Origin of the sequence: Streptomyces turgidiscabies Car8 (assembly GCF_000331005.1) — a bacterium.
Classification (GTDB): domain Bacteria; phylum Actinomycetota; class Actinomycetes; order Streptomycetales; family Streptomycetaceae; genus Streptomyces; species Streptomyces turgidiscabies.
Genome location: NZ_AEJB01000601.1, coordinates 1 through 42462, shown reverse-complemented (window position 1 = coordinate 42462; position 42462 = coordinate 1). Strand labels below are relative to the sequence as shown.

Here is a 42462-nt window from a genome sequence, read left to right as displayed (position 1 = left end):
ATGACGAACCCCGAGTCCACCGTTGACACGGCCACGTTGACGCCCGCTCCCCCTTCCCTCCGCGCCCGGCGCACCTACCGGCTGGCCGTCCTCCCGGTCTCAGGGATCCTCCGGCCCCGTCTGGTGACGGTCGCCGCGCTGCTCGCCGTGGGCACGTTCCTCCTATTGTCAGTTGCGTGGCGTCCGCGCAGCCGGACGAGGATGACATGGGGAATGCCGGATCGTCCGGGGGCCGTGAGCACGGGCGTTGGTACATGAATGTGCCCGCCCGACATCGTCGGCCGCCTGAGCTGCCGTCGAGTTGGACGGGCGTTCCGTCAGTGGCCGGACATGCCGCCGTCGACGGCGAGCGTGGTGCCGGTGATGTAGGACGAGGCGGGGCCGGCGAGGAAGACGACCGCGGCGTCGAGCTCACGTTGCAGCCCCGGCCGACCCATCGGACTGGTCTGCCGGATGAACGTCTTGACCTGCTCCTCCGGGATCTGGGAGGTCATCTCGCTGGTGAAGTATCCCGGTGCGACGGCATTGACCCGGATGCCGCGGCGTCCGGTCCACTGCTGGGCGAGGTCGCGGGTGAGGCCGATGAGGCCGGCCTTGCTGGCGGCGTAGGCCGCCTGCGGAGCAAACGACTTGATCAGCCCGAGCACGCTGGCCACGTTGACGATGCTGGAGCCGGGCTCCATGACACGGCCGCAGGCCTGCGCCGCCCAGTAGGCGCCGTTGAGGTTGATGTCGATGACGCTGCGGAAGTCCTCCGGGCGCTCCTTCAACGCGGGAACGGCCGTGCCGATGCCGGCGTTGTTGATCAGAATGTCGACGCGGCCGAACTTGTCGAATGCCGCGCGGGCCATCGCCTCGCACTGCTCGGGATCGCCGATGTCGGTGGCGACGGTGAGGGCGCTGCGGCCGGTGTCCTGCACGTGCCTGGCGACTTCGGTCAGTCGCTCGGCGCGGCGGGCGGCGAGGACGACGTCGGCGCCGGCCTCCGCGAGTGCCCGGGCGAATCCGGCACCGAGGCCGGAGCTCGCTCCGGTGACGACGGCGACCTTGCCGTCGAGCCGGAAGAGGTCGAGGACGTTGCTCATAGTGGCTCCAGGTGTGTCAGTGCACGCAGTCCGGCGGCGGTGAGTGGCGCGACGGCCTGCCCGACTGTGTCGAATCCTGTGCCGAGGGTCAGCCCTTGCTGGAAGCGGGCGTGTATTCCCTCGGCGATGACGGCGATCTTGAAGTAGCCCAGCGCGAGGTAGAAGCCGAGTTCGCCGAGGTCCCGGCCGCTGGCCTCGGCGTAGCGCTGGGCGAGGTCGGCCGGAGCGGGCAGACGTTCGCTGGTGGAGGCGGCCGATCCGTTGAGCACGGGGGCGAAGACCGGGTCGGCGTAGACGAGGTGCAGCCCGAGGTCGGCGAGGGGGTCGCCGAGGGTTGCCATCTCCCAGTCGACCACCGCGCGGACGATCCCCGGGTCGGCGAGGTCGAGGATGGTGTTGTCGATGCGGTAGTCGCCGTGCACGATCGATGCGCCGCTCTCCGTAGGGCAGGTGGCGGCGAGACGGCCGTACAGGCGCTCCATGTCGGGGAGTTCGCGGGTTTGGACGCGTTGCCACTGGTCGTACCAGCGCTGGACCTGGCGCGTCAGGTAGCCCTCTGGCCGCCCGAATCCGGTGAGCCCGACGGCGCCGGGATCGATGGCGTGCAGACGCGCGAGTACGTCGACCAGGCCATGGGCGCAGCGTGTGATCTCGCTGTCCGGCAGGACGTGCAACTGATCGAGGGTCCGGATCACCTGCCCGTCGACGTGGTCGACCACCGCGAACGGCACCCCCAGGGCGTCGTCCGCGTCCCCGAATGCCACGGCGCGGGCCACGGGGACGTCACTGCCCGCGAGCGCGTCGACCACCCGGTATTCGCGCTGCATGTCGTGGGCGGAGGGGGTCAGTCCGCCCAGCGGAGGTCGGCGGACAACCCACCGTCGCTGCCCGTCGGTGACCAGATAGGTCAGGTTCGACCGCCCGCCCTGCAGCAGCTCGGCGGAAAGTCCGCCGCGGAACTCGGGCACCTGCTCACTGAAGAACCGTTCCAGTGCAGGCAGGTCGAGACCGTCCACAGTGGTCCGTTCCGCGCCGGTCATCGTGTGGCCGCCTCGGTGTGGCGGCGCAGGACGCGGCGGGCGATGGCCCAGCGGTGGGTCTCGGACGGGCCGTCGTAGATCCGGAAGGGCCGGACCTCGCGCAGGAACCGCCCGAGCAGGATGTCGTCGGACACCCCGAGTGAGCCGCAGATCTGCAGCGACCGGTCCACGACTCCCCAGACCGCTTCGGCGCTGAAGGTCTTGGCGATCGAGGTGGCCTGCGAGGCCGACCGGCCCTGGTCGAGCTCCCAGCAGGCCTGGAGGATCAGTCCACGGGCGGCGGCGATGTCGATCTCGTTGTCGGCGATCATCTGCTGCACCATGCCGAGATCGCCGAGCCGGGAACCGAAGATCTGCCGGTCGGCGGCCCGGGCGACGGCGATGTCCTGCGCACGGCGGGCGATGCCCAGCCACCGCATGCAGTGGGTCGTCCGAGCGGGACCCAGCCGGACCTGCGCGTAACGGAAGCCCTGGTCGACCTCGCCGAGCACCGCCTCGTCCGGTACGACGCAGTTGTCGAAGCGCAACTCGACGTGGCCGCCGTAAAGGCTCTCGTCGAGTGTGCCGATGTGCCGGACCGTCTTCATGCCAGGGTTGTCGGCATCGACCAGGAACATCGTCGCGCCGCCCAGGTCACCGGGCTCACCCGAGGTCCTCGCCATACAGATCGTGAACCCCGCGCCGTCGGCGCCGGTGATGAACCACTTGTGTCCGTCGATGCGCCAGCCACCCGGCACGCGCTCCGCGCGGGTCGCCAGCGCACTGGGGTCGGAGCCCGCGCCGGGAGCGGGCTCCGTCATCGCGAAACAGGACCGGACGGCGCCGGCCGCGAGAGGGAGCAGATAGCGCTCCTTCTGCTCCGGGGTGGCGATGGCTTCGAGCATGTGCATGTTGCCCTCGTCGGGGGCGGCGATGTTCAGCGCCAGCGGACCCAGCAGCGAGTACCCCGCCTCCTCGAACACGGCAGCCCTGCCCCGCATGTCCAGCCCGTGCCCGCCGAACTCCGTACCGACGTGCGGCGCGAAGACTCCCGCGTCCTTCGCGGCCCGCTGCAGCCCGATCCGGACCTTCTCGGTGCGCGCGACGCCGTGGTGCTGTTCCTCGACCGGGATCACCACCTCGCGCACGAAGTCGGCGGTGCGGCGCGCGAGGTCCGCGGCGACGGGGTCGGGGGTGAGGTCGACTGTCATGGCGACTCCCAATGAGGCTAATGAGTATTAGCCTCGACTCTAAGCGGTCGCTTGGCAGTGCGCACCATGGCCCATGTCACAAGCCCTGCGGGATCAGCTATCGTCTGTTAGTCCTGAAGCGGAGGCGAAAGTGAGTCGAGCCAACGACATCCGTGCCGCGGCGCTGGAACTGTTCACGCGCCTCGGCTATGAGGCGACCACGATGGCCGACATCGGACGCGCTGTGGGTATTCGCGGCCCGAGTCTGTACAAGCACATCGCGTCCAAGCAGGACGTGCTTGCCCAGATCATGATCGGCACGATGGAGGACCTCCTGGCCGCGCACCGCGCAGCCGTCACGAGCGGCGGCGACCCGGTGGTACGCCTTCGCCGGGCCACCGAGGCGCATGTTCGCTACCACGCTCGGCACCGGCTCGAAGCCTTCGTCGGCAACCGCGAGATCCGCTCTCTCGTCGAGCCGCACCGCAGTCGCGTGCTGGCCCTGCGCGCGGAGTACGAAGCAGGCTTCCGTGTGATCGTCGACGTGGGTGTCGCGGAGGGGTGCTTCCAGGTGGCCTCCGCGCGACTGGTCTCCTACGCCATCCTCGACCTCGGTATGGGCGTCGCGGCGTGGTACCGCGAGGACGGCGAACTCGCCGAGGACACGATCGTCTGGCGGTACGGAGACTTCGCCCTCCGCCTGGCGGGGGCGGACTCTGATGGCTGATGCTCCAGTTCTAGAGCTGTCCTTCTGGTGAACTTCCTGGCGGTGTGGCCGGCCGAGGTCCGCCACAGGCGCCCTGTGCCGGGCGAAGCCGCTTTGGCCTGGCAGCCCGGTCCGGGTCGTCGGCGGGCGGCGACCTGACCCGGCGCGGAGTCCTTTGGTGGACTACCCATGCCGGTGGGTCGCGCGACCATGTGCTCATGTGTCATGGCGCCTACCTCTCGGGCCAGAGCGTCCTCTCGTCTGATCTGCGATAGCGCCGCATCTGTAGACGACTGTCGCGCGGTCGAGGATTACTGAGCGCATGCTCAGCGCTATACATTCCTTATAGTCACTGCTAGTGTCCCTCGATACGGCGAAGGGGCCGCTCGGTGGACGGTGGTCGCCGGTGCCGTGCGCGGCCACCGGTTCGGAGAGTGCTCGTGACTCCATGGGCCGTGTCGCCGAAGCGGAGCGCGACTGCTGAGGGGTTGGCCTCCGCGGTCGAGCCCAAGCCGGCCGCAGTGGCTGCCGATGCGACCCGCGCACGGCCGCCGCCTGCTGCGGTCCTTCCCGAAAGGAATCTGTCGATATGTCTGACAATCCACTCGCTGCCACTCGCGCCGAGGTGACGGAATGGTTCTTCGAGGACTATCTGCCGCGCTGGATCGCCGTGGCCGCTGGCACGTCCGGCGAGGGACCCGAGTTCATTCACGACTACTGGGGCACTCCGTTGCACGTCACGGGGCTGGAACAGTCGTTCTGGTGCCTCGATGATGCCAGCGTGCTCGCTTTCCTGGACTTGAATTACGCGCCTCTGCGGGAGGCGGGATACAGCCACACCGCGGTGCCCGATCGGCGCGTGATCGTCTACAACACCGTCGGTGCCGCGGTCGAGGTGATCTGGTCACGGCGCCGTGCCGACGAGAGCGAGATCCAGCGCTGGGCGGTGCAGTTCAGCGTCGCCAAGTCCGACAGGGGCTGGCGCGTGGTCGGCATCCACTCGGCGGCGACCGACAAGGACAGCCTCGCTGAGATCTGGCCCGTCGAATCGGCTCGGGAAGTGGCGAGTCGTGGCTGAGAAGATCTATCCGCCGCTGGTCATGCCCGACGGTGTGGCCCGGCAGAAAGTCACCGTGTGGAGCGACGGCATCGCGCTTGACGCGGACCTGTACCGACCGACGGCCGTCGCCACCGACGCCGCCCTGCCCGCCGTCGTGCTGTCTCACGGCTGGGGCGGCAGCAAACTCACCGCGGAACGTTACGCGGCCCTGTTCGCCTCCGCCGGCATGATCACCCTGACCTTCACGCAAGGCAGCTGGTTCGATTCAGGCTCCCCGCTGCAACTGGTCGGCGACGCCCCCGACCTCGACGACGGCAACCAGGCCCACGCCCAAGTGCGGTTCATCCGGGACCTCGTGGATCCGTTCGCCTGGACGGCGAACCTGCGCGCGGCGCTGGACTACATCGAGGGCGAGCCCAACGTCGACCCCGCCCGCATCGGACTGTGGGGCACCAGCTTCGGCGGAGGCATCGCCGTACACCTGGCCGCCAACGACCCCCGCGTAAAGGCACTGGCCGTGCAGGTGGCTGCCATCGCCCCCCTGAGTGGACCCGTCGCGCAACTCGCCCGCAAGCGTGCCATCGACACCGCTCGTGGCGACACGGACCCGATTCCCCAGGGCGTCGATCCGTGGCCGAACATGGCGGGCACTCCGTACCTGGCGAAGCTGGCGCACTTCAACCCGCTCGCCATGGTCGCCCGGCTGCGGGCCCCTGCCCTGATCATCGACGCCGGTGACGAGGAGATGTTCCCCATCGCCGACAACGGGGCACGCGCGGCGGAGATCATCAAGAACACGCCCGGTGGCGTCGTCGACTACCAGGTCATCCCCGGCATCGACCACTACGGCGTCTACTTCGACGGCTACGAGCCCGGCAGCCGGGCCGCCCTGGACTGGTGGGAGCGTCACCTATGACGACACCATCCACTCGCGTTCTCACCGTGTCGACCAAGCTGGGTCCGCTCCGTGTGCAGGACGCCGGTCCCGCCGACGGCCCCGTGGCATTGCTGTGGCCGAGCTTGTTCAGCGAAGGCGAGACCAGTTGGGGCCTACAGCTGGCCGGCCTGCACGAGCTCGGGTGGCGGACACTGCTCGTCGACCCTCCCGGCACGGGCGGCAGCCCGCCGGTCGAACAGCGGTTCACCATGGAGGAGTGCGGTGAGGCCGCGCTTCAGGTGCTCGACGACGCAGCCGTCGACCGGGCTGCCCTGGTCGGACTGTCGTGGGGCGGTTTTGTGGCCCTGCGGGTCGCTCTCATCGCGCCGCAGCGTGTGACCGCCCTGGTCCTGTCCAACACCAGCGCCCGCGGTGTGGGCTTGCCCGAACGCCTCAGAGTCCGCATGACCGCCCTTCTCATCCGGACCGGAGTTCCGGGTGGCATGGGCAGGCTGGTCGCGGCCGGGATGCTCAGCGACTACACCCGCCGCCACAACAGCGTCTTCGTCTCCAAGTTCGTGGAAAGGGTGAACCACCTCGACACCGCAGGGCTGGCCCGCGCCGCGCGGTCGGTGTTGGGCGACCGCAGTGACGTGGTCGATGTCCTGCACCGGATCACTGTCCCCACCCTGGTGATCGCCGGCGCCGAGGACAAGGCGTTGCCACAGGCTCCCCATTCCGACGATCTGGTTCACCGCATCGTCGGCGCCCGTCTCGAGGTGCTGCCGCGCGTCGCCCACCTGTCTCCCTGTGAGGAGCCCACCAAGGTGGCCGCCCTGATCAAGGAATTTCTCGCACAGCTCGGATAGCGCCGACAAGTAGTCCCGCGTCTGCCGTGAGTCCGGCGACACGACACACCGCCTCACGGCGCCGAAAGGAACACACCAAGCATGGCTGACCTGACATACGACGTGTACGTCTCCGACGGGGTCCCGCGAGCGCGGGCCGAGCGACTGCCCGACGGCGGTCCGATCGTGTCGTCCCCTTTGGCCTCGACACTGATCATCGGTGAACGGGAGGCTGTGCTGGTCGACCCGCCGTTCACCCGCGAACAGACGCAGGCGGTCGGTGACTGGGTGGAGCGCTCCGGCAAGCGCCTGGCCTACATCTACGCCACGCACGGCCACGGCGACCACTGGTTCGGCACCGGCGAGCTGCTGGAACGCTTCCCCGGAGCCGTTCCGTACGCCACCGAGGGCACCATCGGGATCATGCGCCGCAACGTGCAAGGGCGCGAGCAGTTCTGGGACGCGGACTTCCCCGGCCTCATCCCCGACTCCCCGCTCGTCTACCGGCCGGTCCCCGCGGACGGGTTCGAGCTGGAGGGGCACCGGATCGAGGTGGTCGAGGTCGGCCACACCGACACCGACGACACGACCGTGCTGCACGTCCCCTCGATCGGCCTGATCGTCGGAGGCGACGTCGTCTACAACGGCGTACACCAGATGCTGCTGGAGACCCCTGGCGGCGGCTTCGAGTCATGGCTGGCGGCGCTCGACGTCCTCGACTCGCTCAACCCCCGCTCCGTGGTCGCCGGGCACAAGAACCGTGACCTGCCCGACGATCCGGCCATCATCGACGAGACCCGCCAGTACCTGCGCGACGCGCAGCGGCTGCTCGCCGAGAAGCCCATCCCGCAGCAGTTCTTCGACGAGATCACCGCCCGCTATCCCGACCGGCTCAACATCGGCCCTGTCTGGTACGGCGCGCACGGTCTCCTCGGAGTTCCCCTGCCCGCGGGGCCCGCAGGCGACGCCAATCAGGCGAGCGAATAGGGGCGGCAGGTGACACAGCCCAGAACCAATGCGCCGGCCGGCCGGGACGGAGCGCCCTTGTCAGGCTTCGACGTGTTCCGCAGCGCGTTCGTGGACGCCGTCGGTCTGCGCTTCACCGAGGTCACGGAGACACGGGTGCGGGGTGAGATGCTGCTGGGCGCCGAACACCACACACCCTGGGGAGTGGTGCACGGCGGGGTCTATACCGCTGCCGTCGAATCCGCCGCCACCGTCGGTGCGTCGGCGGCGGTGGCCGATCGCGACCAGGTCGCCGTAGGAGTGGCCAACAGTACGGACTTCCTCCGCCCGATCACCGCCGGGACGGTTCAGGTGCTGGCCGAAGCGATCCAGCAGGGGCGCGGCCAGCAACTGTGGCAGGTGGCCATCACCAGCGCCGACACCGGCAAGCTCATCGCCCGCGGCCAGCTGCGGCTGGCCAACGTCCCGGCCGCGGGACTCCCGAACACCTTGGGGCCGCACTCATGACCATCTCTCCTTCTGCCTCCGCCGCATCCGGCGGCAGTCCGGCGGGCCTGGAGGTGTCGGCAGCCTTCGCGACCACGTTGGACGCACCGGAGCACATCCGGATCGCCGAGGAACTCGGCTACCAGCGTGCGTGGTTGTACGACACCCCGCAGCAGAGCCCCGACGTGTGGATGTGCCTGGCGCTGGCAGCCGAGCGCACCCATCGCATCGGGCTCGGGCCCGGCGTACTCGTACCGGCGCTGCGCCACCCGATGGTCAACGCCAGCGGGGCCGCGGCTCTCGAACGCCTGGCCCCCGGGCGGGTCGCGGTGGCCTTCGGCACCGGTTACACCAGCCGTCGGGCGATGGGGCAACAGCCTGTCTCCTGGGCGTACCTGTCCCGCTACGTCAAGACGTTCCGCGCGCTTCTCCGTGGCGAAACGGCCGAGTGGGAGGGTGGCCCGCTCCGTATGCTGCACACCGCCGAATCGCTCCCGGGCACACTGGACACCATCCCTGTCTACATCGGAGCGATCGGCCCCAAGGGAATGGAGATCGCCGCGTCACTCGGGGACGGTCTGTTCGTCGTCGGCGGCGTCCCCGACCAGGCCAGAGACTTTGAGAAGGTCTCCTACCTGACCCTCGGGTCGGTGCTGGAAGACGGGGAACCCCTCAACAGCGAGAGACTGCGCGCGGCCGCGGGACCCGGACTGGCGCAGGTGTTCCACGTCTCCTACGAACTCGGCGGCGAGGAAGCCGTCAAGGCACTGCCCGGCGGACCGGAGTGGCTGGCCGTGCTCCAGGAGACACCAGAGGACCGGCGCCACCTCGCGGTGCACAACGGCCACCTGCTGCACCTGAACGACGCCGATACCGCCGCCTGGAACGCAGGCGCCCACACGTTGGTCGAGCATGTCACCCTCACAGGCACAGCCGGCGACGTCCTGGCCAAGGTCCATGACCTGGCGGCGAGCGGCGTCACCGAGATCATGTACCAGCCCGCCGGCGACATCCGCCGTGAGCTCGAAGCCTTCGCCGACGCGGTGGGCATACGGCGATGAGGGCCACGCGCGAGTCAGGCTAGGCGCCGGTGTACAAGTCCTATAGTGAAGAGTTACCAAGCCGTACAGTAGAAGCATGACAACCGCAAGGACATACGGCCAGATGTGCCCGCTCGCCCGTTCGCTGGACGTTCTCGGCGAGCGTTGGACCCTTTTGATCGTGCGCGAGCTGTTGCTCGGACCCAAGCGTTTCAAGGATCTCGTCGACATACTCCCGGCCCTCGGACCGAATCGGCTGACCACGCGGCTGCGCGGCCTGGAAGACGCCGGGGTCGTTCAGCGGACCACCCTGCCGCCCCCCGCAGGAGTGGCCGTGTACGAGCTCACCGAGAGAGGGGAGGGGCTTCGGGAGCCGCTCACCTCTCTCGGCCGGTGGGGCCTGGGCCTCCCGCCGTCTCCCGACATCGACCCGAAGACCACCCGGGTGGATCTCATCGCCTCCAGTGTGTCCAGCGCTGTCGCGCCGGACAAGCTCGTCGGTCTCAAGGAGATCTACGAGATGCACGTGGGCAGGGAGACATTTCATGTCGAGATCGCCGATGGCCGGATGCGGACAAGGAGCGGTCGCGCACCCGTTCGTCCCGACCTTGAGGTCGCCTGCCGGGTGCGGACCTTCCTCAAGCTGATTCTCGGCGGCACGCAGGCGGTCGACGCTGTCCAGTCGGGAGATCTGCAGGTGGCCGTCGGGTCGCAAGAAGTGGTCGAGCGTGCCTTCGACCTGATGTCCAATACAGAGATCGATTATCCGGTGTACCTAGGGGTCTAGCGCGCGAGCGCCCCCGTCGCCGGAGCGTGAAGGAGCGATGCATGAGCTTCAACCCGGCGACATCCGCCCTGTCATTCGAGCCCTTGAGCCCTGTCTCGTTCCTGGACCGGTCGGCCGCGGTGTTTCCCGAGCGCACGGCGGTGATCGACGGGCGCCGGCGCTTCACCTACGCCGAGTTCCACGACCGGTGCCGTCGACTGGCCGGCGTCCTCGCTCCGTTGGCGAACGGCCGCCCGGTCGCCGTGCTGGCACCCAACACGCACGTCATGCTCGAGGCGCACCACGGCGTCCCATGGGCGGGTGCGCCCCTGGTCACGATCAATACGAGGCTCTCCGCCACCGAGGTCCGCTACATCCTCGAGCACTCGGAGAGCGCGGTGCTCCTGCAGGATCCGCAGTTCGACGACCTCGTGGGCACGGCGATCGCGGGTATGCACAACCCGCCCGTGGTCGTGCGCGCGGGCCCGGGCGACGACGGCGCCTACGAACGACTCCTCGCGGCAGCTGTGCCCACGGCCGTTCTCCTGTCCGACGAGCAAGCGCTGCTGTCCCTCAACTACACCTCAGGAACGACCGGCCGTCCCAAGGGTGTCATGTACCACCACCGCGGGGCCTATCTCCAGGCGCTCGCCATGGTCACACACACGCAACTGAGCGCCTCCTCCGCATACTTGTGGACCCTGCCGATGTTCCACTGCAACGGCTGGTCCTTTCCATGGGCGGTCACCGCCGTCGGCGGCACACACGTATGTCTGCCCAAAGTGGAGGCCTCCGAGATCTGGCGGCACATTCAGGGTGAACACATCACCCACCTGTGCGGTGCCCCCGCCGTGCTCTCCATGGTGGTGAACGCTCCGGAGGCCGGCCGCGCATCGGACGGCGTCATCCGCTTCCTCACCGGCGGAGCCCCACCGAGCCCCACCCTGCTCGCCGCCGCGGAAGCGCTGCGTATAGACGTCACCCACCTGTACGGTCTGACCGAGACGTTCGGGCCTGCGGTGCTGTGCGACTGGCACCCCGAATGGAACGGCCTCGACGCCGCGGAGCAGTCCAGACTCCGCGCCCGGCAGGGCGTGGCCAACGTCATCGGCCTCACCGCCCGGGTGGTCGACGGTGAGAAGGACGTCCCCGCGGACGGCACCACGATCGGTGAGATCCGGCTGCGCGGCAACAACCTCATGCTGGGCTACTTCAAGGACGACGCCGGGACCGCCGCGGCCGCACCGGACGGCTGGTTCCGCACCGGCGACCTCGGCGTACGTCACCCCGACGGGTACATCGAGCTGAGGGACCGCAGCAAGGACGTCATCATCTCCGGCGGAGAGAACATCACCTCCATCGAGGTCGAGCAGGCCATCGCCAGCCACCCGGCGGTCCTCGAGGCCGCCGTCGTCGGCGCCCCGGACGAACGGTGGGGCGAGGTGCCGGTCGCGTACGTCGTCCTGCGGCCGGATGCATTCGCCACCGAGCAGGACATCGTCGACCACGTCAAATCCCGCATCGCGCGGTTCAAGGCGCCCAAGCGGGTCGTCTTCGGTGAACTGCCCCGCACCTCCACCGGAAAGATCCAGAAGTACCTGCTCCGTGAAGGCGAGCGGGTCGCCTCCGACGACCGAAGCTCCTGAAGCAGACAGCACGGGACGACCCTGCCGTCCCGGCATGCCCCAGCCCGCATACGACGTCGGCCACTTCGGCTCCTTGACCGGATGGCACTTCACCCAGGACAGGTATACCGCCATGGATTTCGCCTCGCTGCCCGACCGCCGTGCCGAACTCGACCCTGACGGACCGTCGGTCTCCGATGGTCGTCAGTCGCTGACCAACACGCAGTTTCTGCACCGTGTCCGAGGGGCAGCACGACACCTCCAGGACCTTGGGATCGGGTCCGGTGACGTCGTGGCCCTCAAACTGACGAACCGCGTCGAATTCGTCCTCCTGCTGTTCGCGTCCTGGCGGCTCGGCGCCACGGTCACACCGGTCAATCCGAAGCTGACCGACGCCGAGGTCGGGCGACAGCTGAAGGACTCCGGCGCCCGCCTGGTCGTGGTCGAGGACGGCACGACCGCTGAAGGCGGCATCATCACGCTCGCCGTCGCCGACCTGCGCGAAGAGAGCGCGAAGAGAGACCGCGCACCGGATCCGGACCTCTCCGCGATGGCCCTGCTCATCTACACCAGCGGCACCACCGGGGTTCCGAAAGGCGTGATGCTCGACCACGCCAACATCGACGCCATGACCGACATGGCGCGCACGGCGCTCGAGTTGGGGCCGGCCGACCGGAGCCTGCTGATCCTGCCGCTCTTCCACGTCAACGGCGTCGTGGTCGGCGTGCTCACGCCGCTGCTTGCGGGCGCCGGGGTGGTCATCGCGGACCGGTTCGACCCCCACACCTTCTTCGACGTCGTCGAGCGTGAGCGCCCCACCTTCTTCAGTGCTGTTCCCACCATCTACAACATGCTCGCGGCCCTGCCGGACGCCGTGCGGCCCGACACCTCGTCCGTGCGGTTCGGTATCTGTGGCTCGGCACCCGCTTCGGCTGAACTGCTGATTCGGTTCGAGGCCCGGTACGGGTTCCCGCTCATTGAGGGATATGGGCTGTCCGAGACCACCTGTGCCTGCACCGTCAACCCCATCGCCGGTCCCCGACGCGCCGGGACGGTGGGGCTTCCCTTCCCGGGGCAGGAGATTCGCATCGTGGACGAGAGCGGTACCGCGCAGGGACCGGGAGAGAACGGCGAGATCCTCGTCAGAGGCGCCAACATCATGCGCGGCTACCTGGGGCGCCCGGACGAAACAGCCCGGACCGTCGTCGACGGGTGGTTGCACACCGGTGATGTCGGCCACCTCGACGCCGACGGGTATCTGACCCTGGTCGGGCGCTCGAAAGACATCATCATCCGTGGTGGGGAGAACATCTACCCCAAGGAGATCGAGGACGTCCTGGCCGGCGATCCGTCCGTCCTCGAGGTGGCCGTGATCGGTGTACCCGACGAAAAGTGGGGAGAGGTCGTCGTCGCCTACGTGCAGCCGCGACCCGGTCGGACGGTCGATCCGGCAGGGCTGGAAGCGCTCTGTGCGCGCAGGCTCAGCGGCTACAAGCGGCCGATCTCCTACTTCGTGGAGGAGGCCATCCCCAAGAACGCGGTAGGAAAGATCGACAAGATCGCGGTGCGGGCGGCCCACGCCTCGGCGACAGCCGACGCCTGACGCGCTCGGTGCGGCCCGCGCTCACCGCTGCTCAGTGCCGCCGACGGCGCGCAGGAGGAAGGGCAGCAGGCGGTCGGCCGTCTCCGCGGCGGCCGCCGCATCCACCTCGTCCGGCATCCGCGGGGTGAGGAAGAACTTGCTCATCATGGGGCCGATCACCAGGTCGCCCAGGAGGTCGGCATGCTCGACCGGTGAGATCTCACCCCGGGCCACCGCGTGGTGCACGATCTCCACCGCAAGTTGGCGCACGGGCGTCACGAAGCTGTTGGTGAGCGCCTCGGCCAAAGGCACGTTGTTCGCAGCCTCGGCGATCAAGGACCGCAGCACCCCTCCCTCCTTCCCGGTCATGGAGGCGGCCTTGTCCCGGAGCAGAGCCCGCAGGTCCCCTGCGAGGGTGCCGGTGTCCGTGGCCGAAGTGAGCTCCTGGGCGTAGGCCGCGGCGGCGGCCACGACCAGGCCCTCCTTGGACGGCCAGCGGCGGTAGAGAGTGGCGGTGGAGACTCCGGCGCGGGCCGCCACCGCAGCGGTGGTGAGCCCGCCGTAACCGATCTCGCCCAGGATGGCCAGCGTCGCGTCCAGCAACGCACGGTCGCGGGTGGCATCGCGAGGACGCCCCCGGCGCCCCGGCGACCCGGTCATCGGCCGGCTCCATCGGACATGCGGGAGGCGTCGGTGTCAGGGCGCCGGAAGAGTTGATCGGGGAGTCGTTCGACGAGTTTGGGATGCGTGGGAGACGTCACACGCCAAAGCTTACACTCATACGAAACGAAGTGGCTCCGTTTCGTATATGCTCATCCACATGAGCCAAGACACTTACGTGGATGTCGCCCCCTCGACAGATCACGCTACGGAAACCGTGACCAGGCTGCGTGCCACCTTCAACACCGGCCGTACCAGGCCCGTGGCCTGGCGGAAGCAGCAGCTGCGGGCGCTGCGCACCCTGCTGACCGAGCATCAGGACGTCTTCGAGGAGGCGCTGCACACGGACCTCGGCAAGAGCCCGACCGAGTCGCACATGATGGAGATCGGCTTCCTTGTCAGGGAGATCGACCACACCCTGCGTCATCTCGACCGGTGGCTGCGTCCGTCCAGGGTCTCCGTGCCGCTGTCACTCATGCCGGGCCGCGCCTGGACGGTGCGTGAGCCGCTGGGCACGGTGCTGGTCATCGCTCCCTGGAACTACCCGGTGAATCTGGCTCTGGCGCCGGTCATCGGTGCGCTGGCCGCCGGGAACTGCGTGGTCCTCAAGCCGAGTGAGGTGGCTCCGGCGACGTCGGCCGTGCTCGCCCACTGGCTGCCCCGGGTCCTGGACCCGCGGGCCGTGGCCGTCGTCGAGGGAGGCGTGCCGGAGACGACCGCGCTGCTGGAGCAGCGGTTCGACCACATCTTCTACACCGGCAACGGCACGGTCGGACGTATCGTCATGGCGGCGGCGGCCCGTCATCTCACCCCGGTCGCTCTGGAGTTGGGCGGCAAGAGCCCGGCCGTCGTCGAACCGGGCGCCGACCTCGCGACGGCTGCCCGCCGTATCGCCTGGGGCAAGTTCATGAACGCGGGCCAGACCTGCGTCGCCCCCGACTACGTCCTCGCGATAGGCGAGGCGGGCACCGGGATCGAGGCGCACCTGCGCGATGCGATCCGTGAGATGTACGGCACCGATCCGGCCCGCAGCCACGACTACGGCAACATCATCAACGAGCGCCACTTCGACCGGCTGACCGGCCTGCTGGGCGACGGCCGGACCGTCGTCGGCGGCGACCACGACCGTGACGCCCGCTACATCGCCCCCACCGTCCTGGCCGATGTCGACCCCGGCTCGGCCGTGATGCGCGACGAGATCTTCGGTCCCATCCTGCCCATCGTCCGAGTCCCCGACCTGGACGCCGCCATCGCCTTCATCACCGGGCGGGACAAGCCGCTGGCCCTGTACGCCTTCACCGCGTCCAAGCGTTCCAAGCGGCGGCTGATCGCGGAAACTTCCTCCGGGGGCCTGGCCTTCGGCGTTCCGACCGCCCAACTGGCCGTGCCAGGGCTGCCGTTCGGAGGCGTCGGCGAGAGCGGCATGGGCCGCTACCACGGCTTGTACTCCCTGGACGCCTTCAGCCACACCAAGTCCGTCCTCGACAAGCCGCTGAAGCCCGACACCCTGCGCGTGTCCTACCCGCCCTTCACCCGCCGCAAGGACCGCATACTGCGACGGCTCATGTGAGCCGGGCGGGCAGGTCGCGATGCTGCCGAGGGTTGCACGAGGCCTTGAGTCTCACATCCACCACGTCAACGAAACCACCGGCCGGCCGATACCGCAGAACACGGCGGACCCCCGCCTTCGCGGGAGCGGGCCCGAGGGCCGGCGAAAGGATCACCGATGAAGCCTGACCGTGCGGAAGCCTTCCGCCTGGAGCGCGCCGAGTGGCTGCGCTTCTGCGGGGAACTGGACGAGAAGGAATGGCTCGCGGCGAGCGCTGCGGCCGGATGGCGCGTGCAGGACGTGGTGGCGCATGTCGCCGCCACATGCCGCTCCTTCTTCACGCCCTCCGTAGTGACCATGATGCGCATGAGGGACCTCGAGCGGACCAACGATTTGTTCGTTGACCAGCGTCGCGGCCAGCCGGTTTCACAGACGCTCGCCGAGTACGAACGCTGGAGCCGGATGATCGGCGTCGCCGCCCGGCTGCCCCTCGACTGGATGCGTATGCCGATGGCCGAGCTCGGCTGGTACCCGGGCGGGGTGATGATCGCCGGCGCGATGACGTTCGACCATCACACCCATCTCCGCCACGACATCGCTCCCGCGCTGGGGCGTCCGGTTCCGGGCACCGACGCGAACCGGATGGCCGTGGTGCTGGAGTGGATGTTCGCCGTCCTGAGGAACCAACTGAAGTCGGCCCGTCCGGAGTGGTTCGACCGCCCCGTCACGATCGAGCTGGAAGGTCCGGGCGGGGGCATCTGGACCGTGGGGCCGGGCGCCGTGGTGAAGGCCGGACCGTCGGACAAGCCGGTTGCCGCGATCACCGGACGGGCCGTCGATTTCCCGGAATGGTCCACTCACCGCGCCGACTGGCGCCATCGGGACCTGCGGATCTCCGGCGACGCCGACTACTCCGCCAGGTTCCTGGACTTCGTGAGGGTGGTGTGAGCGCCTACCCATGACCCGGCAGTTGATCAACCTTGGGAGCCGACCCATGGTCGGGGAGCCTCCTGAGAGGCCGAGTGATGGATCCGCGCTGACGCTCCTCCAGCCTTTCTCCCCGTAGTCCTTTGCAGAAACTGGAGTTCGTCATGGATGGGTTTCATCCCTTCCGCGTATTGCGGGCCCGAGGCCTGTGGATCGTCAACGGCGCCATCGTGGGCACCCTGGCCCTGCTGTTCGCGGTTCTCTATATAGGCGCCAACGTCGATCCGGTGGGCCACCTGCACAAGCTGCCCGTGGGCCTCGTCAACGCCGACCAGGGGGCGGTCGTCGGAGGGAAACAGGTCAATCTGGGGGCGCAGGTAACCCGGTCGATCATGACCTCCACCGTTGGTGGAGACAGGATCGAGTGGAAGGTGATGGACGAGAAGGAGATGAGGGAGGAACTCGGCCAGGGCAAGCTGTTCGGCGCGCTCGTCGTCCCCGGTGACTTCACCTCTGCCACCACCGCCCTGACCGGCACCGCGACCGGGACCCCGGTGCGTCCGACGCTGACGGTGCTGACCAACCAGTCCGCCGGCAGCCTGGGCTCCGGTCTGGCGCGGACCGCGACAACCCAGGCAGCCGAGAGTGCCTCACTCCACATAGGCCAGGAACTGACCGCGCAGAGCGGGCCCGAAGAGGCGAAGCTGCCCGCCGCGGCGCGCGTCCTGCTCGCCGACCCGGCCGCCGTCACGGTGCAGGATGGGCATCCGCTCGACTCGGACAGCGGTCTGGGCCTGACGGCGTTCTACTACGCGCTCGTCCTGGTGGTCTGCGGCATGCTCTCCGCCAATGTGATCAGCGGCCAAGTGGACCACGCCCTCGGCTACAGCCACAACGACATGGGCCCGCTGCGCCTGCACCGCCCGCTGATCCGGGCGACCAGGGTGCAGACCCTCGCCATCGCCAGCACCCTCATGGCGGCCCTGTCCCTGCTGATGGGCACCCTGGTCATGGCTGGAGCGGTCGGCATCATGGGCATGGACGCCTCGCATCTGCCGCTGCTGTGGCTGTACTCGGTGGCCGCCATCGCCGTCGCCGGGATCGGCGCGCTCACCCTCCTCGCCGTCTTCGGAACGCCCGGCATGCTGCTTGTCACGCTGGTCTTCATCGCGATGGCGGTGCCGACGGCCGGCGCCACGACGCCGATCGAGGCGCTTCCCGGCTTCTACCGCTTCCTCGCGGAGTTCGAGCCGTTGCGGCAGATCACCGGTGGCGTCCGTTCGATCCTCTACTACGGCGCACAAGGCGACGCGGGCCTGACCCGGGGCTGGGTCATGATGGCTGTCGGTCTCGCAGCGGCCGCATTGTTCGGGTTCGGCGTGACCGGCTGGTACGACCGTAAGGGGCTGCACCGCATCCCCGTCGGCGAAGACAAACCGACCCGGGTCGCGGTCCCGGCGGCATAGCCGAACATTGGTCGGCAAAGCGCCCGCTCCCGTTCTCGGGCGTAGTCGCGCGGCGGGCGGGCGTCGACTCAGACGGTATGGATGACCTGTTCGGCCCAGATGGTCTTGCCTGCGCGCGTATGGCGAGTGCCCCACCGCTCGGTGAGCTGAGCGACCAGGAGCAGGCCGCGGCCGCCCTCGTCGCTCAGCCGGGCCCTGCGCAGGTGAGGGCTGGTACTGCTGCTGTCGGAGACCTCGCAGGTGAGTGTCCGGCCCTTGATCAGTCGCAGCCGGATCGGGCTGGTGCCGTAGCGGATGGCGTTCGTGACCAACTCGCTGACAACGAGTTCTGTAACGAACGAGGCCTCCTCGAGCCCCCACTCGGTGAGACGGTCGCAGGTGCGTTTGCGTGCCTCGGACACGATCGCAGGATCACTGGGCAGGTCCCAGGAAGCCAGGCTCTCCGGGCGGAGGGTCCGTGTTCGGATCAGCAACAGGGCGACGTCATCGCCGTCAGCCGCGCGGTGTTGGCTGTCCAGGACCGTGTCGCAGAGTGCTTCGAGTGAGAGTTCTGGCCGGGCGAGTGCCTGGCACAGCCTGCGGTTGCCTTCGTCGAGGTCGTGATGGCGACTTTCGATGAGGCCGTCGGTGAAGAGAGCCAGGAGGCTTCCTTCGGGCACCGTGAACTCTGCCGTTTCGAAGGGCAGGCTCCCTAGCCCGAGGGGAGGGCCGGCGGGCAGGTCGACGACACGGGCCGTTCCGTCCGATCCCACCAGGATCGGGGCCGGGTGGCCGGCGCGGGCCAACGAGCAGGTGCCGGAGACGGGGTCGTAGACGGCGTAAAGGCAGGTGGCGCCGATGTCTCCCGGGATCTCCGACGCAGAGGCGTCGTCGGCGTCATCGATGTCCTGCGGGGGCCCGGAATGGGTCACGATGTCGTCGAGGTGGGTGAGGAGCTCGTCGGGCGCCAGATCGATGTCGGCGAGGGTGCGGACCGCTGTACGCAGGCGGCCCATGGTGGCGGAGGCGCTGATGCCGTGGCCTACGACGTCACCGACGACGAGACCGACTCGCGCGCCGGGAAGGGGAATCACGTCGAACCAGTCGCCGCCCACCCCGGCACTGCCGCCCGCAGGAACATAACGGGACGCTGTCTCGACAGCAGGATGGATCATCGGTCCCCGGGGCAGCAAGGACCGCTGGAGCGCCAGCGCGATGCCGCGCTCATGGGTGTACCGACGGGCGTTGTCCAGGCAGACACCGACCCTGGCCACCAAATCCTCGATGACGGTCAGGTCATCGGCGCTGAACGGGTCGAGGGAGGCCGAGTTTCTGAGGAAAAGGGTGGCCCCGAGAATCACGCCACGCGCCCGGATGGGCACCGCGAGCACGGAGTGCGTTCCGAAGGCGCGGACATACGCCGCATGGACGGCGTCCTCGGCAAGCCACCTAACGATCTCGGGATCCTTGGCATCGTCCAGCACCGGACGGCCGTTCGCCTGGCAGCGGGCGACCGGGGACGACTGCGGATGAGTGTGGATCGCGCCGATGCCGAGCACCGCGTCGGGCGGGAGCGGACGAGTGCCCCCCTGTGCCGCCCGTCGCAGCGAAACAGGTCCCGTGTGGGGATCGGGGGCGGGCAGCGCACCGCGGAAGACGTCGTCCAGTAGATCAACGCTGACGAAGTCGGCGAAGCGGGACACCGTGACGGTCACGTCGACGAGCTCTTGGGCGGTGCCCGTCACCTCCAGGCTCGCGCCGATGCGGGTCCTGGCCTCGCTGAGCAGGGCCATGCGCTCGCGGCTGTGGTGCTGTTCGGAGTAGTCGTTGCCCACCAGGCCCACCGCGTGCACCCGGCCGTGCCCGTCCTTGAGAGGGAAGACGTCCACAGCCCAGGCGTGTGCTCTGGGTTCACGCGGGAATGCGTCGAAGACCTCGGTGTATTCCGGCTCCCCGGTCCCAGCGACCCGGAGGATCCGTCGCTCCGCCTCCTCGAACCCGGCACCTCGGAGAAACTCGGTGGGACGCCGACCGCGGACCTCGCTCTGGACGAAGCCGACCGCCCGCCGGGTGGCCTCGTTCGCCCACAGCAACCGCGCCTCAAGATCGTAGATCGAGAGTGAGGGAGACTGCTGCTCCAGCATCCACCACATGAGGTCCTGCAGCTTCCCCGTCCCTGGTGACGGAACGGTCGTTACGAGGAAGTGCTGCTGATGTGTGTTGTCGAGCAACGGTCTGAGGTGGGCCCTCGTATCGAGCAGGCTGCCGTCGCGATGCCGGAACGTCGTACCGTCGGTGGAGAAGAGATCGTCCAAGGGACGGCCGATGATCTCCGCAGGGGTGTACCCCAGTAGTTCCTGGGCCTCGCGGCTCCAGTAGGCCACAGTGTCACCGTTCGTCACAGCCAGGGTGACGGATTCGTCGACGTGGGCTTCGTCCGGCTGATGCCTGCGTCGGTCGGGTGGCCCGCCGGTGCGATGCATGGCGTACCTGGCCCTTCTGCGTCGTGCCGAGGCACTGTCCACGATCGTCCCAAAAGCAGCCGAGCACAAGACGAGACGGGCGCCAGACGGCTGCCAGCCGGTGTGGTTCAGCCCTGCGGTCCTACTCCGCGCAACAACGTGTCGATGATCAGCGCGGCCAGTGTGTCCGCGTTTTGTCGGACGCGGTCCGGGTCCTGGCCCGCGTCGCTCCCGTGCAGGGCCTCGTCGACGAGGGCGTAGTAGATCCGCCGCGCCCATATGAGGTCCGCCTTCGGGTCGATGAGCCCCTCGCGCTGCGCCCGGACAAGGAACTCGAGGGCACCGTCGTTGATCTCGGACCAGATCACCGCCGTGAGGGGGGTGTCGGCGAGGGGGTGACCGAGGGTGAACCGCCAGACGCTCTTGATCCGCAATATGTTCGCCGTGACGCGGTGCAGTGCCACGGGCGGTGGGGCGGTGTCCAGGTGGGCGTCCTCGATGGCCTCCATGAGCTGGTGCTTCGCCGAGGCGGCAAGCGCTTCGATGAGTGCCTGGCGGCTGGTGAACCGCCGGTGCACGGTCGTTCTGGCCACGCCCGCTGCCTCGGCGATCTGTTCCATGGAGGCGCCCGGGTCTTCGGCGAGCACCCGCTCGGCAGCCTCCAGAATCGCCCGCACACTGCGCTCGGCATCGGCCCGCAGCGGTCTCCCCATGGCTTCTCCACTTCCGTTGTCCACTCGTGACGCACCGAAGACCATACGCCTGACATGCGATGTTCGGTTAATTTGCATCTATTTTGTTGCGCAGCTTTGTAGTATTGCAACGATTTTGATGTTGATAGCCATGTAACTGATACAGTAATGTTGCAAGTAGAGTCCTACTCTAGTGACTCGGTTCCCTGACTGGCAGTTGCTCAGTTCGCGGGACGGAGTCCTCGGGTCCTGTCGTATGTGCCGGATGGCGACCCCGGCTGAAATGAGCCCTCGGGTGAACCGGAGGAGTGACACGGTGGAGATCGAGCTGCGGATCAACGGATCCGCTCAACGGCTGGACGTCGCGCCGCAGGTGAGCCTGCTCGACGCGTTGCGCGAGTACCTGGGCCTGACCGGCACCAAGAAAGGCTGCGACCAAGGTGCGTGCGGTGCCTGCACGGTGCTGGTCGACGGCCGGCGGATCAACGCCTGCCTGGCGCTGGCGGTGCAGTACCAGGGCCGTGAGATCACGACCATCGAAGGCGTCGACCACCCGTTGCAGGCGGCGTTCGTGCGTACCGACGGATTCCAGTGCGGCTACTGCACGCCGGGGCAGATCTGCTCGGCGATCGGGATGCTCGCCGAGCACAAGGAGGGCGCGCCCAGCGCGGCGACCGAGCACCTTGCCGACAGTGGCGGGGAGTTGGACGAGGCGGAGATCCGGGAGCGGATGAGCGGCAACCTGTGCCGCTGCGGCGCCTACAACGGCATCGTCTCGGCGATCAAGGAGGTCGCGAAGTGAAGTCGTTCTCCTACGTCAGCGCGCCGGACACGGCCACGGCGCTGCGCACGATCGCGGACAACACTGACGTGAAGTTCCTGGCGGGCGGGACGAACCTCGTCGACCTCATGCGGGAGGGCATCGAACAGCCGTCGACGGTCGTGGACATCACCCGCCTGCCGCTGGACGGGATCGAGGAACTCCCGGACGGGGGGATCCGCGTTGGGGCGCTGGTGAGCAACAGCGCGCTCGCGGCCCACCCCCTCGTCAGGACCCGCTACCCGGTCCTGGCGCAGGCGATCCTGCTGGGGGCCTCGGCCCAGTTGCGGAACATGGCGACCGTGGGAGGCAATCTCCTGCAGCGCACCCGCTGCGTGTACTTCTACGACGAGGCCTCCGCCTGCAACAAGCGTGTGCCCGGCAGTGGTTGTGACGCGATCGGCGGGTTCTCCCGGGGCAGTGCGGTGCTGGGGGCGAGCGAGCACTGCATCGCCACGCATCCCTCGGACATGGCCGTGGCGCTGGTGATGCTCGACGCCCTCGTCGAGGTGGAGAGCGTGCGCGGTATCCGGCGTATCCCGGTCGCCGACTTCCACCGCGAGCCGGGCAACACCCCGCACATCGAGACGGTGTTGGCCGCCGACGAGCTGATCACGGCCGTCGAGCTGCCGCCGGTGCCGGTCGCGGCCACCTCGCGCTACCGCAAGGTCCGCGACCGCGCGTCGTACGCCTTCGCCCTGGTCTCCGTCGCCGCCGCACTGGCCGTCGAGGACGGGGTGGTCACCGAGGTGCGGCTCGCGCTGGGCGGCGTCGGCACCAGACCCTGGCGGGCCCGCATCGCGGAAGAGCTGCTGCTCGGCGCCGAGGCCACCGACGAGATCTTCGCCCACGCCGCCGCCGCCGAACTCGCCCCCGCCCTGTCCCAGTCCGACAACGCCTTCAAGATCGAGCTGGCCCAGCGGACGGTCGTGGCCGTGCTGCGGAGACTCAACGCCGAGCGGAGCGCATCGTGACCACACACACCAGGACAGACTCCGAGCCCGGCGCGGACACTTCCGTACCCGTCGGGAGCGCGGTCGGCCGACCGGTGGACCGCCGGGACGGCCACGCGAAGGTGACCGGGGCGGTGCGGTTCTCCGCCGAGCATCACTACCCGAACCTCACGTTCGCGACGCTGGTGCACGCCACTGTCGCCCGAGGCACGATCACCGGCATCGACACGGCCGCAGCGGCCGCGGTGCCCGGCGTCGTGGCGGTCCTCACCCACCTCAACGCGCCGAGAATCAAACCACCCCGCAAACCCAACATCGTGCGTGACCTGGGACCCGACGTCTCGGGAACCGACGTCGACTACCTCAACACCGATCAGGTCTTCTGGGACGGCCAGCCGATCGCCGTCGTGGTCGCGGAAACCTCGGCCGCGGCGAACGAGGCCGCGTCGCTCGTCGAAGTGACCTACGACCTGCTGCCCGCACGGGTGGACTTCGCCGCCGAGCAGAGGAACGCCACCCCGGCGAAGGGCGACCTCACCTTCTCCGGCCTGGCGAAGAAGGGTGACGCCGAGGCGGCACTGGCCGCCGCGGAGGTTTCGGTCGACCTGCGCTACACCACCCCCGGCCTGCAGCACAACGCGATCGAGCCGCACGCGACGGTCGCCGTCTGGGACGGTGACCACCTCACCGTGCACGACACCACCCAGGCCATCAACCAGACCGGCCACTACCTGGCCTGGCGGTTCGGTGTGCCGGCGTCCCACGTCCGTGTCCGTGCCGAGTTCCTGGGAGGCGGCTTCGGGGGTAAGTTCGCCGTCTGGCCCGGCACGGTCATCGCGGCGATGGCGGCCAAGGCCGTCGGGCGGCCCGTGCGCCTGGCGCTGAGTCGCACGGCCGTCAGCCGCGCCACCGGTGGGCGTACCGCCTCGACCAATCGGATCGCACTCGGCGCCACCCGCGACGGCCGGCTCACCTCACTGATCCAGGACAGCATCACCCGCACCGGCTCGGCCGGAGGCCTGCTCGAGGCGACCAGCTCGCCGGCCCGGCACCTCTACGGCGCCGAGAACATGCTGACCCGGCAGAACCTCGTCGCGATGGATCTGATGCCCAACACCTGGCTGCGCGCCCCCGGCGAGGCGATCGGCAGCTTCGTACTGGAATCGGCGCTGGACGAACTCGCCTACGAGCTGTCCATGGACCCGATCGCCCTGCGGCTGCGCAACGAGCCCGCAAAGGATCCGACGGGTGGCAAGAAGTTCTCCCAGCGGATGCAGCGGGAAGCCTTCGAGGCCGGCGCCGAACGCTTCGGCTGGGCGGACCGTAACCCCGAACCCCGCTCCATGCGGGACGGCGAGTGGCTCGTCGGGATGGGCGCGGCCACCGCTTTCCACCCGGTCCTGCGCCTGGTCGCCGACGTCAAGGTACGGCTGAGCGACGACGGCAGCGCGCTCGTGCAGTGCGGTTTCCACGAGATGGGCATGGGCGCCGCGACCGTGCAGGCGCAGATCGCCGCGGACGCGCTCGGCATCGCATACGAGAAGGTCCGGGTCGAGTACGGCGATTCGGCCCTGCCGTCCGGCCCGATGGCCGGCAACTCCAACCAGACGGCGACGGTGGCCACCAGCGTCCTCGCCGCGTGCGCCGAGCTGACCCGGAAGGTGACCGCGCTGGCCCGGCGTACGGGCACGACCGGTCAGGAGCCGGCGGCTGCCCTGCGCGCCGCGCGGCGCCCGTTCATCGAGGCTTCGGTCGGCTCGGACACCCGGTTGGGTGCGCTGGGCAGTCAGGGCCGCTTCCTGTCCACTTTCCTGAAGGACCAGCGCTGGTCGAAGGCCGCCCGCGGCGCGCAGTTCTGTGAGGTGCGGGTGAACGCCGACACCGGCGAACTGCGGATCTCGCGCTGGCTCGGCATGTTCGACGTGGGCCGCGTCATCAACCCCAAGACCGCGGCCAGCCAGCTTCGTGGGGCTGTGGTCATGGGCATCGGCATGGCGCTGTCGGAGCAGACCCTCATCGATCCCCGCAACGGACGCACCATGAGCGCCGGGCTCGACTCCTACTACCTGCCGGTGCACGCCGACATCCCTCCGATCGACGTCGACTGGCTCGACGAACCCGACAAGACGATGCCCCTGGGAATCATCGGGCTGGGCGAGGTCGGCATGACCGGCGTGGCGGCCGCGATCGCGAACGCCGTCTATCACGCGACCGGCAAGCGGATCAGGGACCTGCCGATCACGCTGGACAAACTGCTCTGAGACAACGGCAGTTGCGGGCCGTCGCCGCGCACGGTCCTTCAGGGTGCCGCAGGGGCGACGACGGCCTGATCTGCTTACGACGGACACGACAAGAAAGTAACTCCCATGCTGGACATCGCAGACGAGCTGAACCGGTGGCTGGAGGAAGGGCGGGACTTCGCCGTGGCCACGGTCGTGGCCGTCAGCGGCAGCGCACCACGCGGGCCGGGCGCCGCGCTCGCCGTCGACGCCGGTGGAGCGGCCATCGGCTCGGTGTCCGGCGGCTGTGTGGAAGGCGCGGTCTACGACCTGTGCACCCAGGCGCTGGCCGATGGTGAGGCGGTGCGTGAGCGGTTCGGCTACAGCGACGAGGACGCCTTCGCCGTCGGCCTGACCTGCGGCGGTGTCCTCGACATCCTGGTCACGCCTGTAGCCGCCGACGCGCCCGGCAGGAAGACGTTCCAGACGGCGCTCTCGGCCGCCGCCCGGGGCGAGGCGGTGGCACTCGCCCGCGTGGTCCAGGGCCCCTCAGAACTCCTGGGGCGGGTGCTGGCGGTCCGTCCCGACGGGTCCTACGAAGGTGATCTCGGCGGGCATCCCGCCCTGGACCGCGCCGTCGCCGGCGAAACCCGCTCCCTGCTGAACACCGGCCGCACGGGCACCTTCGACATCGCGCAGGACGGCTCCCACTGCGAGCCGGACCTGACGCTGTTCGTCGAGTCGAGCGTGCCGCCGCCCCGCATGATCGTCTTCGGCGCCATCGACTTCGCCGCCGCCCTGGTGCGCATGGGCAAGTTCCTCGGCTACCACGTAACGGTGTGCGACGCCCGACCCGTGTTCGCCACCCGGGCGCGCTTTCCCGAGGCCGACGACGTCGTGGTCGACTGGCCGCACCGCTACCTGCGCCGCACCGGGACCGACGACCGCACAGTGGTCTGCGTGCTCACCCACGACGCCAAGTTCGACGTCCCCCTGCTGGAATCGGCCCTGCGGCTGCCGGCCGCCTACGTCGGTGCCATGGGCTCACGCCGCACCCATGAAGACCGCGACCGAAGACTCCGCGAGACAAGTCTGACCGAAGCCGAACTGGCCCGCCTGCACTCACCCATCGGCCTCGATCTCGGCGCCCGTACGCCCGAGGAGACGGCCTTGTCCATCGCGGCCGAGATCGTCGCTGCCCGGCAGGGCGGAACAGGTCTGTCGCTCAGCGGCTCGCACACACCGATCCACCATGACATCGAGGCGCGGGGGACCGGGGCGCGAGCGGCCGCGTGACGAGGGCTGACCGCTACTTCCGCACGATGATCCAGCAGTGCTTCAGCCTGCAACTGTCAGAGGCTTTCAAAAGGACACAGCCTCACGACCCCGGCATCCGGTGTGCGGGCACAGGCGACGACGGAGGCGGTGACGGAAAGTGCGGCTGGGCCGGATAGGAGCTGCCGTCCGCATGGGACCGATGACGCGGACGATCGCGACAACACGCCGTCGAAGGACGGTCATCCGGCCGATGTTCCCGGTGACTCCCCGCGCATAGCGTGACGGTATCCCTTGTGCATCCACCAACCCTCTGCCGGAGCCCGCCGCTCAAGATGCAGGAGTACATGACATGACCGTCCTCGACGGACATCGCACCCGCGTCGCGGTGGTGACAGGCGCGGCGGGGGGTCTCGGCGCCGCCATCGCGCGTCGTCTGGTGGCCGACGGGTTTGCTGTCGCCGCGCTGGACGTGGCCGGCATCGACGACGCGGGCGAGACCACCGGTGTACGGAGCTGGCGGTGCGACGTCAGTGACCCAACGGCGACGCGTCGTACGGTCGAGGAACTCAGCGAGGCGTACGGCGGAGTCGACGTCCTCGTCAACAACGCCGGTCTGCTCTCCGGCCGCGCGAGCTTGCTGGAGACCACACCGGCGGAGCTGCACCGCTTCTTCGACGTCAACGCAGTCGGACCACTGCTCATGGTGCAGGCGTGCGTGCCCTGGCTGCGAGAGAGTACGTATCGCGGGCGAGTGATCAACGTGGCCTCGCGCACCTTTTTCACGGGGGCGCCGGGCCAGATCGCCTACGTCGCGAGCAAGGGCGCGCTCATCGGAATGACCCGGGTGATGGCGCGAGAACTGGGTGAGCACCGCATCACCGTCAACGCGGTGGCTCCGGCGCAGGTCGCCACCCCCGGTACCACGGCTCACACGGGCGACGAGCTCTTCGCGGAAACCATGCGCCGCCAGGCGATCCAGGAGTTCGTCACACCGGAGCACTTCGCCGGGCTGGTGTCCTATCTGGCCTCGCCGGATGCCGCTCTGGTCACCGGACAGACCTTTGTCTACGACGGTGGCGGGCTGATGCACTGATTTCTGTTGTCCTTCAGCGAAGGGGAGCCCACGGCCTGTTGCAGGGCGCCGCGTCGGGCACCTGGGAAATTCCAGTCTTGCTGTCAGAGCCCTTGTCCCCAGACGGCGTTCAACAGAGCGATCGTGTCCATCGTCTCGGCGACGTCGTGTACCCGGATGACATCGACGCCCGCGCACCAGGCGGGAGCGATGGTGGCCAGCGAACCCGCCAGACGGTCGTCGACCCGCCGGCCGGTCACGTTGCCGAGGAAGGACTTCCGGCTGACACCGAGGAGGACGGGGACGCCCAGTGAGCAGAGGGCTGGGAGCTGTCGGAGGAGTTCCAGGTTGTCGGCGGTCCTCTTGCCGAATCCGATCCCGGGGTCGATCCACGTCTCGCGCACGCCCTTCTCCTCGGCCGCGTGCGCCAGCGTCCGGAGGTAGGAGGCGATGTCAGCGTGGACGTTGTCGTAGACAGGGCTTGCTCCCGGGCGGACGGGCACGGTGTGGGCATGCATACCGACGTAGCCGACCCCGAGGCGGCCGGCGAGTCCGTACAGAGTGCCGGAGACGTCGTTGATGATCGACGCGCCCGCTCGTACCGCTGCCTCGGCCACCTCGGGATGCCGGGTGTCCACCGAGACACGCCCCGCGTCCGACAAGCGGGTCACCACCGGTATGACCCGGTCGCATTCCTCCGCAGGTGAGACGGGTACGGCACCCGGCCGTGTCGACTCTCCGCCGACATCGACTGTCCAGGCCCCCTGCTCGAACATGCGTCGGCCGACCGAGATGGCGCGCTCCGCCGTGTCGAACCTGCTGCCCGACCAGAACGAGTCGGGGGTCGCGTTGACTATGCCCATCACGCGCATCGGCCCTACATCGGGCCGGGCGACAGCCGAGTGGACGAGAGCTGCGGGGTGTTCGTTCATGAAGGGTCCCATCGCGCGGGAGGCCGCGAACGCGTCTGTGCGGGGTGCAGGAGACGCGCCGCCGGTGGTGACGTCGGCGCCGGCGGCGCGCCGTTCGTGTGGGCGCTACCTCTTCTGTTCCTGGGGATGCGCGCCGAGGGCTTCCACGGTCACGTCCATCCACTTCCACAGGGGCAGTGAGGTCAGCGCGTCATGCAGGGCGGCGGGGTCCTCGGCCTCGTACAGGCCGATGGTGGCGTTACGGCCGGGGACCCGCCACAGTCGCTTGAGGACGCCCGCCTGGCGCAGCTCCATGGCACGCTCCCGTTCGGCCTTGCGGAGCTGCTCGCGGGTGTCGTCCGGTGTGTCGGGCGGCAGGAGGTTCTCCGTGCGGACCAGGAATTCCATGGTGTCCCTCCTCAGGGCGCGGATATGGCGAGCAACAGCCCGGCAAGCTCTTCGGGTGCGGTGACCATCGCCTCGTGGCCGGTGGCGATGTGGTGGACGGGCCAGCCGAGGGCCGCGGCCTTTTCCGCGTGGGGCTGGAAGACCCGCATCCAGTCGGTGCACTCGACGTACGTGGCGGGCACCGACTCGCCGGCGCCTGTGAGTCGCAGCGGCTCGGTGTAGCCGAGCCAGGGGTGCGGGGTCAGGCGCGGAGTCAGCCAGTCCAGGTCCGACTGATCCGTCACGCCGAGCACGGTCAACGAGCGCACGGGGATGAGCCAGCCGAAGCCGGGGCCGGCGACCGATTCCCGGTAGTGTCCGGCCACCGTCTCCGGCAGCAGGTCGATCGCGGCGTCCCCGTCCTGGCCCACGAAGGCGTCCAGGTACACCCGCCTGGCCAGCCGGTGCGGGAGGCGGTCGGCGACCCCCGTGACCACCTGGCCGGCGTAGCTGTGGCCCACCAGCACCACGTCGTCCAGGTCGTACGCCTCGATCAGCGCCACCACGTCCTGGACGTGGGTCGACAGCCCCACGGCTGGGCCTGCCAGGTGGGCGCGGTCGCTCACCCCGGTGAGGGTCGGCGCGTGGACGTCGTGGCCGGCCTCGCGGAGTGCCCGGGTCACCCGCTGCCAGGCCCAGCCGCCGTGCCAGGCACCGTGAACCAGTACGAACGTACTCACTTCGCCCCCAGGTCTTCGAACAACGCGAGCGCGGCGGCCGTGTTGGAGGCGGGTACGTGGTAGGTCTCGTGGACCCGGGCGATGTTCTCGCTCAGTGCCCCGCGCATGATGAGCCACATGATCAGCTCGATGCCCTCGGTGCCCGCCTCGCGGACGTACTCTTCGCGGGTGAGCGCCGCGAGCTTCTCGGGCTCACTCTCGATCGCCTGCAGGAACATGCGGTCGAACTCTTCGTTGATGAGCCCGGCGCGAGCACCGGCCAGCTGGTGCGACATGCCGCCCGTGCCGAACACGGCCACCTTGACGTCCTGCGGGAACGAACGGATCGCCCGCCCGAGAGCCTGCCCCAGCGCGTAGCAGCGGGCCGCCGTGGGCTGCGGGTACTGGATCACGTTCACCAGTACGGGCACGACCGCGCAGGGCCACGCCTCACCAGGGTCGGGGCAGTACACGGACAGCGGAACGGTGAGGCCGTGGTCGACGTTCAGCCGGTGGAAGGTGGCGATGTCGAACGACTCGTCCATGAGCTCGGTCACGAGGTGCTCGCTCAGCTCCGGAGCGCCCACCACGGGTGGTACCGGCCTGCGTCCCCAGCCCTCGTCGGCCACGTCGTAGGACTCGGCGGTACCGATTCCGAAGGCGGGTATCAGGTCCAGATCGACCGCGTTGGCATGGTCGTTGTACACGATCACCGCGATGTCGGGCCGGTGTTCGGCCATCCACTCCCGCGCGGGTCCATAGCCGTCGAACAACGGCCTCCAGTACGGCTCCTGCGTCTTGCCGTGGTCCATCGCGGCGCCGATCGACGGGACGTGCGACGTCGCCAGACCCCAGATCACCTCAGCCAAACTTCCGCCCTCCGGACACCATGGCCGCGGTGAACTCCTCGGCCGACATTCCCGTGAACACTCCGCCGAGGTACTGCATGGACTTCTTGTCCAGCACGGCGAGCTTGAACGTGTAGAAGATGGACGCGCCCAGGTCCAGCATCGCGGTCCAGTCGCGTTCCAGAATCGCCTTCCTCTGCTCCGCGTTGAGCTTGTAGGCGTCGCAGTAGGCCGCCTCGTCCTCGCTGAACAGCCGCCGGTTCGCCTCGTCCGCCAGCGACCCGCACATCCGGTTGATCGCGTAGCCGCGCCTGCTCGCCGACAGGTCGAGCAGGTAGTTGTCCCGCGCCTGCGTCATCGTCGTACCCTCTCGGGAGTTGTGCCGGGCCGATGCGCCGCCTCGCGCTGCCGTGCCGCCCGGACGGTCTGGGCGAGCAGGGTGGCGATGGTCATGGGGCCGACGCCGCCCGGCACGGGAGTGATGTACGACGCCCGCTCGGCGGCCGCCTCGTACTCCACGTCCCCGCTGTCGTCCGCGTAGCCGGCGTCGACGACAACGGCACCGGGTTTGATCCACTCGCCGCGGATCAGGCCCGGCCGGCCTACGGCCGCGACGACTACGTCCGCTTCGGCGACGCGTTCGGCGAGGCCGACCGTGCGGGAGTGGCAGTAGGTGACGGTGGCGTCCTGGGTCAGCAGCAGCATGCCCACGGGCCTGCCGAGGATCGCGCTGCGGCCGACGACCACCGCGTGCTTCCCCAAGAGCGGGATGTCGTACGCGTCGAGCAGCGCCATGATGCCGCCCGGGGTGGCGGACTTGAACCCGCCCTCCCCGAACGCCGTGGTGGCGAACGACGTCCGGGTGACGCCGTCGACGTCCTTACCCGGGTCGATGGCCTCGAACGCGGCCCGCTCGTCGATGTGGTCCGACACCGGATGCTGGAGGAGAATTCCGTCGACCTCCGGGTCCTCGGACAGTTCACGGATCTGCTTCACCAGCGTCTCCGTGGTGATCCCGGCGTCCAGTTCGATGCGTCGGGACTGTATGCCGACCTTGGCCGAGCGGTTGGCCTTCATACGGACATAGGTGTGGGACGCGGGGTCGTCGCCCACCAGAACGGTTGCCAGGACGGGAACGCGCCCGTGCTCGCCGACGAACTCGGACACCTCCCGTCGTACCCGCTCCAGGAGAGCTGCCGACACGGCCCGGCCGTCGAGAATCTGTGCAGTCACTAGATCTCCCAGAACTCCTAGAACACGACGGTGGTGTTGCCGTCCCGGATGACGCGGTCCTCGCAGTGCCAGCCGACGGCGCGGGACAGCACGAGCCGCTCGACGTCGGCGCCCTGGCGCTGTAGTTCGCCTGCGGACTCCCGGTGCGAGACACGGACCACGTCCTGCTCGATGATCGGTCCCTCGTCGAGGTCCTCGGTCACGTAGTGCGCTGTCGCGCCGACCAGCTTCACGCCCCGTTCCTTGGCCCGTTGATAGGGCCCCGCCCCCATGAACGCGGGCAGGAAGGAGTGGTGGATGTTGATGACCGGGGCGTCGAGGTCCGCGAGGAAGTCACCGGAGAGGATCTGCATGTAGCGGGCCAGGACGACCAGGTCCACGTTGCCCTTCAGGAGGTTGAGCTTCTCCTTCTCGGCGGCGGTCTTGTCGTCCTTCGCCACGGGTACGTGGAAGAAGGGGATACCGAACTGCCGGACCTCGTCGCCGAGATCGGGGTGGTTGGAGATCACCATCGGCACGTCCATCTGGAGTTCACCGCGGCGTTGGCGCCACAGCAGGTCGAGCAGACAGTGGTCGGTCTTCGACACCAGGAGGGCCACGCGTTTACGGCGTCGCGCCTCCACCAGCCTGAAATCCAGGCCCAGTTGCTCGCCCAGCCTCGTCCGCAGGGCTTCGTCGAGCTCGTCCAGCCGTCCTGACAGGCCAGGCAGCCGGAACTCCGTGCGCTGGAAGAAACGCCCGCCCACGGGGTCACTCGACGACTGGTCGAGTGAGACGATGTTGGCCCCGTACTCGGTGAGCGCTCCCGAGACACTGGCGACGATGCCGGGCCGGTCGGCGCCCTGGACGATCAGGCGGCCGTAGTCGGGGTCGTGGATCTGCTCGGTCATGACCAATCGTCCCTTTCGGAGGTCTGAGCGGAGACGGCCGAGAGGAGTCGCTGTCGCCAGAGTTCGGTCTGCCTGAGTTCGTTGAAGGTGAAGATGTGCAGCCCGCGGATGTTGCCGTCGCTCTGCGACACGGCGGCTCCCAGTTTCTTCGCCAGCTTCGTCGGGTTGTAGCCGCCCGGCAGGAGGAACCGCCACAGCAGGCTCTGCTGCTTCTGCAGGAACCGCGCCGACTGGCCGAGTCCGATGCCGGCCGAGATCCGCATCAGCTTCTGCCGGTTCACCGGGCCGGGCATTCCGACGTATACGGGGAGGCCGACTCCCGTCCCCGCCACTCCCGCTGCCCAGTTCGCGGTCGTCGTGGCGTCGAAGCAGATCTGGGTGAGTATCCGGGAGGCCAGTGGCGCCTTCTGCTGCAGAGCCAGTTCCAGGGCTTCCTGCGGGATGGCGGGGTGGCCCTCGGGATAACCGCCGATGCCGACCGTTCCAAAGGGGTGACCCATCTCCTCCATGGCCCGGAGCAGCCCGAACGCGTCCGGGAAGGCGCCCGCCGGCTTCGGCGCGTCGCCGCCGACCACGAACACCGACTCGATCTGCGACTCCTTGAGACGGGCCATGACGTCGGCGACGTGCTCCTTGTCCACGAACTGACGTGCCGGCAAGTGGGGCGACACGGCATAGCCGTGCCGCTTCAGCCGTTCCGTGAGGTCCAGCGTCGCGTCGATCCCTTTTGCCTCGGTCACCGTGACCGTCAGCGGGACCTCGGTCGGCACACTGTGAAGCACGTCCCGTTCGGTGTTCTTGAACGGCATCACCTCGTAGCTGATGTTGCGCACCAGGTCGACGAGATGAGTGCGCCTGCGCCGGGAGACGGCGTCTTCCCGCTGTGTGGTCATGGTCTTGTGTCGTTCCTTCCTACGGGCGTGGGAGATGTCTCGTCCGGCTCAAGTCACTGCGGGCGCAGGCGAGTCGGTAGCACGTGGTGACCGTGGGCTTCCCGGGCACGTGTTGGGCGGGCGACCGTTGTCCGGGACTTCGCCCGGTGGTGGCGATTCACGGTCGGTTGCCGAGAGTCGTTCCCGGACTCGCGGAAACCGGGAGGAGGCAGGGACAGAGGCCTGGACGGATGAGGGATGGGCCCCCGCGATCGGACCACTGCCAAAGCCCTGTGCTTGCGTGGCGGGAACCGGTAGTACCGCCTCCACCAGTAGAGCGAATCAACGACCGGGTTTCGTCGGGCATCCCGACCGATTAGGGCGCGACAAATGACCGGGATGTCGGTGGCGAACCCGCCGCTACCCCGGCACCCCCGGCCGGAGGCACCTCATGAGCACCTCGGCTTTGGCCTGAAGCTCGGCGTACTCCGCCGATGGTTCGGAACCCCAGGTGATCCCGCCGCCGGTTCCGTAGGTCGCGACACCGGTGTCCCGGTCGATCAGCACGGTGCGGATGGCGACACTGAACCGGGCGCGGAACGGCGCGCCTGCGGGCGCGACCATTCCGACCGCACCGCAGTAGAGCCCCCGTGGCCCGTCCTCGAGATCGCGGATGATCTCCATAGTGCGCTGCTTGGGGGCACCGGTCACCGAGCCGCACGGGAAAAGCGCGCGGAACACGTCGGCGAGACCGGCGTCAGGCCGTAGGCCGGCCGTGACGTCGGACGTGAGCTGGTGCACGGTCTCGTACTGCTCGGCCCGGCACAGGGACGGGACCCGCACACTGCCTGTCGTGGCGATCCGTGCGAGGTCGTTGCGCACCAGATCCACGATCATGATGTTCTCGGCGCGTTCCTTGGCGCTGGCCCGCAGTTCGGCGACGATCCGTGCGTCCTCGGCCGGCGTGTCACCACGTGGTGCCGTTCCCTTCATGGGCCGCATGTGCACCAGCTCGTCCCTGATCTCGAAGAACAGTTCCGGGCTGGCGCTGGCGACGACGAAGCGGCCCAGGTCGAGGTAGGCGTTGTACGACCCCTTCTGCCCGAGGGCGAGATCGGCGTAGAACGCGGGCAGTTCGCCCTTCGCCTCGCCCGACATCCGGGTGGTCAGATTGCACTGGTAGGTCTCTCCGGCGGCGATGTGCCGCCGGACGGCCTCGACACGCTCACGATGGGTTTCAGGGCCCCATTCGGTGGCCCAGCCCCCGACGTCGTAACTGCCGGGCTCGGGGCACCTCACGACCCGCACGACGCTGGGCTCCTGACAGACGCCGAACCATACGAGGGGTAGTCCGTCCAGCGGTTGATGGGTGGTCAGCTTCGGATCCAGCCCGGAAGCTGCCTCGTAGGAGACGAAGCCGAACGCCCACCACCCGTTCGTCGTCGCCCGCTCCAGTTCGGCGAGGACCGGGGCGACCTGCTCGGGCCGCGTCGCCACCATGGTGTTGGCGACGCGAGGAAACTCCCAGGCCGTACCGGACCGCAGGTCGTCGAACCGTGCTGCAATGGTGCGTGGTGTCATGGAGTCATCGGCTTTCCTGCCTCGGGGGCGGGCAGGGTGCCGGAGGAGAGCGGCGTTTCCGAGCAACACAGGGCTGACCGGCCGTCATGGAGTGATGTGCGCCGAGGATCGTTCGGTGGGCGCATGACTTTCCTTCCCGGCCAGGACCGTCTCCGCGGAAGGCTGTTTCGGAGTCCTGAGTCGGTAGGACTGTATGCGCAGGTCATCGGTTGCCGACACGGCTGGATGACGGTTCATGAATGGACCTCTCGACCAGTCGGGCCGGGACGGATGACGTAGGGAAGGAAGCCCCGGTGCGCGGCGTCGGCTGTGCCGGGCCTTCTGATCGGGGCGTGTACGGGCGAGGGATGTACCGCTCCGACGGTGTGTCGGCCGCGACGGCGTAGCCCCCTCGACTTGTTCACATCGACGGTGACCAGATGCCTGGCGGTTGATGGCCCCGCACTCGCGGGGTGCCTCGCGGTCATGTGCAACCCGGCAGGGAGCCGCATCGCCGCAGGGTCGCCGTCCACGCTCCTGCCTACGGCTTTGGTCAGGCGGCGACCCCGAGATCCGATCCGCACCGAGTCTCAAAAGAACGAGACCAGACAACTCAGGTCGTGCTCGCTCGGTGGAAGTCACGACCCGGACTTGCTTTAGATCTCAACTATAGGCATTCTGTCCGCTGTGCGGACGGCCGTCCGTGCAACACGAGCCCCATCTGCGCGCCGAGTACGACTTCGTGCCCCCGCCCGCGGCCCGCACGAGTGAGCGTCCGTGAATCTGGGGCTGGCCACTGCTCGGCTGGTTCGGCGGCGCCCGCCCCTGCGGCAACCGTCATGGGTGCCGACCAGCGGAACCCGCCGCCGGGGTGAGCAGGCCGTTGGCGACCGAGGCGGCTGCGGCCGGTTCGGCGAAGCCGGCGACGAGCGCCATCCGCCGGGAGGGCACGAAGCCCAACTGCTCCAAGTTCGCTACGGCTGGGCATCCATCGGTGCCGGCCCGTCTGACTACTGATTTGAGGTCTAGGAACCCATGAATCGCCTTCGTGCACACTGGAAGCGCTGGCTGATCGCGGGAGTGGCGGTGGCCGCCCTCCTGGTGGTGGGCGGACCGTACGTCTACATCAACTACGTCAAGGACGAGGCCCCGTCCGCGCTGTCCATAGACAACGGACAGGAGCCCGCTGAGCAAGAGGGGACGCAGCCCACGCGTGAGGGTGTGGAAGGCGCCTGGAAGGTCGGCGCCGGCTCGCAGGCCGGTTACCGCGTCGACGAGGTGCTGTTCGGCCAGAACACAACGGCCGTCGGACGGACCGACAAAGTCACCGGAGGGCTGACGATCAAGGGGGCCGAGGCGACCGAGGGTGCCTTCACTGTCGACCTCACCTCCGTGAAGAGTGACTCGGGGGAGCGAGACGGCCAGTTCCGGGGGCGGATCATGAACACCGCAAAGTTCCCTGAGGCGACGTTCAAGTTGACCCGGCCCATCGACTTCGGCTCCGTGCCCGAGTCCGGCAAGAAGGTATCGGCCAAGGCATCCGGAACCTTCACCATCCACGGAGTGACCAAGGACGTCTCGTTCGAGGTCACCGCCCAGCGTTCCGCGAACTCCTTCCGCGTCCAGGGATCCCTGCCCGTCACCTTCGCCGACTACGGTGTCGAAAGGCCCAACTTCGGCGGCATCACGGTCGAGGAAAAGGGCGCCATCGAGTTTCTGCTCACATTCCACCCCGCGTGACGAAAGGCGTGTCCACCGGACCTTCGGCCCGGCTCCGGTGGACACGCGCGACTCAGTGTGAACGAGCCCGGCGGGGCGACGGCGTCACCATGAGTGGCCCCCATGTTTCCGGCTACGTCATATGACGTGGAGGCGACTGCCGAAGAGGGCCGGTCGGCACCCGCCATTCCCCTGATTCGCGCCGCACGGAAGGAAACGAGAATTACGGCCGAAGTAATCGCCGAAGGCGTCGAAGAAGGACGGGCCCACACATGAGCGCGAAGAACCTGCAGCAAGTCCTGGACCAGGCGGCCAACACGGTGGAGCTGCTGCGCAACTCCCAGCTGGGGACCTACATCTATCCCGTGGTGCCGTCGGAGTTCAGCAACTTCCGCCGGGAGGTGACCGCGTGGACCAAGACAGCGGTGCTGTTCGACCAGTCCCACCACATGGCCAACCTGTTCATCTCGGGACCGGATGCCCTGCGGCTGATCTCCGACACCGGAATCAACAGTGTCGCGAACTTCCGGGTCAACTCGGCCAAGCAGTTCGTCCCGGTCTCGCCCGAGGGCGGAGTCATCGGCGACGGCATCCTCTTCCGCGAGGCGGAACACGAGTTCACGTACGTCGGACGTGCCCCGGTCGCCAACTGGCTCTCCTTCCAGGCCGAGCAGGGGTATGACGTCGAACTCCGCATGGACCCGCGGTCCCCGTCGCGGCCGTACGGCAACAAGGTCACCCGCGACCTGTGGCGTTTCCAGATCCAGGGTCCCCGGGCCTGGGAGGTCATCGAGAAGGTCAACGGAGGCCCGGTCGAGCAGCTGCGCTTCTTCCGCATGGACCACATGAATATCGCCGGTGAACGTGTCCGCACGCTGCGCCACGGCATGGCCGGCGCGCCGGGCCTGGAGCTCTGGGGACCGTACGGGACCTACGACAAGGTGCGGGACGCGATCCTGGAAGCGGGTGTCGAGTTCGGGCTGGAGGCGGCTGGAGCCCGCGCCTACTCCTGTAACACTCTCGAGTCCGGCTGGATCCCGTCGCCTCTGCCCGCCATCTACAGCAGTGAGGGCCTGCGCCCGTTCCGCGAGTGGCTCGGCGCTGACAGCTACGAGGCGACCAACGCCCTGGCCGGCAGCTTCGTCTCCGGCAGCATCGACGACTACTACCTCAACCCGTGGGAGCTGGGCTACGGCTCGTTCGTCAAGTTCGACCACGACTTCATCGGACGCGACGCGCTGGAGGCGATCGACCCGGCGGCCCAGCGGCGCAAGGTGACCCTGGCCTGGAACGCAGAGGACGTGGCCAAGCTGCTCGCCTCCCCGGTCGACCCTGTGGGCCCCGGCTACCAGTTCTTCGACCTGCCCAACGCCAACTACGGATCGTCCAACTACGACTCCGTGGTCGATGCCGACGACAACGTGATCGGGCTGTCGATGTTCACCGGCTACAGCGCCAACGAGCGAAAGGCGCTGTCTCTGGCCACCCTCGCGCCGGAGGTTCCGCTGGGAGCCGAGGTCCGCGTCGTCTGGGGTGAGCCGGATGGTGGCAGCCGCAAGTCCGCCGTCCAGCCGCACGAGCAGTTCGCCGTGCGCGCGATCGTCAGTCCCGCTCCCTACTCGGACATGGCACGCGAGAGCTACCAGCCCGGATGGCGCACCGGCGGAGCGAGCTGACGACCGCAACTCGCCCCAGCACCCGATCCCGGCGGCCTCGCACGGCCGACCCGCAGCGGGTGCCTCGGGTCGGCCGGGTCCTGGTTTCGGCCCGGATTCCTGACCACCGGGCCGTCAGCGCGCTCGCGCTGGGATCTGCGACCGCCTGAGGCGGAACGCCGACGGATTGACGGTCCAGCCATGCTTGGCTTGCTTGACCATTTGGAGAGTCGTATGCCGAAAGAGACTGGTACGACAGCAGAGCAAACGCAGGCCGCCCCGGTGAGGACCGGACTGCTCATCAACGGCAGGACAGTGGAGACAGAGGACTGCTTTCCCGTCCACGATCCCGCATCCCCGCACCGGATCGTCGGATACGCCGCAGCCGCAAGCCAGGCACAGGCCCGTGCGGCGGTCGCCGCCGCCGATGCAGCGTTCCCGGCCTGGGCCGCCATCCCGCCCCGGCGTCGGGCGGAGATCATCAGCGAGGCGCTTTCCGCTTTCGATGCCGACGCCGCCGCGCAGACCGCGGCGCTGATGACCAGTGAGAACGGCAAGATCTCCTTCGAAAGCCAGGTGGAGTTGGGAGCCTTCGTGGCCCGCACCCGGGCGGCGCTGGATCTCGTCGACACTCTTGACCGGGTCAAGGACCTTGCCGGCCCGCCGTTGGCCTCGCGGATCCACCGGCTGCCCATGGGGGTGATCACCGTGATCGTGCCGTTCAACTGGCCGATCGCGATCCTCGGCGCGAGCCTGCCGTACGCGCTGCTGGCCGGGAACACCACGGTGGTCAAGCCCCCGCCCACCGTGCCCCTGGCCATGGTGCGGATGCTGGAGATCTTCGCCGCCGGGCTGCCGGCCGGCGTGCTGAACGTGGTGACCGGCACCAACGAGGCGGTCGCCCCGGTGATCAGCGACCCACGAGTCCGCAAGATCGTGTTCACCGGAAGCACCGCGGCAGGCAAGCACATCATGACTGCCGCCGCTCAGAACCTCGCCGCCGTCACTCTGGAGCTCGGCGGCAACGACCCCGCGATCGTGCTGGACGACGCCGAGCTGGACACGGAACACCTGCAGCGTCTGGCTCACGGAACCTTCCTGACGAGCGGGCAGGTGTGCATGGCGATAAAGCGGCTGTACGTGCACCGGTCCCGCTACGAAGAACTCGTCGCCGGGCTCTCCTTCGTACTCGACGCCCACCACGTGGGCCCCGGCTCCGACCCCACCTCGACGATGGGGCCGCTCAACAGCGACGCCCAGTGCCAGACGGTGACCGCCATGCTGGCGGAGGCTGCCGACGCGGGAGCCGAGATCCGTGAACTGGGCTCCCTGGATCGCGCCGCAGCCTACTCCGGCGGCTACTTCATGCGTCCTTCGCTCGTCCTCGATCCCGACCCCGGCCTGCGGATCGTCACCGCGGAACAGTTCGGCCCCGCTCTGCCCATCCTGCCTTTCGACGATGTCGACACCGTCGTCGAACAGGTCAACAACGACTGGTCGGGCCTGTGCTCCTCCGTCTGGAGCGCCGACGCCAGGCGCGCCGACGCCCTCGCGGAGCGGCTGCGCACCGGCACGACGTGGATCAACCACGCCAACGCCGTCGCATGCGACGACAGGGCCCCGTTCGGCGGCTTCCGGCAGAGCGGCATCGGACGCGAGATGGGTCCGGAAGGCCTCCTCTCGTTCACCGAGGCGCACACCGTCACGAGACCGGTCCGTTGAGCCCGCTGCATGCGTCGCCGCCCACCCGAGGTTGCCGTGCCGACTGTTCGTGAGACGACGTACGACCTCCTGCGAGCCTGGGGACTCACCACCGTCTTCGGTAACCCCGGCTCGAACGAGCTTCCCTTCCTCGACGGCTTTCCGCCGGACTTCCGATACGTCCTCGGACTGCACGAGGGCGCGGTCGTCGCCATGGCAGACGGCTACGCTCAGGCCACCGGCCGTCCGGCACTGGTGAACCTGCACTCCGCCGCGGGCCTGGGCAACGCGATGGGCGTCCTGGCGAACGCCCGCGCGTCCCACACCCCACTCGTGCTGACGGCCGGTCAGCAGACGCGGGCCATGGTCGGACTGGGATCCGTGCTCGCCGAGCCGGCCATGACCCGCGTCCCCGAACCCCAGGTCAAGTGGGCGTTCGAACCGGCCCGTGCCCAGGACGTCCCCCGGGCGCTGTCGGAGGCGTTTCACCTCTCCGTCCTCCCGCCCGCCGGCCCGGTGTTCGTCTCCCTGCCCATGGACGACTGGGCCGAGGAGGTTGCCGCCCATGAGGTGGCCCACCTGCCTGGGCGCCGGGTTCGGTGGGCCGGAGCGGCCGGTCCCGAGCTCATCGCCGAGCTCACGGACCGGTTGCGGCAGGCCGCCAGTCCGGCGCTCGTGATCGGGCCGGAGGCGGACGACGAACGCGTGGCCACGCTGGTCGTGGAGCTGGCTGAACAACTGCGCGCGCCGGTGTGGACCGCACCCACACCACCGCGTTGCCCGTTCCCCACCCGCCATCCCCTGTGGCAGGGCGTGCTGCCCCCGGGTATCGCCGGGGTGAGCGAACACCTCCAGGGACACGACCTCGTTCTGGTCGTCGGCGCGCCCGTCTTCCGCTACCACGCCTACCGTCCCGGCCCATGGCTGCCTGAGGGCACCGAACTGATCGCGCTGAGCGGTGATCCGGGGTCCGCCGCCCGCGCGGCGTTCGGGGACGCCGTGGTCTGCGACGTCGCCGAGGTCGTCCGCCAGTTGCTGGAGCGGCTTCCCCCGCCCGCCCGGACCTGGCCCCCGTCCCGGGAACTTCTCTCCGTCCCGCAGTCCGAGGAAGCCCCGTTCACTGCGGACTGGCTCTTCGCCCAGATGGCACTCCGCATGCCGGCGGACGTCCGGCTGGTCAACGAGTCGACCTCGAACACCGCCCAGTTCTGGGCGCATCTCAACCTCGACCGGCCTCGCAGTCTGTTCTTCCCGGCCGCCGGAGCGCTCGGCTTCGGGTTGCCGGCCGCCGTGGGGGTGGCGCTGGCGGACCCGGAACGCCCCGTGGTCGCCGTGCTGGGCGACGGCGCCGTCCAGTACGGAGTGGCCGGACTGTGGACCGCGGCGCAGTGGAACCTGCCGGTCACGTTTCTGGTGCTCCGCAACGGCGGGTACGGAGCGCTGCGCGGGTTCGTCGGACAGCTCGGCATCACCGGTGCCCCGGGCCTGGACCTGCCCGGCCTTGACGCGGTGAGTATCGCGCTCGGATACGGCATACCCGCGCAGCGTCTCACCGAGGCGGAAGAGGTAGCCGCCGCCCTGGCCGCCACGACGGCGGCCTCGGGTCCCAGGCTGCTGGAGATTCCGGTGTGTGCCGAGACCCGACCTCTGGGATGAGCCGACGCAGGATCGCCCACACATCAGCCCGCGAAGACTAGGACAGCCATATGGGCCGTATCGACGGACGAGTCGCCCTGATCACCGGCGGAGAGAGCGGCATCGGGCTCGCGACCGCTCGCCTGCTGGTGGCGCGGGGCGCGTACGTGCACCTCGTGGGCGTGAATCGGGAGGCATTGGACGCGGCGGGCACGGAACTGGGGCCGGCGCAGTGTGCTCTCTCGGTGGCGGATGTGACCTCCTCCGAACAGGTGCGCGCGGCGGTCGGTGACGCCCTGGAGCGCTTCGGGCGACTGGACGTGGTCTTCAGCAACGCGGGCATCGCGGGCGACACGGCGTGCATCGAGGACTACCCCGAGGACGTCTTCCGCCGCGTGCTGGACGTCCACGTCGTAGGAACATTCCTGCTGCTCAAGTACACGCTTCCCCACCTCGGCCCCGGGGGGTCCGTCATCATCAACTCCAGTGTGGTGGGCCTGACCGCCGAACCCGCGATCAGCGGATACGCCACTGCCAAGCACGCCCAGGTCGGCCTCATGAGGGTGGCGGCCCGGGAGGCCGCGGCACGGGGGATCAGAGTCAACACCATTCATCCGGGACCGACCGACACACCGTTCCAGCGCGAGGTGGAAAAGACGGCCACCGGGCTGAGTCCGGAAATGGCTTTCGAGATGTTCAATGCCATGATTCCGCTGGGTCGCCATGCCACTCCTGAGGAAATAGCACGCACCGTTCTTTATTTGGCGAGCGACGACTCCGCATTCACCACAGGTGCAACCCTCGCCGTCGATGGAGGAATGACCATCTGAGCGGTTGGGTAAATCTCTCACATCCTGCATTCGCGTGAGCGGATCCGCTCATCCACGACGACGTCACCGTCCAGGCCATGTGGGACAAACGCGAGCACGCCACGTACATCGTCAGCAACCTGTGCTTCGACGCACGGGTGCTGGGGGAGTGGGTGGGCCGGGTGCGGCGCCGGGA

39 protein-coding genes and 1 pseudogene are annotated in these 42462 nt (G+C 68.7%); 24 read left to right on the top strand and 16 right to left on the bottom strand.

Translation table 11 applies throughout. The features are described from left to right. Positions 1-317: 317 nt before the first annotated feature. Genes STRTUCAR8_RS41980 through STRTUCAR8_RS41970 form a run of 3 tightly spaced genes read right to left on the bottom strand, consistent with a single transcriptional unit; the run spans position 318 to position 3315 of the window. A complete protein-coding gene (locus STRTUCAR8_RS41980; RefSeq protein WP_006382472.1) occupies positions 318-1085 on the bottom strand; it encodes an SDR family NAD(P)-dependent oxidoreductase in 768 nt (255 codons plus the stop codon). Further along, positions 1082-2125 carry a phosphotransferase family protein gene (locus tag STRTUCAR8_RS41975; RefSeq protein ID WP_044473811.1) on the bottom strand — a complete coding sequence of 348 codons (1044 nt, stop codon included), beginning with the start codon at positions 2123-2125 and terminating at the stop codon, positions 1082-1084. Before STRTUCAR8_RS41975 ends, STRTUCAR8_RS41980 begins: the two co-directional genes overlap by 4 nt. Further along, positions 2122-3315: an acyl-CoA dehydrogenase family protein gene (locus STRTUCAR8_RS41970; RefSeq protein WP_044473810.1), complete on the bottom strand. Its 1194-nt coding sequence runs from the start codon at positions 3313-3315 to the stop codon at positions 2122-2124. Before STRTUCAR8_RS41970 ends, STRTUCAR8_RS41975 begins: the two co-directional genes overlap by 4 nt. A 130-nt stretch (positions 3316-3445) precedes the next feature. Here STRTUCAR8_RS41970 and STRTUCAR8_RS41965 point away from each other — a divergent pair, with 130 nt between their 5' ends. The 10 genes from STRTUCAR8_RS41965 to STRTUCAR8_RS41920 all read left to right on the top strand — a co-directional run bounded on the left by STRTUCAR8_RS41965 (position 3446) and on the right by STRTUCAR8_RS41920 (position 13271). After that, a complete protein-coding gene (locus STRTUCAR8_RS41965) occupies positions 3446-4021 on the top strand; it encodes a TetR/AcrR family transcriptional regulator (protein WP_006382491.1) in 576 nt (191 codons plus the stop codon). A gap of 604 nt (positions 4022-4625) precedes the next feature. Continuing rightward, complete coding sequence (locus STRTUCAR8_RS41960) at positions 4626-5078, top strand: DUF6841 family protein (protein ID WP_143666550.1); 453 nt, start codon at positions 4626-4628, stop codon at positions 5076-5078. After that, positions 5071-5976 (top strand): alpha/beta hydrolase, encoded by a 906-nt coding sequence (locus STRTUCAR8_RS41955; protein WP_006382475.1) that lies wholly within the window; start codon positions 5071-5073, stop codon positions 5974-5976. Before STRTUCAR8_RS41960 ends, STRTUCAR8_RS41955 begins: the two co-directional genes overlap by 8 nt. Before the next feature lie 26 nt (positions 5977-6002). After that, complete coding sequence (locus tag STRTUCAR8_RS41950; RefSeq protein ID WP_044473808.1) at positions 6003-6806, top strand: alpha/beta fold hydrolase; 804 nt, start codon at positions 6003-6005, stop codon at positions 6804-6806. 81 nt (positions 6807-6887) lie between these two features. After that, the gene (locus STRTUCAR8_RS41945) at positions 6888-7772 is read left to right on the top strand and encodes an MBL fold metallo-hydrolase (RefSeq protein WP_006382497.1); all 885 of its coding nucleotides are present in this window, start codon (positions 6888-6890) and stop codon (positions 7770-7772) included. A 57-nt stretch (positions 7773-7829) separates the two neighbouring features. Beyond that, on the top strand, positions 7830-8258 hold the full coding sequence (locus STRTUCAR8_RS41940) for a PaaI family thioesterase (protein ID WP_006382476.1): 429 nt from the start codon (positions 7830-7832) through the stop codon (positions 8256-8258). After that, complete coding sequence (locus STRTUCAR8_RS41935; protein WP_006382487.1) at positions 8255-9298, top strand: LLM class flavin-dependent oxidoreductase; 1044 nt, start codon at positions 8255-8257, stop codon at positions 9296-9298. The genes STRTUCAR8_RS41940 and STRTUCAR8_RS41935 overlap by 4 nt, the downstream gene beginning before the upstream one ends. 103 nt (positions 9299-9401) lie before the next feature. Continuing rightward, the gene (locus tag STRTUCAR8_RS41930; protein WP_048818898.1) at positions 9402-10064 is read left to right on the top strand and encodes a winged helix-turn-helix transcriptional regulator; all 663 of its coding nucleotides are present in this window, start codon (positions 9402-9404) and stop codon (positions 10062-10064) included. A 41-nt stretch (positions 10065-10105) separates the two neighbouring features. Then, complete coding sequence (locus tag STRTUCAR8_RS41925) at positions 10106-11689, top strand: acyl--CoA ligase family protein (RefSeq protein WP_006382489.1); 1584 nt, start codon at positions 10106-10108, stop codon at positions 11687-11689. Positions 11690-11723: 34 nt separating this feature from the next. Continuing rightward, a complete protein-coding gene (locus STRTUCAR8_RS41920; RefSeq protein WP_234372700.1) occupies positions 11724-13271 on the top strand; it encodes a class I adenylate-forming enzyme family protein in 1548 nt (515 codons plus the stop codon). A gap of 21 nt (positions 13272-13292) precedes the next feature. Here the strand turns inward: STRTUCAR8_RS41920 and STRTUCAR8_RS41915 are convergent, their stop codons facing one another. Next, on the bottom strand, positions 13293-13910 hold the full coding sequence (locus tag STRTUCAR8_RS41915; protein WP_006382500.1) for a TetR/AcrR family transcriptional regulator: 618 nt from the start codon (positions 13908-13910) through the stop codon (positions 13293-13295). A gap of 160 nt (positions 13911-14070) precedes the next feature. On the opposite strand from STRTUCAR8_RS41915, the gene STRTUCAR8_RS41910 reads away from it, so the two are divergent. The 3 genes from STRTUCAR8_RS41910 (at position 14071) to STRTUCAR8_RS41900 (ending at position 17852) form a co-directional block, all read left to right on the top strand. Continuing rightward, the gene (locus STRTUCAR8_RS41910) at positions 14071-15480 is read left to right on the top strand and encodes an aldehyde dehydrogenase family protein (RefSeq protein ID WP_044473815.1); all 1410 of its coding nucleotides are present in this window, start codon (positions 14071-14073) and stop codon (positions 15478-15480) included. Positions 15481-15636: 156 nt separating this feature from the next. Continuing rightward, a complete protein-coding gene (locus STRTUCAR8_RS41905; RefSeq protein WP_006382493.1) occupies positions 15637-16407 on the top strand; it encodes a maleylpyruvate isomerase N-terminal domain-containing protein in 771 nt (256 codons plus the stop codon). Positions 16408-16550: 143 nt separating this feature from the next. Then, positions 16551-17852, top strand: coding sequence for a DUF3533 domain-containing protein (locus tag STRTUCAR8_RS41900; protein WP_044473807.1), 1302 nt, complete (start codon positions 16551-16553; stop codon positions 17850-17852). Positions 17853-17920: 68 nt separating this feature from the next. On the opposite strand, the gene STRTUCAR8_RS41895 is transcribed toward STRTUCAR8_RS41900, so the two are convergent. Then, the gene (locus STRTUCAR8_RS41895; RefSeq protein WP_006382480.1) at positions 17921-20314 is read right to left on the bottom strand and encodes an ATP-binding SpoIIE family protein phosphatase; all 2394 of its coding nucleotides are present in this window, start codon (positions 20312-20314) and stop codon (positions 17921-17923) included. Positions 20315-20421: 107 nt separating this feature from the next. Next, positions 20422-21006 (bottom strand): TetR/AcrR family transcriptional regulator, encoded by a 585-nt coding sequence (locus STRTUCAR8_RS41890; protein ID WP_006382482.1) that lies wholly within the window; start codon positions 21004-21006, stop codon positions 20422-20424. A gap of 262 nt (positions 21007-21268) precedes the next feature. On the opposite strand from STRTUCAR8_RS41890, the gene STRTUCAR8_RS41885 reads away from it, so the two are divergent. The 5 genes from STRTUCAR8_RS41885 to STRTUCAR8_RS41865 all read left to right on the top strand — a co-directional run bounded on the left by STRTUCAR8_RS41885 (position 21269) and on the right by STRTUCAR8_RS41865 (position 27348). After that, positions 21269-21787 (top strand): (2Fe-2S)-binding protein, encoded by a 519-nt coding sequence (locus tag STRTUCAR8_RS41885; RefSeq protein WP_044473806.1) that lies wholly within the window; start codon positions 21269-21271, stop codon positions 21785-21787. Beyond that, entirely contained in the window at positions 21784-22779 is a 996-nt protein-coding gene (locus tag STRTUCAR8_RS41880; protein WP_006382465.1) for an FAD binding domain-containing protein, read from the top strand. Before STRTUCAR8_RS41885 ends, STRTUCAR8_RS41880 begins: the two co-directional genes overlap by 4 nt. Further along, a complete protein-coding gene (locus STRTUCAR8_RS41875; RefSeq protein WP_006382474.1) occupies positions 22776-25019 on the top strand; it encodes a xanthine dehydrogenase family protein molybdopterin-binding subunit in 2244 nt (747 codons plus the stop codon). The genes STRTUCAR8_RS41880 and STRTUCAR8_RS41875 overlap by 4 nt, the downstream gene beginning before the upstream one ends. Before the next feature lie 105 nt (positions 25020-25124). Next, positions 25125-26273 (top strand): XdhC family protein, encoded by a 1149-nt coding sequence (locus STRTUCAR8_RS41870; protein ID WP_006382479.1) that lies wholly within the window; start codon positions 25125-25127, stop codon positions 26271-26273. A gap of 331 nt (positions 26274-26604) precedes the next feature. Then, positions 26605-27348, top strand: coding sequence for an SDR family NAD(P)-dependent oxidoreductase (locus STRTUCAR8_RS41865; RefSeq protein ID WP_006382477.1), 744 nt, complete (start codon positions 26605-26607; stop codon positions 27346-27348). Between the two features lie 83 nt (positions 27349-27431). Here the strand turns inward: STRTUCAR8_RS41865 and folP are convergent, their stop codons facing one another. From folP to STRTUCAR8_RS55295, 10 genes are all read right to left on the bottom strand, one after another. Beyond that, positions 27432-28259 carry a dihydropteroate synthase gene (folP, locus tag STRTUCAR8_RS41860; protein WP_199791733.1) on the bottom strand — a complete coding sequence of 276 codons (828 nt, stop codon included), beginning with the start codon at positions 28257-28259 and terminating at the stop codon, positions 27432-27434. Between the two features lie 105 nt (positions 28260-28364). Further along, a complete protein-coding gene (locus STRTUCAR8_RS41855) occupies positions 28365-28646 on the bottom strand; it encodes a muconolactone Delta-isomerase family protein (RefSeq protein ID WP_006382488.1) in 282 nt (93 codons plus the stop codon). Between the two features lie 11 nt (positions 28647-28657). After that, a complete protein-coding gene (locus tag STRTUCAR8_RS41850) occupies positions 28658-29365 on the bottom strand; it encodes an alpha/beta fold hydrolase (RefSeq protein WP_006382462.1) in 708 nt (235 codons plus the stop codon). Continuing rightward, positions 29362-30204: a class III extradiol dioxygenase subunit beta gene (locus tag STRTUCAR8_RS41845; protein ID WP_006382490.1), complete on the bottom strand. Its 843-nt coding sequence runs from the start codon at positions 30202-30204 to the stop codon at positions 29362-29364. The genes STRTUCAR8_RS41850 and STRTUCAR8_RS41845 overlap by 4 nt, the downstream gene beginning before the upstream one ends. Position 30205: 1 nt before the next feature. Then, positions 30206-30550: a protocatechuate 4,5-dioxygenase subunit alpha gene (locus STRTUCAR8_RS41840; protein WP_006382486.1), complete on the bottom strand. Its 345-nt coding sequence runs from the start codon at positions 30548-30550 to the stop codon at positions 30206-30208. Next, positions 30547-31425, bottom strand: coding sequence for a bifunctional 5,10-methylenetetrahydrofolate dehydrogenase/5,10-methenyltetrahydrofolate cyclohydrolase (locus STRTUCAR8_RS41835; protein ID WP_006382469.1), 879 nt, complete (start codon positions 31423-31425; stop codon positions 30547-30549). Before STRTUCAR8_RS41835 ends, STRTUCAR8_RS41840 begins: the two co-directional genes overlap by 4 nt. Before the next feature lie 17 nt (positions 31426-31442). Then, positions 31443-32315: a formyltetrahydrofolate deformylase gene (gene purU, locus STRTUCAR8_RS41830; protein ID WP_006382470.1), complete on the bottom strand. Its 873-nt coding sequence runs from the start codon at positions 32313-32315 to the stop codon at positions 31443-31445. Then, positions 32312-33208: a methylenetetrahydrofolate reductase gene (locus STRTUCAR8_RS41825; protein ID WP_006382494.1), complete on the bottom strand. Its 897-nt coding sequence runs from the start codon at positions 33206-33208 to the stop codon at positions 32312-32314. Before STRTUCAR8_RS41825 ends, purU begins: the two co-directional genes overlap by 4 nt. 399 nt (positions 33209-33607) lie before the next feature. After that, positions 33608-34768 carry an aminodeoxychorismate synthase component I gene (pabB, locus tag STRTUCAR8_RS41820; RefSeq protein ID WP_006382484.1) on the bottom strand — a complete coding sequence of 387 codons (1161 nt, stop codon included), beginning with the start codon at positions 34766-34768 and terminating at the stop codon, positions 33608-33610. Between the two features lie 816 nt (positions 34769-35584). After that, entirely contained in the window at positions 35585-35716 is a 132-nt protein-coding gene (locus STRTUCAR8_RS55295; protein ID WP_267889068.1) for a hypothetical protein, read from the bottom strand. Between the two features lie 66 nt (positions 35717-35782). On the opposite strand from STRTUCAR8_RS55295, the gene STRTUCAR8_RS41815 reads away from it, so the two are divergent. The 6 genes and pseudogenes from STRTUCAR8_RS41815 to STRTUCAR8_RS54885 all read left to right on the top strand — a co-directional run. Beyond that, entirely contained in the window at positions 35783-36487 is a 705-nt protein-coding gene (locus tag STRTUCAR8_RS41815; protein ID WP_006382483.1) for a YceI family protein, read from the top strand. A 251-nt stretch (positions 36488-36738) separates the two neighbouring features. Further along, entirely contained in the window at positions 36739-38142 is a 1404-nt protein-coding gene (ligM, locus tag STRTUCAR8_RS41810; RefSeq protein ID WP_006382471.1) for a vanillate/3-O-methylgallate O-demethylase, read from the top strand. Between the two features lie 213 nt (positions 38143-38355). After that, positions 38356-39843, top strand: a complete 1488-nt coding sequence (locus STRTUCAR8_RS41805) for an aldehyde dehydrogenase family protein (protein ID WP_044473804.1) — start codon at positions 38356-38358, stop codon at positions 39841-39843. A gap of 36 nt (positions 39844-39879) precedes the next feature. After that, a complete protein-coding gene (gene mdlC, locus STRTUCAR8_RS41800) occupies positions 39880-41478 on the top strand; it encodes a benzoylformate decarboxylase (protein ID WP_044473803.1) in 1599 nt (532 codons plus the stop codon). A 50-nt stretch (positions 41479-41528) separates the two neighbouring features. Beyond that, entirely contained in the window at positions 41529-42287 is a 759-nt protein-coding gene (locus tag STRTUCAR8_RS41795; RefSeq protein WP_006382492.1) for an SDR family NAD(P)-dependent oxidoreductase, read from the top strand. 44 nt (positions 42288-42331) lie between these two features. Next, a pseudogene (locus tag STRTUCAR8_RS54885) lies at positions 42332-42462 on the top strand (methylenetetrahydrofolate reductase); the annotation flags it as partial.

Coding starts and splice junctions, on each gene's coding strand:
- STRTUCAR8_RS41870 (WP_006382479.1), top strand. CDS start 25,125: ATGCTGGACATCGCAGACGAGCTGAACCGGTGGCTGGAGGAAGGGCGG.
- purU (WP_006382470.1), bottom strand. CDS start 32,315: ATGACCGAGCAGATCCACGACCCCGACTACGGCCGCCTGATCGTCCAG.
- ligM (WP_006382471.1), top strand. CDS start 36,739: ATGAGCGCGAAGAACCTGCAGCAAGTCCTGGACCAGGCGGCCAACACG.
- STRTUCAR8_RS41975 (WP_044473811.1), bottom strand. CDS start 2,125: ATGACCGGCGCGGAACGGACCACTGTGGACGGTCTCGACCTGCCTGCA.
- STRTUCAR8_RS41905 (WP_006382493.1), top strand. CDS start 15,637: ATGAAGCCTGACCGTGCGGAAGCCTTCCGCCTGGAGCGCGCCGAGTGG.
- folP (WP_199791733.1), bottom strand. CDS start 28,259: ATGAACGAACACCCCGCAGCTCTCGTCCACTCGGCTGTCGCCCGGCCC.
- STRTUCAR8_RS41970 (WP_044473810.1), bottom strand. CDS start 3,315: ATGACAGTCGACCTCACCCCCGACCCCGTCGCCGCGGACCTCGCGCGC.
- pabB (WP_006382484.1), bottom strand. CDS start 34,768: ATGACACCACGCACCATTGCAGCACGGTTCGACGACCTGCGGTCCGGT.
- STRTUCAR8_RS41945 (WP_006382497.1), top strand. CDS start 6,888: ATGGCTGACCTGACATACGACGTGTACGTCTCCGACGGGGTCCCGCGA.
- STRTUCAR8_RS41840 (WP_006382486.1), bottom strand. CDS start 30,550: ATGACGCAGGCGCGGGACAACTACCTGCTCGACCTGTCGGCGAGCAGG.
- STRTUCAR8_RS41925 (WP_006382489.1), top strand. CDS start 10,106: ATGAGCTTCAACCCGGCGACATCCGCCCTGTCATTCGAGCCCTTGAGC.
- STRTUCAR8_RS41815 (WP_006382483.1), top strand. CDS start 35,783: ATGAATCGCCTTCGTGCACACTGGAAGCGCTGGCTGATCGCGGGAGTG.
- STRTUCAR8_RS41930 (WP_048818898.1), top strand. CDS start 9,402: ATGTGCCCGCTCGCCCGTTCGCTGGACGTTCTCGGCGAGCGTTGGACC.
- STRTUCAR8_RS41890 (WP_006382482.1), bottom strand. CDS start 21,006: ATGGGGAGACCGCTGCGGGCCGATGCCGAGCGCAGTGTGCGGGCGATT.
- STRTUCAR8_RS41915 (WP_006382500.1), bottom strand. CDS start 13,910: ATGACCGGGTCGCCGGGGCGCCGGGGGCGTCCTCGCGATGCCACCCGC.
- STRTUCAR8_RS41900 (WP_044473807.1), top strand. CDS start 16,551: ATGGATGGGTTTCATCCCTTCCGCGTATTGCGGGCCCGAGGCCTGTGG.
- STRTUCAR8_RS41935 (WP_006382487.1), top strand. CDS start 8,255: ATGACCATCTCTCCTTCTGCCTCCGCCGCATCCGGCGGCAGTCCGGCG.
- STRTUCAR8_RS41855 (WP_006382488.1), bottom strand. CDS start 28,646: ATGGAATTCCTGGTCCGCACGGAGAACCTCCTGCCGCCCGACACACCG.
- STRTUCAR8_RS41885 (WP_044473806.1), top strand. CDS start 21,269: ATGAGCCCTCGGGTGAACCGGAGGAGTGACACGGTGGAGATCGAGCTG.
- STRTUCAR8_RS41980 (WP_006382472.1), bottom strand. CDS start 1,085: ATGAGCAACGTCCTCGACCTCTTCCGGCTCGACGGCAAGGTCGCCGTC.
- STRTUCAR8_RS41865 (WP_006382477.1), top strand. CDS start 26,605: ATGACCGTCCTCGACGGACATCGCACCCGCGTCGCGGTGGTGACAGGC.
- STRTUCAR8_RS41895 (WP_006382480.1), bottom strand. CDS start 20,314: ATGCATCGCACCGGCGGGCCACCCGACCGACGCAGGCATCAGCCGGAC.
- STRTUCAR8_RS41805 (WP_044473804.1), top strand. CDS start 38,356: ATGCCGAAAGAGACTGGTACGACAGCAGAGCAAACGCAGGCCGCCCCG.
- STRTUCAR8_RS41920 (WP_234372700.1), top strand. CDS start 11,724: ATGCCCCAGCCCGCATACGACGTCGGCCACTTCGGCTCCTTGACCGGA.
- STRTUCAR8_RS41795 (WP_006382492.1), top strand. CDS start 41,529: ATGGGCCGTATCGACGGACGAGTCGCCCTGATCACCGGCGGAGAGAGC.
- STRTUCAR8_RS41825 (WP_006382494.1), bottom strand. CDS start 33,208: ATGACCACACAGCGGGAAGACGCCGTCTCCCGGCGCAGGCGCACTCAT.
- STRTUCAR8_RS41910 (WP_044473815.1), top strand. CDS start 14,071: ATGAGCCAAGACACTTACGTGGATGTCGCCCCCTCGACAGATCACGCT.